General features: G+C 68.4%; 53 protein-coding genes (1 of these 53 only partly in view). 23 read left to right on the top strand and 30 right to left on the bottom strand.

Annotated features, from left to right (window positions below):
- The 6 genes from E8D38_RS13575 to E8D38_RS13550 all read left to right on the top strand — a co-directional run.
- Positions 1-1,342: type VI secretion system Vgr family protein (locus E8D38_RS13575; protein WP_140631247.1), on the top strand; the 1,342-nt coding region annotated here is incomplete at its 5' end.
- A 6-nt stretch (positions 1,343-1,348) separates the two neighbouring features.
- Complete coding sequence (locus E8D38_RS13570) at positions 1,349-4,081, top strand: hypothetical protein (RefSeq protein ID WP_140631244.1); 2,733 nt, start codon at positions 1,349-1,351, stop codon at positions 4,079-4,081.
- A complete protein-coding gene (locus tag E8D38_RS13565) occupies positions 4,081-5,229 on the top strand; it encodes a T6SS immunity protein Tli4 family protein (protein ID WP_140631241.1) in 1,149 nt (382 codons plus the stop codon). Before E8D38_RS13570 ends, E8D38_RS13565 begins: the two co-directional genes overlap by 1 nt.
- A 136-nt stretch (positions 5,230-5,365) precedes the next feature.
- Complete coding sequence (locus E8D38_RS13560) at positions 5,366-6,397, top strand: T6SS immunity protein Tli4 family protein (RefSeq protein WP_140631238.1); 1,032 nt, start codon at positions 5,366-5,368, stop codon at positions 6,395-6,397.
- Between the two features lie 51 nt (positions 6,398-6,448).
- Entirely contained in the window at positions 6,449-6,973 is a 525-nt protein-coding gene (locus E8D38_RS13555) for a DUF3304 domain-containing protein (RefSeq protein ID WP_140631236.1), read from the top strand.
- Between the two features lie 75 nt (positions 6,974-7,048).
- A complete protein-coding gene (locus E8D38_RS13550; protein WP_140631232.1) occupies positions 7,049-8,677 on the top strand; it encodes a protein kinase domain-containing protein in 1,629 nt (542 codons plus the stop codon).
- 29 nt (positions 8,678-8,706) lie between these two features.
- Here the strand turns inward: E8D38_RS13550 and lipA are convergent, their stop codons facing one another.
- Both lipA and lipB read right to left on the bottom strand, forming a co-directional pair.
- On the bottom strand, positions 8,707-9,699 hold the full coding sequence (lipA, locus tag E8D38_RS13545) for a lipoyl synthase (RefSeq protein WP_140631226.1): 993 nt from the start codon (positions 9,697-9,699) through the stop codon (positions 8,707-8,709).
- Between the two features lie 62 nt (positions 9,700-9,761).
- The gene (gene lipB, locus E8D38_RS13540; protein WP_425462771.1) at positions 9,762-10,448 is read right to left on the bottom strand and encodes a lipoyl(octanoyl) transferase LipB; all 687 of its coding nucleotides are present in this window, start codon (positions 10,446-10,448) and stop codon (positions 9,762-9,764) included.
- A 170-nt stretch (positions 10,449-10,618) separates the two neighbouring features.
- On the opposite strand from lipB, the gene E8D38_RS13535 reads away from it, so the two are divergent.
- From E8D38_RS13535 to E8D38_RS13500, 8 genes are all read left to right on the top strand, one after another.
- Positions 10,619-12,157 carry a DUF4331 domain-containing protein gene (locus E8D38_RS13535; protein WP_140631220.1) on the top strand — a complete coding sequence of 513 codons (1,539 nt, stop codon included), beginning with the start codon at positions 10,619-10,621 and terminating at the stop codon, positions 12,155-12,157.
- 13 nt (positions 12,158-12,170) lie between these two features.
- A complete protein-coding gene (locus E8D38_RS13530; protein ID WP_140631216.1) occupies positions 12,171-12,440 on the top strand; it encodes a hypothetical protein in 270 nt (89 codons plus the stop codon).
- A 56-nt stretch (positions 12,441-12,496) separates the two neighbouring features.
- Positions 12,497-13,705 carry a tetratricopeptide repeat protein gene (locus E8D38_RS13525; protein WP_140631212.1) on the top strand — a complete coding sequence of 403 codons (1,209 nt, stop codon included), beginning with the start codon at positions 12,497-12,499 and terminating at the stop codon, positions 13,703-13,705.
- A gap of 534 nt (positions 13,706-14,239) precedes the next feature.
- A complete protein-coding gene (locus E8D38_RS28975; protein ID WP_246099475.1) occupies positions 14,240-14,866 on the top strand; it encodes a HupE/UreJ family protein in 627 nt (208 codons plus the stop codon).
- 194 nt (positions 14,867-15,060) lie between these two features.
- Positions 15,061-15,654, top strand: coding sequence for a malonic semialdehyde reductase (locus tag E8D38_RS13515; RefSeq protein WP_140631209.1), 594 nt, complete (start codon positions 15,061-15,063; stop codon positions 15,652-15,654).
- An 11-nt stretch (positions 15,655-15,665) separates the two neighbouring features.
- Positions 15,666-15,977: a 4a-hydroxytetrahydrobiopterin dehydratase gene (locus E8D38_RS13510; protein WP_140631204.1), complete on the top strand. Its 312-nt coding sequence runs from the start codon at positions 15,666-15,668 to the stop codon at positions 15,975-15,977.
- Positions 15,978-16,013: 36 nt separating this feature from the next.
- Complete coding sequence (locus E8D38_RS13505; RefSeq protein ID WP_140631200.1) at positions 16,014-17,207, top strand: amino acid aminotransferase; 1,194 nt, start codon at positions 16,014-16,016, stop codon at positions 17,205-17,207.
- Between the two features lie 30 nt (positions 17,208-17,237).
- Entirely contained in the window at positions 17,238-18,038 is an 801-nt protein-coding gene (locus tag E8D38_RS13500) for a hypothetical protein (protein ID WP_140631195.1), read from the top strand.
- A 34-nt stretch (positions 18,039-18,072) separates the two neighbouring features.
- Here E8D38_RS13500 and E8D38_RS13495 read toward each other — a convergent pair whose 3' ends face one another.
- From E8D38_RS13495 to E8D38_RS13465, 7 genes are read right to left on the bottom strand one after another with little or no spacing between them, the layout of a single operon-like run.
- The gene (locus E8D38_RS13495) at positions 18,073-18,351 is read right to left on the bottom strand and encodes a YbeD family protein (RefSeq protein ID WP_140631191.1); all 279 of its coding nucleotides are present in this window, start codon (positions 18,349-18,351) and stop codon (positions 18,073-18,075) included.
- Positions 18,348-19,262: a D-amino acid aminotransferase gene (locus E8D38_RS13490; protein WP_425462770.1), complete on the bottom strand. Its 915-nt coding sequence runs from the start codon at positions 19,260-19,262 to the stop codon at positions 18,348-18,350. Before E8D38_RS13490 ends, E8D38_RS13495 begins: the two co-directional genes overlap by 4 nt.
- Positions 19,263-19,308: 46 nt before the next feature.
- On the bottom strand, positions 19,309-20,451 hold the full coding sequence (locus E8D38_RS13485) for a D-alanyl-D-alanine carboxypeptidase family protein (protein WP_140631188.1): 1,143 nt from the start codon (positions 20,449-20,451) through the stop codon (positions 19,309-19,311).
- A gap of 58 nt (positions 20,452-20,509) precedes the next feature.
- Positions 20,510-21,133 (bottom strand): alpha/beta hydrolase, encoded by a 624-nt coding sequence (locus E8D38_RS13480; RefSeq protein WP_140631184.1) that lies wholly within the window; start codon positions 21,131-21,133, stop codon positions 20,510-20,512.
- A gap of 17 nt (positions 21,134-21,150) precedes the next feature.
- On the bottom strand, positions 21,151-21,474 hold the full coding sequence (locus E8D38_RS13475; RefSeq protein WP_140631179.1) for a (2Fe-2S) ferredoxin domain-containing protein: 324 nt from the start codon (positions 21,472-21,474) through the stop codon (positions 21,151-21,153).
- Positions 21,475-21,484: 10 nt separating this feature from the next.
- Positions 21,485-22,588, bottom strand: a complete 1,104-nt coding sequence (locus E8D38_RS13470) for a VanZ family protein (protein ID WP_140631172.1) — start codon at positions 22,586-22,588, stop codon at positions 21,485-21,487.
- Positions 22,589-22,612: 24 nt separating this feature from the next.
- Positions 22,613-23,041, bottom strand: a complete 429-nt coding sequence (locus E8D38_RS13465; RefSeq protein WP_140631163.1) for a CopD family protein — start codon at positions 23,039-23,041, stop codon at positions 22,613-22,615.
- 301 nt (positions 23,042-23,342) lie between these two features.
- On the opposite strand from E8D38_RS13465, the gene hemB reads away from it, so the two are divergent.
- Genes hemB through E8D38_RS13450 form a run of 3 tightly spaced genes read left to right on the top strand, consistent with a single transcriptional unit; the run spans position 23,343 to position 26,380 of the window.
- On the top strand, positions 23,343-24,365 hold the full coding sequence (hemB, locus tag E8D38_RS13460; protein WP_140631157.1) for a porphobilinogen synthase: 1,023 nt from the start codon (positions 23,343-23,345) through the stop codon (positions 24,363-24,365).
- Positions 24,365-25,456 carry a magnesium transporter CorA family protein gene (locus E8D38_RS13455; protein WP_140631150.1) on the top strand — a complete coding sequence of 364 codons (1,092 nt, stop codon included), beginning with the start codon at positions 24,365-24,367 and terminating at the stop codon, positions 25,454-25,456. The genes hemB and E8D38_RS13455 overlap by 1 nt, the downstream gene beginning before the upstream one ends.
- 3 nt (positions 25,457-25,459) lie before the next feature.
- Positions 25,460-26,380 carry a DMT family transporter gene (locus E8D38_RS13450; protein WP_140631142.1) on the top strand — a complete coding sequence of 307 codons (921 nt, stop codon included), beginning with the start codon at positions 25,460-25,462 and terminating at the stop codon, positions 26,378-26,380.
- On the opposite strand, the gene E8D38_RS13445 is transcribed toward E8D38_RS13450, so the two are convergent.
- The 5 genes from E8D38_RS13445 to tsaB all read right to left on the bottom strand — a co-directional run bounded on the left by E8D38_RS13445 (position 26,346) and on the right by tsaB (position 31,829).
- Positions 26,346-27,266: a DUF1853 family protein gene (locus E8D38_RS13445; RefSeq protein WP_181179127.1), complete on the bottom strand. Its 921-nt coding sequence runs from the start codon at positions 27,264-27,266 to the stop codon at positions 26,346-26,348. The two genes, E8D38_RS13450 and E8D38_RS13445, sit on opposite strands and share 35 nt — an antisense overlap.
- Positions 27,263-29,704, bottom strand: a complete 2,442-nt coding sequence (locus E8D38_RS13440) for an EAL domain-containing protein (RefSeq protein ID WP_140631130.1) — start codon at positions 29,702-29,704, stop codon at positions 27,263-27,265. The genes E8D38_RS13445 and E8D38_RS13440 overlap by 4 nt, the downstream gene beginning before the upstream one ends.
- 117 nt (positions 29,705-29,821) lie before the next feature.
- Entirely contained in the window at positions 29,822-30,634 is an 813-nt protein-coding gene (locus E8D38_RS13435) for a uracil-DNA glycosylase (RefSeq protein ID WP_140631126.1), read from the bottom strand.
- Positions 30,631-31,107, bottom strand: a complete 477-nt coding sequence (gene rimI / locus E8D38_RS13430) for a ribosomal protein S18-alanine N-acetyltransferase (RefSeq protein ID WP_342779540.1) — start codon at positions 31,105-31,107, stop codon at positions 30,631-30,633. Before rimI ends, E8D38_RS13435 begins: the two co-directional genes overlap by 4 nt.
- Before the next feature lie 8 nt (positions 31,108-31,115).
- Positions 31,116-31,829 carry a tRNA (adenosine(37)-N6)-threonylcarbamoyltransferase complex dimerization subunit type 1 TsaB gene (gene tsaB, locus E8D38_RS13425; protein WP_140631118.1) on the bottom strand — a complete coding sequence of 238 codons (714 nt, stop codon included), beginning with the start codon at positions 31,827-31,829 and terminating at the stop codon, positions 31,116-31,118.
- A gap of 36 nt (positions 31,830-31,865) precedes the next feature.
- On the opposite strand from tsaB, the gene dacB reads away from it, so the two are divergent.
- The gene (gene dacB / locus E8D38_RS13420) at positions 31,866-33,314 is read left to right on the top strand and encodes a D-alanyl-D-alanine carboxypeptidase/D-alanyl-D-alanine endopeptidase (RefSeq protein WP_140631113.1); all 1,449 of its coding nucleotides are present in this window, start codon (positions 31,866-31,868) and stop codon (positions 33,312-33,314) included.
- Positions 33,311-33,592, top strand: coding sequence for a SemiSWEET transporter (locus E8D38_RS13415; protein ID WP_140631108.1), 282 nt, complete (start codon positions 33,311-33,313; stop codon positions 33,590-33,592). Before dacB ends, E8D38_RS13415 begins: the two co-directional genes overlap by 4 nt.
- A 131-nt stretch (positions 33,593-33,723) precedes the next feature.
- Here E8D38_RS13415 and E8D38_RS13410 read toward each other — a convergent pair whose 3' ends face one another.
- From E8D38_RS13410 to purE, 6 genes are all read right to left on the bottom strand, one after another.
- Entirely contained in the window at positions 33,724-34,413 is a 690-nt protein-coding gene (locus tag E8D38_RS13410; RefSeq protein ID WP_140631101.1) for an OmpW/AlkL family protein, read from the bottom strand.
- A 28-nt stretch (positions 34,414-34,441) separates the two neighbouring features.
- Positions 34,442-35,803, bottom strand: a complete 1,362-nt coding sequence (locus E8D38_RS13405) for an alpha/beta hydrolase family protein (RefSeq protein ID WP_140631094.1) — start codon at positions 35,801-35,803, stop codon at positions 34,442-34,444.
- Between the two features lie 218 nt (positions 35,804-36,021).
- Positions 36,022-36,963 (bottom strand): SGNH/GDSL hydrolase family protein, encoded by a 942-nt coding sequence (locus tag E8D38_RS13400; RefSeq protein WP_140631089.1) that lies wholly within the window; start codon positions 36,961-36,963, stop codon positions 36,022-36,024.
- Between the two features lie 41 nt (positions 36,964-37,004).
- Complete coding sequence (locus E8D38_RS13395) at positions 37,005-38,003, bottom strand: L-threonylcarbamoyladenylate synthase (protein ID WP_140631084.1); 999 nt, start codon at positions 38,001-38,003, stop codon at positions 37,005-37,007.
- Between the two features lie 2 nt (positions 38,004-38,005).
- Entirely contained in the window at positions 38,006-39,181 is a 1,176-nt protein-coding gene (locus E8D38_RS13390; RefSeq protein ID WP_140631080.1) for a 5-(carboxyamino)imidazole ribonucleotide synthase, read from the bottom strand.
- On the bottom strand, positions 39,178-39,642 hold the full coding sequence (gene purE, locus E8D38_RS13385; protein WP_140631254.1) for a 5-(carboxyamino)imidazole ribonucleotide mutase: 465 nt from the start codon (positions 39,640-39,642) through the stop codon (positions 39,178-39,180). Before purE ends, E8D38_RS13390 begins: the two co-directional genes overlap by 4 nt.
- A 154-nt stretch (positions 39,643-39,796) precedes the next feature.
- Between purE and E8D38_RS13380 the strand changes: the two genes are divergently transcribed.
- Entirely contained in the window at positions 39,797-40,744 is a 948-nt protein-coding gene (locus E8D38_RS13380) for a tetratricopeptide repeat protein (RefSeq protein WP_140631077.1), read from the top strand.
- 25 nt (positions 40,745-40,769) lie between these two features.
- Here the strand turns inward: E8D38_RS13380 and E8D38_RS13375 are convergent, their stop codons facing one another.
- Both E8D38_RS13375 and fba read right to left on the bottom strand, forming a co-directional pair.
- Positions 40,770-41,666 carry a phosphoribosylaminoimidazolesuccinocarboxamide synthase gene (locus tag E8D38_RS13375; protein WP_246099474.1) on the bottom strand — a complete coding sequence of 299 codons (897 nt, stop codon included), beginning with the start codon at positions 41,664-41,666 and terminating at the stop codon, positions 40,770-40,772.
- A 94-nt stretch (positions 41,667-41,760) separates the two neighbouring features.
- Positions 41,761-42,825, bottom strand: coding sequence for a class II fructose-bisphosphate aldolase (gene fba, locus E8D38_RS13370; RefSeq protein ID WP_140631072.1), 1,065 nt, complete (start codon positions 42,823-42,825; stop codon positions 41,761-41,763).
- A 267-nt stretch (positions 42,826-43,092) separates the two neighbouring features.
- Between fba and E8D38_RS13365 the strand changes: the two genes are divergently transcribed.
- Both E8D38_RS13365 and E8D38_RS13360 read left to right on the top strand, forming a co-directional pair.
- Complete coding sequence (locus E8D38_RS13365) at positions 43,093-44,112, top strand: STAS-like domain-containing protein (protein WP_181179125.1); 1,020 nt, start codon at positions 43,093-43,095, stop codon at positions 44,110-44,112.
- 91 nt (positions 44,113-44,203) lie between these two features.
- The gene (locus tag E8D38_RS13360) at positions 44,204-44,983 is read left to right on the top strand and encodes a DUF481 domain-containing protein (protein WP_140631066.1); all 780 of its coding nucleotides are present in this window, start codon (positions 44,204-44,206) and stop codon (positions 44,981-44,983) included.
- 16 nt (positions 44,984-44,999) lie between these two features.
- On the opposite strand, the gene pyk is transcribed toward E8D38_RS13360, so the two are convergent.
- The 8 genes from pyk to def all read right to left on the bottom strand — a co-directional run bounded on the left by pyk (position 45,000) and on the right by def (position 51,869).
- Positions 45,000-46,430 carry a pyruvate kinase gene (gene pyk / locus E8D38_RS13355; RefSeq protein WP_140631063.1) on the bottom strand — a complete coding sequence of 477 codons (1,431 nt, stop codon included), beginning with the start codon at positions 46,428-46,430 and terminating at the stop codon, positions 45,000-45,002.
- Positions 46,431-46,504: 74 nt separating this feature from the next.
- Positions 46,505-47,707 (bottom strand): phosphoglycerate kinase, encoded by a 1,203-nt coding sequence (locus E8D38_RS13350; protein WP_140631060.1) that lies wholly within the window; start codon positions 47,705-47,707, stop codon positions 46,505-46,507.
- Positions 47,708-47,771: 64 nt separating this feature from the next.
- Complete coding sequence (locus E8D38_RS13345; RefSeq protein ID WP_140631056.1) at positions 47,772-48,101, bottom strand: AzlD domain-containing protein; 330 nt, start codon at positions 48,099-48,101, stop codon at positions 47,772-47,774.
- Positions 48,098-48,841 (bottom strand): AzlC family ABC transporter permease, encoded by a 744-nt coding sequence (locus E8D38_RS13340; protein WP_246099473.1) that lies wholly within the window; start codon positions 48,839-48,841, stop codon positions 48,098-48,100. Before E8D38_RS13340 ends, E8D38_RS13345 begins: the two co-directional genes overlap by 4 nt.
- 137 nt (positions 48,842-48,978) lie before the next feature.
- A complete protein-coding gene (locus E8D38_RS13335; RefSeq protein ID WP_140631048.1) occupies positions 48,979-49,365 on the bottom strand; it encodes a hypothetical protein in 387 nt (128 codons plus the stop codon).
- 110 nt (positions 49,366-49,475) lie between these two features.
- Positions 49,476-50,324 (bottom strand): zinc metalloprotease HtpX, encoded by an 849-nt coding sequence (gene htpX / locus E8D38_RS13330; protein WP_140631045.1) that lies wholly within the window; start codon positions 50,322-50,324, stop codon positions 49,476-49,478.
- 65 nt (positions 50,325-50,389) lie between these two features.
- Positions 50,390-51,349, bottom strand: coding sequence for a methionyl-tRNA formyltransferase (gene fmt, locus E8D38_RS13325; protein ID WP_140631042.1), 960 nt, complete (start codon positions 51,347-51,349; stop codon positions 50,390-50,392).
- Positions 51,350-51,353: 4 nt separating this feature from the next.
- On the bottom strand, positions 51,354-51,869 hold the full coding sequence (def, locus tag E8D38_RS13320) for a peptide deformylase (RefSeq protein ID WP_140631037.1): 516 nt from the start codon (positions 51,867-51,869) through the stop codon (positions 51,354-51,356).
- A gap of 263 nt (positions 51,870-52,132) precedes the next feature.
- Here def and E8D38_RS13315 point away from each other — a divergent pair, with 263 nt between their 5' ends.
- Positions 52,133-53,129, top strand: partial view of a LysM peptidoglycan-binding domain-containing protein gene (locus tag E8D38_RS13315; protein WP_140631034.1) — the 5' portion only. The gene runs 200 nt beyond the window's last position; only the first 997 of its 1,197 coding nucleotides appear in the window; its start codon is at positions 52,133-52,135; the stop codon falls past the right edge of the window.

The following is a 53,129-nucleotide window of genomic DNA, read 5'->3' as shown; positions in this document are numbered from 1 at the left end:
CCAGCTCGCCTTCGACGACAGCGATGCGCAGCTGCGCGTGCAGTTGAAGACCACCCAGCACGAAACCCAGCTCAACCTGGGCCACCTGGTGCACCAGGCCGACAACCACCGCGGCAGCTTCCGGGGCGTGGGCTTCGAGTTGCGCACCGACGCCTGGGGGGCGGTGCGTGCCGGCGGCGGGGTGCTGATCTCCAGCTACGGCATCGCGCCCGGCGAGCCCAGCGGGGACAACGCGGCGGCGCTGGCGCTGGCGCAGCAGGCGCAAAGCCTGGCCGAGGCCTTCAGCCGCGCGGCCGGCACCCACCAGACGGTGCGCGAGCACACCGCGCCGCTGAAGCAGCAGCACACCGCCTTGCGCCACCAGGAGCCGGCCGGCGACAGCCAGGTGCCGCACAGCGGCGAGCCGATCATCGCCATCGCGGCCAAGGCCGGGCTGGCCGTGGCCGCGGGGCAGGACCTGCAGTTCAGCAACGGGCAGGTGCTGCACCTGGGGGCCGGGCAGGACACCAGCCTGGCCAGCGGCGGCGCGCTGCGGGTGCACACCGGCCAGGCCATCGCGATGCTGGGCGGGGCGGTGAAGGCCGGCAGCAGCGGGGCCGCCGGCAGCGGGCTCAGCTTCGTGGCCGCCCAGGGCGACCTCACGCTGCAGGCCCAGGCCGATGCGATGGAGCTGGCGGCGCAAAAGGCTCTGAACCTGCAGAGCGCGAGCACCAAGGTCGACGTGGCCAGCCCGAAGAAGATCACCCTGGCCACCACCGGCGGGGCTTCCATCACGCTGGACAACGGCAGCCTCACGGTGCAGTGCCCGGGGAAGATCACTGTCAAGGCGGCGACGAAGAGCATGGTGGGGGCGGGGAGCGTGAGCTATGCCTTGCCTGCGATGCCCAAGGCGCCCTTCGAGTTCAAGCCCTTCAAGCTCGATCTTCGATTGACCGACACGCCGGGACCGCACGGCGCCCCGCTGGGCCATGCCGCATGGGAGATCGTGCTGCTTGGCGGCGGCCAAGACTACGAGCGCACGGTGATGTCCGGTGAAACTGATCCCGAGGGCCGCATCCTGCTGAACGATGCACAGCAGGACGAGCTTGCAAAGCTCTACTCCGCCCGCCCGAACGACGTATGGATCAGCACGGCCGGAGACCTCCGCCCGCTGAGCGTGAGCCTGGAGCGAGACTGGTGGACCGTGGAGCACAAGGCCGCGCAGGCCATGGCCGCACTGGATTACAGCGATGACGCTCCCAACGGCCTTGGCAGCGACAGACCGGCGGCAGAAGCTTCCCTGGCAAAGCGCGATCACTCGAAGGCGCCGACCGCGCTGTGGGACGAACTCAAGAAGCTCTGAGCAGTCATGGCCAAAGACACTTCATTCGACTACGAACCCCACCAGGGCGTCAGTCACGCTGTCGCCAAGGCGGATGGATCCACAACCTACCCCAGCGTCTCGGCGCGTTGGGCAGGCGCCCGAAAACAGCAACTGGACACATCGGCCTTCGCGCCGGAACGCTTGGGCAACAAGGTGCGAACCTTCAGCACCGGCGTGGCGTACTTCAATGACGTATGCGCAGCGTTGAAAGCCGCAAAGAAGAGCATCTTCATCGCCGGTTGGCAGATCAACTGGGACGTCGAACTTATCAAGGGCACCCGGCTGATCGATGCGCTGAAGGCGGCGCTCGATCGCAACCCTGCACTGCGCATTTATGTGATGCCTTGGATGTCGCCCAAGGTCGGCGTGAACACCGGCGATCTCGGCACGATGCTCGCGATCTTCCAGCTCAATGCCGGCCGCAATGGCACGCCCGCGCTGTGCTGCCCAGCCGGCCTGCAGAACGACTACGAGGGCGTCGAAGAGACCTTCTTCAGCCACCACCAGAAACTCGTGGTCGTGGACAACGAGATCGCCTACGTAGGCGGGCTCGATCTCGCATACGGCCGGCGGGACGACGGCGCGTTTTCGCTGGGCCACAACGGCCGCTCGGGATGCGAGATTTACAACACCGGCGTGCCGGCCCAAGGCCCTGAGCTCAGGCCGGAACAGGCAGCTGACTACGTGACAGAGTCAGACCTGCTGAAAGTCTCCCTGACCGCAGGTGTCCTCAACACTGCGGCGCAAAAACAGGACAACTTCCAGCGTGCCGTAGACCGGTCGGTCGTCGGGCGAACCAAGGGCCGTATCGTCGAGTGGTGGAAGAGCAGTTCGATTGAACTGCCTGACTTCCTTCGAGAGCCGCTTGAAGGCTTGGAAGCTGACGTGCAAAAGCGCTGGAACGCAATGCAGGACAACGCGGCCGACAAGCTGATCCGGAAAGTGGACGCGGGCGCTGTCAGCGAGAGCGACATCACGACCGCCGTTGCGTATGTCGGCGAATTCATGAAGGCAAGCTACGTCGCCCTGCTGCGCACCGCTTGGCTGCAGAAGAAGCCCTATGCCGAGCTGTTCAAGCCGACGGCACACGCGCTGCCAGCCGGAGGTCGCCTGTATCGGGCAGATCAGCCGCGCATGCCTTGGCAAGACGTGCACTGCCGAATCGAAGGTCCGTCGGTGTACGACTTGTCAATGAACTTCATCCGCCGCTGGAACAGCCTCCAGAAGGCCTACCTGCCGACCACCCTTGTATCTCGGGTGTCGGTGGACCCTGCCTTGGTGCCAAAGGAACCAACCGAGAACCAGCAAGGCGGCTGCAGTGTTCGCGTGCTGCGCAGCGCGTCGCTAGCCCTGCAGCAACAGGAGAAAGCCGCAATGGCGTCTCTGCCGGCTGTGACCGGCAAGCAGGACGAGATCCACGACATGATGTGCGCGGTGATCGACAAGGCCGAGCGCTTCATCTACATCGAGAACCAGTTCTTCCAGAGTGGGTTCGGCAAGCCGAGCATCAAGCCGACCGACGAAGGCGCCCGCTCGGGGCCGATGCGCTACATGCTGGCCAACGCAGGCACGCGCATCAAGGCCGCGATGACGCGCATCAGCGCGGACAACACCAACACCCTGCCGAAGAATCAGATCGCCGAGCGGTTGGCAGCACGCATCGAGCACGCCATCCGCTGGGATCAGCCGTTCCACGTGTACATGGTTCTGCCGGTGCATCCTGAAGGCAGCTTGGGCGACATCGCGATCGTGGGACAGGTCCACTGGACGATGCAGAGCTTGGTGTACGCCAGCGAGAGTCTGGTGAATCGGATCAGGATTGCGATGGCAGCTAGAAAACTGTGCGCAAAGCCGAGGGACCAACGGCTATGGGATGCGGCAAAGGCCCTCACCAAAGGTGTCGATCCCGCGACCGGAAAACCTGACTATGAGAGTGTCAAGCGAGAGGCAACTCGCCAATACCTCACCTTGTTGAACCTTCGGACATGTGAGACGCTGGCAGGCAGAGTCCGCACGGAGCAGATCTATGTGCACAGCAAACTGCTGATCGCTGACGATCGGCTAGCGATCCTCGGTAGCGCCAATATCAACGATCGCAGCCTCAAGGGGGATCGGGACTCTGAACTCGCGGTCTGCCTCATGGACACCAATACCATGGATGCACCGCTCGACGGAAAGAAGCGAGTCACGGTTCGACGCGCTGCCCACGAACTCCGTGTCAGCCTGTGGAAGAAGCACTTCGGCGAAATGGCGACCGGGGGAGTTGTGATCCCCGCCGCTGAACTCATGGCTCTGCTAGACAAGCCCGCCGACCCGGACACGTGGCGAGCTATCCAGAGGATTGCGGACGCGAACCTGCAGGCGTATGCGAAGGCCTTTCCGTTCGTCCCTCAGCCTGAAAAATCCATCTGGCCCGTGTGGCCCGTTGGGGAGAAGGAACAAACCCGCACGGGAATCAGAGCCAAAGGGCCGGCGTACGAAGCGCAGATGCCTTTCTCCGAGGGTTTCTGGGCGCCGGACGGAGGGGCCTCGTCGGCACCCGCCGGCATCAGCGGCTTCATCTGCTCGTTGCCAATGACCTGGACGTCCGGTGAAAACAACCACCCCGACATGAACATGGCACTGTTGACACACATCGACCGACCTGATTCTCGGCCGACAACGCTTGCTGCAAGCGGTGAACGCAACGTCTCGATTGACGACGCGAAGGCGGTCTGATGATCGGTCGACTGGCGCATGCATCTCTGAGCCTCCTCTTCGTCTGCGCTGCACTTGCAGCTTGCGCAGAGGAGACTCCTCCCACCATCGGCATAGGCACCACCAAGTGGAGCGATGCCTGTCTCGGGCTTCACGCGTTCAAACTGCCCCACGGGGTTGTAGCCGCTGCATATGAGCCCCGGTTCTTGCAGCCGGGGTACGGTTTTGCCGGCTTGTTCGGTCTGATGGGAGGCGTCTCGCTCGGCAGCGCGGATCTGATCGAAACCACCATCACAGACTTGAATACGTTCAGCAGATCCGTACGGGCGCAAGCGTTCGGCCAGCATAGCGAGACTCGTCTCCTGGGTTTGGACAAGAGCGGCAAGGTCCGTCGCGACTACCGCATGACTGCCGGCAGCCAGGAACTCAACATCAAGTACCCGAACAGTTTCGCTTGGCGGCATCTCGACACCTACTCGTCTGGCGCGTGGATAGAAGCTGACCACCGCGCCCGAATCATCAAGGGCAAGCTGACGCAGCCCAATGCCGACAAGGACAGCGCGAGCCGCGAAGTTCAAGCGCTCTGGTCGAGTTATCGCACTAGACACGCCTCCGATGTGCCGGCGGAGCGCGGTCTTTGCACGGCGCATGGCTTTGTCGCGGAAGTGGCGAATCAGCGCGCCGCAGCCTTTTCGGCTTATGTGTCCTACCGAGACGAGTCCCAGCCGGCGCTGATCTACACCATCTCGATCGCCCCCGGCTTGGTGGGCAGTCAGGAGAAGCTCGAAGACCAGCCCCAACCCTGGAGAGAAACACCTGAGGAAGCCAAGCAGCGGCAGGAGCAAAGCAAGCGCAAGGGCGAGTGGCTGTCGATCGGCCCGGGCGCTCTTGTCGAGAAGTACCTCGAACCCGAATACCTCACCGTCGCAGGCCAACGTGCACGCCTGAGCGGTGTGAAGTTCAGGCCCTCGATGGACCAGTACGACTACGAAGTGCAGATAGAAACGCTGGGCGATCCATCCGATCCGAAGAAGCCGCGCATCATCGTGATGGCACAGGGTTTAAAGGCCAAGTACTACACCGGCCTGCAAGGTCAGCCGCCAGCGCCTCCGCTGGAGCAAGTGCTGCCAACGCTCAAAGCCATCGCTCAGTCGATGCGGGTGCGCTAGCAGCATCCAAGGGATGCTGAAGCGCATTCATCTCTCGTTGCTGATACGAGCTGGGCGCCTGCGAAGGATCTTGGGATGCGCACCGCACTCCGGATCTGGAAGCATTCGCCGTTCGACTCGACACCCCCATCGCTTCATGCCGCTTCTTCTGGACCGCCGTGCCGTGCTGAACCGCCTGCTGGCCGCGGCTGCGGCGCCTGCAATCTCAAATTGCAGGCCAACCAACGAGCAAATCAACGCAAGCTTGAAACGGTTCGAAGGCATGAATATCCACGGCACCGGCCGTCACCAGATCAATCTGCCCAAGGGCTTCAGCCTCGGCATCGAGCCTGTTGTCGAACTCACCTACGGCCTCAACTCGAACTTCGAAGTCGTCGAAGTCACGTTGATGAAGGAAGGCGTGGACCTCACCGAATTCAAGCAGCGGGTCCAGCTGCGAGCAGTGGAAATCGGCAAGAAGACCCATGACAAGCTGTCTGTTTCGATGTTGATCAACGACCAGTGGCTGTCTGAGCGCGCGCGATTCCTGCATGCCTATGACAACAGCACGTTGACCAATGCCTTCAAGTCCGAAGTCCATGTGTTGGTGGATGATTTGCACATCCGTGTGTCAGCCGAAACGCACAAGCCCACGGACAACCATGTCGAAGAACGCCTCAAGCGCATTGCCCTCCAGCAACTGCGCAAGGCGCCCGACGCGGCCACCGCCGGGCGAGGGTTATGCGTGGGTCCCTTGCTCGTGACCGCCGAGCAAGACCAGGAGATCGGCACCTTCCACTTCAAGGACCCGGCCTATCCCGACCTCCTGCTCGAGATCTCCGTCAACGCCATCGCAAACCAGGACGAGACGCTGCTGCAGCGCTGGGACTCCAAGCAGCACCTGCTCAAGCAGATCGGCGGCAAGGACGAGATCGTGCGGCGCGGCAAGCGGCGCATTGCTGACATGGACGGTGAAGAGCTGCTCACCAAGGGGCTGGAAGACGATCTCGGCAGCCTGCAGTTCGGCGTGGAAAGCGTGCGCCGCGACGGCAGCTTCGCCAAGCCGATCCTCTCCGTCAGGTTGACCACCAGCCTGCGAGACGAGAAGTCGTCATGGTCGACACGCGAAGCGGTGCCGGTGTGGGACGCCGTGGTGGACTCGGTCCGCCTGCGCTCGGGGTCGGTATGACGTGCGCATCCACGTCAGGGTTGTGTCTTTCGACAAAAGCCGCGTAGCAGCTTGATCAACAGGCTTCAAACCGGCTCGATCTGGCTGCTGGGACTTGCCGCCGCGGCCTGCAGCCCGCCTTCGCAGGAGCCTGCCGCTACACCCCAGGCTCGCTCGTTCCATCTCACGCTGCACGGCTACAACTACACCGATACGGAAATCGGCAGCTTCGAGGTCGACGGGCAGGGCGGCGGAAATGTTGCGGTGAGCACGCCGACAGGCGGCGGAGGAAAGTCCACATGCTGCATCACCCTCCACACGCCGCTCGTTCACCCGCGCCCCGTGACGATCAAGTGGTCAAGAGACAGCGACACATGGTGCGAACAAGAGGTGTTGATACGGCCGCCTGTACCGGCCAGGCCCGAGTACTTTGAAGTGCACTTCTATCGCGACGGCCATGTTGAAGTCGCGATCACCGAAGACGGCTCGCCGCCCCGGCTCAAGCTGGACAGGGTCCATGGCAACAGCCGGCATCCCGACCCCGCGACGAACGTCAACAACGACAACGCGCTCTCGAGATGCCGGCTCGGCTACTGACGCACAGCCGTCCCAAACCTGCTGCTCCCCACCCCCAATTGACGCCCCCTCCCCGGCAAGCGCACGCTTGCCTGCATGCCGTTCCCTGAACGCCTGGGCAAGTACCTCATCCGCGGTGAGCTGGGCCGCGGGGCGATGGGTGTCGTCTACGAGGGGTTCGACCCGCTGATCGAGCGCACGGTCGCGGTCAAGGTGCTCCACGTCGGCCCCGGCCAGGCGGCACTGGCCGCAGAGTTGCGGCAGCGCTTCAGGCGCGAGGCGCAGGCGGCGGGCCGGCTCAGCCATCCGAACATCGTGGCGGTCTACGACTACGGCGAGATCGCCGAGTCGTCCGGCGCCTACATCGCCATGGAGCTGGTGCAAGGCCGCGACCTCCGGCAGCTGTTCGACGCCGGCACGCGGTTCTCGCTGCGCGACACCGGCCAGCTCATGGGTCAACTGCTCGCGGCCCTGCAGCATGCGCACGAACGCGGGGTAGTGCATCGCGACATCAAGCCCGGCAACATCATCGTGCTGGGCGATGGCACGGTGAAGGTGGCCGACTTCGGCATCGCCAGGCTCGACACGTCGGAGCTCACCCAGACCGGTTCGGTGCTCGGCACCATGTCGCACATGTCGCCCGAGCAACTGCGCGGCGAGCCGGTGGACGGCCGCAGCGACCTGTATTCCTGCGGCGTGATCCTGTACCAGCTGCTCACCGGCGAGCGGCCGTTCAACGGCTCGCCGGCAATGGCCATGCAGCAGGTGCTGCACGAGGAGCCGCCCGCGCCTTCGAGCAAGGTGCCCGGCCTGCCCGCCGGCCTCGACGCGGTGGTACGCCAGGCGATGGCCAAGTCGCCTCGGCAACGCCATGCCGACGCGGCGTCGTTCGCCGCAGCCCTGCGCCACGCGCTCGAACCGGCCACGGACCCGGAGGTCACGCTGGCGGCCCCGATGGCCCCTACCGCGGGCGCCACCCGCAGGGCCCGCCTGACCCGGCTCGCGCTGGCAGGCGCGCTGGGCCTGGCCGCCGCCGCAGCGGTCGGGGTGGCCCTGTGGCCGCAGGCGCCGTCACCCGGGGGCGAACCGGAATGCGCCGTGGAGGCCCGGCGCGGCGACGCGCACTGCCAGGTGGTGATGGGCCTGGCCTACCGCTTCGGCAAGGCCGGCGTGCAAAAAGACGAAGCGCAGGCCCTGGACTGGCTGCGCAAGGCCGCCGACCAGGGCGACCGCGCCGGCCAGTACGAGTTGGGCCTCATGCTCCTGCAGGGGCCAGGCGGCACGCCGGCCGATGCCCGTCAGGCGGCACGCTGGTTCCGCAAGTCGGCCGATCAGGGCGAGCCGCGGGCGCAGAACCGCATGGGCCTGGCGCATGAGAACGGCGAAGGCGTGGAGCGCAGCGACGCCCGGGCCGCAGAGTGGTACCGCAAGGCGGCCGACCAGGGCTTCGCCTCGTCGCTCAACAACCTGGGCCGCTTGTACCTGCATGGCCGCGGCGTGCCCAAGGACACCGCCCGGGCGGCCGAGCTGCTGGAGCGGGCGGCCGAAAAGGGCGAGGGCAACGCGCGCTACCACCTCGGCTGGATGTACGAGAAGGGCGAAGGCCGGCCGCGTGACGAGCGCCAGGCCGCGCGCCTGTACCGGCAGGCCCTGGCGACGAGTTCGATCAGCAACCGCAACCGCGAGGCCGCGAAGGCCTTCCTGGCGGCCAATCCTTCGCTGTAGGGCCGCCGGGGAAGCGAGCGGCCCCAAGGCTAGACCGCCCCGCCCACCCCCGCCTCATGCGCCTGCTGGTCGGCGTGGTAGCTGCTGCGCACCATCGCGCCCACGGCGGCGTGGGTGAAGCCCATCTTGTAGGCCTCGGTCTCGAACATCTTGAAGGTGTCCGGGTGCACATAGCGGCGCACCGGCAGGTGGTGCCCGCTGGGCGCGAGGTACTGCCCGATGGTGAGCATGTCGATGTCGTGCGCGCGCATGTCGCGCATGACCTGCAGGATCTCTTCGTCGGTTTCGCCCAGGCCGACCATGAGGCCGCTCTTGGTCGGCACGCCGGGGGCGAATTCCTTGAAACGCTTGAGCAGGTTCAGGCTGAACTGGTAGTCGGAGCCGGGGCGCGCTTCCTTGTAGAGGCGCGGCACGGTTTCGAGGTTGTGGTTCATCACGTCGGGCGGCGCCGCCTTCAGGATGTCGAGCGCGCGGTCCATGCGGCCGCGGAAGTCGGGCGTGAGGATCTCGATGCGCGTGTCGGGGCTCGCCGCGCGCGTCTGCCTGATGCATTCGACGAAATGGGCCGCGCCGCCGTCGCGCAGGTCGTCGCGGTCGACGCTGGTGATCACCACGTACTTGAGCCTGAGCGCGGCAATGGTCTTGGCCAGGTTGGCCGGCTCGTCGGCGTCCAGCGGGTCGGGGCGGCCGTGGCCTACGTCGCAGAAGGGGCAGCGGCGGGTGCACTTGTCGCCCATGATCATGAAGGTGGCCGTGCCCTTGCCGAAGCATTCGCCGATGTTCGGGCAGCTCGCCTCTTCGCACACCGTGTGCAGCTTGTGCTCGCGCAGGATGTTCTTGATCTCGTAGAAGCGCGTCGTCGGCGAGCCCGCCTTCACGCGGATCCATTCGGGCTTCTTGAGCGTTTCGGCGGCCACCACCTTGATGGGGATGCGCGCCGTCTTGGCCTGGGCCTTCTGCTTGGCGGTGGCGTCGTAGGCGGCGGCGCTCTGGGCTTCGTGGACGATGTTTTCGGTGGGCACTTGCTGCTGCTCCGGTGAGGCCGCGAAAAGCAGGGCCCCTTGCTGGTGGCGGGCGGCGCGGCTCAAGGACTCAGGTACGAGGCCAGCCGGTCGCCCAATTGACGGGCCGCGCTCGGCCAGTCGGTAGAAACCCGAAGTGTAGCCAAGTCAACCGTCTGCAGCCCTACGTAGCCGCACGGATGGATCCTGCCGAAGGGCTTGAGGTCCATGTCCACGTTGAGTGCCACGCCGTGGTAGGTGCGGTGCTGGCTGACCTTCACCCCCAGCGCGGCGATCTTGCCCAGCCCGCGGAACGGATCGCGCGGGTCGGCCGGACCGGCCAACGCCGCATGCGAGAAGGGGTCGTCCAGCCTGACGTAGATGCCGGGCGCCCCCGCCACCCGGTGGCCTGTCACGCCGTAGGACTCCAGCGTCTTGATGACCGCCTGCTCGATGCGGAACACGTATTCCTTCACATAGATGTGCAGCCGCCGCAGGTCGACGAGCGGGTAGGCCACCACCTGCCCCGGGCCGTGGTAGGTGACCTGGCCGCCGCGGTTGGTCTGCACCACCGGCACGCCCTGCGCGTCGATCACGTGCTCGGCCTTGCCGGCCACGCCCTGGGTGTAGACGGGCGGGTGTTCGCACAGCCAGATCTCGTCGGGCGTGTGCTCGTCGCGCGCTTCGGTGAAGGCGCGCATCGCGTCGACGGTGGGCGCGTAGTCCACGCGGCCGAGGGTGCGGACGATCGGGGCGGTCATGCGCGGCATTGTCGGCGAGGCCTGCCCGTACGCAGGCCGGGCCGGATCGGATGCAGGGGGAGCTAGGGGGCCGGCCCCGCATCCGAAGCCAGGGGCAGGGCGTACAGCCCGCTTGTGCACACCGGCGGCGAGCCGGCCCGCACACCCCGCTCCCTCGTCTTCACACAGGAGAGATCCGCATGAAAGCCCCACGCCCCGGCCTCGGCACCTTGTGCGCCCTGGCCCTTGCCCTGGCCAGCCCGCTGGCCGGCGCCTCCAGCCACCGCGAGGCGCCCTTCATCACCACCGCGCCCAAGGTGGACGGCACCGACTTCTACATGTTCCGCAGCTACGAGCCGGGCCGCGCCGACTACGTGACGCTGATCGCCAACTACCAGCCGCTGCAGGACGCCTACGGCGGCCCGAACTACTTCTCGATGGACCCGAACGCGCTGTACGAGATCCACATCGACAACAACGGCGACGCGCGCGAGGACCTCACCTTCCAGTTCCGCTTCAGGAACACGCTGGCCAACAACGGCCGGGGCGTCCAGCTGCCCATCGGCAACCAGATGACGGCCATCCCGCTGGTGCAGGCCGGCACCGTGGCCAACGTGAAGGACGCCAACCTCAACCTGGCCGAAACCTACAGCGTCACCTTGAAGCGCGGCGACCGGCGTACGGGTCAGACCCATCCGGTGACCAATGCGGCCAACGGCAGCGCCAGCTTCGACAAGCCGGTGGACTACATCGGCCGCAAGACGATCGCCAACTATGCCGACTACGCAGGCAAGCACATCTACAACGTCAACATCCCCGGCTGCGCCGCTCCCGGCAAGCTGTTCGTGGGCCAGCGAGCCGATGCGTTCGCGGTGAACCTGGGCACCATCTTCGACTTGGTGAACGCGCCGGTGGCGGTGATCACCGACCCGGCCCTCATCGGCGCGGTGCCCAACACCATCGACGGCAAGAACGTCACCACGCTCGCGCTCGAGGTGCACAAGGACTGCCTCACCGCCGGCACCGAGCCGGTGATCGGCGGCTGGACCACCGCCAGCCTGCGCCAGGCCCGCCTGCTCGACGGCACGCCCCCGGCCGGCCACCAGACCACCGAGCGGGTGGGCGGCGCCTGGACGCAGGTGTCGCGCCTGGGCATGCCGCTGGTCAACGAGGTGGTGATCGGCCTGCGCGACAAGGACCGCTTCAACGGCGCCAGGCCCAGGGACGACGGCCAGTTCGCCGGCTACGTCACCCACCCGTCGCTGCCGGGCCTGCTGGAGATCGCGCTTGGCCTGCCCAACACCGCGCCCACCAACTTCCCGCGCAACGACCTGGTGACCACCTTCCTCACCGGCATCGCCGGCGTCAACCAGCCGAAGAACGTGGTGCCCTCCGAGATGCTGCGGCTGAACACCGCCATCGCGCCGGTGCCCTTCGCGCAGCAGAACCGGCTGGGCATCGTGGGCAACCTGCTGGCCGGCGGCAACGACAACGCGGGCTTCCCGAACGGCCGCCGGCCGAAGGACGACATCGTCGACATCTCCCTGGTCGCAGTGATGGGCGGGCTGTGCGTGGCCAACGGCAACAACAACGCTCTGGGCTTCGGCAGCGCCTGCAACCCGGGGGCGGTGCCGCTGGGCAGCACCGCCTTCAAGCTGCACGACGCGGTGGACCAGGCGGTGGTGCCGCTGCTGCCAGGGTTCCCCTACCTCAACACGCCCACGCCGGGCAGCAAGTGAGGAGGCCGCGATCATGAAGCTGAGACTTTCGTCTTTGCGCCTGGCATGGGCGCTGGCGAGCGGCACGGCGGTCGTTGCGCTCTCCGGCTGCGGGGGCGGTGGATCGACCGACGCACCACCGGCACTGAGCGACAGCGTGCCTGAGTCGGCCTCGGCCAGCTGGGCGGCCTACACCCAGTACACGGCATCGCTCGCACCCGACGACGGCAAGGAGCCGCTGAAGCTCGACAAGGTGGCCCCAGCGCCCCCGGCCACCGACACAGACGAGCCGATGGACCTTTGAGGCCGACACGGGGCCTGCGTCGCGAAGCCGCGGGCCCCTCGACAGAGGAAATCGCCATGCATCTGCATCGCCGCCGCATGGGCCGGCTGGCCTGTGCCTTGTTCGCTGCCGTGCTGTGGTGCGGCACGGGCGCCGCCGCGCCCTACACGCCGGCCACCGACGACGAGCTGGTCGAGACCCTGCGCCAGCGCCCGCTCGACGCCGGGGAGCGCTGGCGCCGCGAACTGCGCGCCCAGGCGCGCCGCCAGCCCCGGCACCTGCCGGCCGCGCTGCAGCTGGCCCGCGCTGCCATCGACCGGGCCCGGCGCGACGGCGACCCGCGTGAGCTCGGCCAGGCGCAGGCAGCGCTGGCACCGTGGTGGTCATTGCCCGAGCCGCCGCCCGCCGTGCGGCTGCTGCGTGCCACCGTGCTGCAGAGCCGGCATGACTTTGCCGCCGCGCTGGCCGACCTGGACCATCTGCTCGCCTCGAAGGGCACGCCGCTCGAGCTGCAGGCCCAGGCCGAGCTCACCCGTGCGGCCGTGCTGCAGGTGCAGGGCCGCTACCCGCAGGCCACCGCCGGCTGCGAGCGGCTGCTGCAGCCGCGCTACCAGGCCCTCGGCGCAGCAGCCGAGCTGCCGGCGCGGGTGTGCCTGGCCGAGCTGGCCAGCCTGCGCGACGACGCCACCGAGGCCCGCTCGACGCTGCAACGCCTGGCCGTTCGAGCCGCGCCACAACAGGCCGGCTGGCTGGCCCTGGTGCGCGCCGAGCTGGCCGAACGCATGGGCGACCCGCGAGAGGCCGAAACGCTGTACCGGCAGGCGCTCGAACAGGCAGGCGATGAGGCCGACGTGTACACGCTGGCCGCCTGCGCCGACTGGCTGCTGGACCACGGGCGCGCCCGCGACGCCGCTTCGCTGCTGAAAGGCCGCGAGCAGGCCGATGCCCTGCTGCTGCGGCTGGCTCAAGCCTGGAAGCAGCTCCACGACCCGCGCGCGGCCGGCGCATCCACCGCGTTGCAGCAGCGCTTCGCCGCCACACGCGTGCGTGGCGACACGCCCCACCTGCGCGAGGAAGCCCAGGCCGCCTTGCGGCTGCAGGGCCATGCGGCGCTCGCGCTGCAGCTCGCACTCGACAACTGGGCACAGCAGAAGGAGCCGGCCGACGCGCGCCTGCTGGCTGAAGCGGCCTTCGCCGCAGGGCAGCCGGCGGCCGCGGCGCCGCTGCGCGAGTTCATGCGCAGCACCGGCTACCGCGACGCGCGCCTGGCGAGGTGGCTGCCATGAGGGGCGCTTCCTCAGCCGGCCGGCTGCGCCGCATGCTCGCCGGGCTGTGCCTGGCGCTCTGCGCCGCGGCGGGGCAGGCGCACAAGGCCAGCGACAGCTACCTCACGCTGGCCGCCTCGGGCAGCGACGGTGAGTACACCCTGCGCTGGGACATCGCCTTGCGCGACCTCGACCGCGAACTGGCGCTCGACGCCGACACCGACGGCCGCCTCAGCTGGGGCGAGGTGCGCCGCCGCTGGGCCGACATCGAGCAGTTCGCCTGGGCCGCGCTGCAGCTGCCGGACTGCACACCGGTTGCGGCGGCGCCTGCATCGGCGCCCGCGCTCGACACCCACAGCGACGGCCGCTACGCAGTGCTGTCGCGCAAGCTGGCCTGCGCGGCAGGCACCGGCCCGAGGCAGGTGGACTACCGCCTGTTCGCGGACAGCGACGCGACACACCGCGGCATCCTGCGGGTCGCCATCGAAGGCGCGGAGCAGACGCTGGCGCTGGCGCCCGGCGCCGGCCCGCGCGAGCTGGCGCCTGCGGCCGGCCATGCGTCGCTGCGCACGCTGGACGAATTCATCGGCCAGGGCTCTGCTGCACATCGCCATCGGCGCCGACCATGTGCTGTTCCTGCTGTCGCTCCTCGTGGTGGCGGTGCTGGTGCGCGAGCCGCGGGCCTGGGCGCCGGCGCCCGGCCTGAAGCCGGTGCTGCGAGACGTGCTGCGCGTGGTCACCGCCTTCACCGTGGCGCACTCGGTGACGCTGGCGCTGGCGGTGCTGGACGTGTGGAACCCGTCCTCGCGCTGGGTCGAATCGCTCATCGCGGCGAGCGTGCTGCTGGCCGCGCTCAACAACCTGCGGCCGGTCGTGTTCCGCGGCCGCTGGGCCCTGACCTTCGCCTTCGGCCTGGTGCACGGCTTCGGCTTCGCCAGCGCGCTGAAGGATGTGGGCCTGGGCAGCGGCTCTCTCTTCTGGCCCCTCTTCGGATTCAACCTCGGCGTGGAACTCGGGCAGCTGCTCATCGTGGCCGTGTTCATGCCGCTGGCCTGGGCTCTGCGTGCCACCGCCTTCTACCGGCGTGCCGTGGTCGCCGGCGGCTCGCTGGCGATCGCGCTGCTGTCGCTGCTGTGGCTGGCCGAGCGCCTGTTCGACCTGGAGCTGCTGGGGTTCGTCTGAGCGTCCAGTGGCATACGCCCCGGCGCAGGAGCCTGCGCCGATGGCCGGATCGGCGCACCGATTGGGCACCACGGCAGAGCGCGGCACAGGTTTCCTGCACCGAATGCACGAAACGCGCGCCAAGTCGCTGGAAAGTTGCAAGCCCTAACTCCTACAGTCTTGACGCAACGCAAACCTTCCACGAATCCCTTCGCATGAGTTCTGTTCCCCTTGCCGACACCGCGCTCGACCAGCTGTTCCTGCAGGCTCGCACATTCAACACCTGGCAGGACAAGCCGGTGCCCACCGCGCTGCTGCAGCGCCTGTACCAGCTGATGAGCATGGGTCCGACCTCGGCCAACTGCTGCCCCGCGCGCATCGTGTTTGTGGCGAGCGCGCAGGAAAAGGAGCGGCTGCTGCCGGCGCTCGACGAAGGCAACCGCGACAAGACGCGCAACGCGCCGGTCACCGCCGTGATCGGCTACGACCTGGCTTTCGCGCAGCGGCTGCCGCAGCTCTTTCCGCATGCTCCCGATGCGAAGACCTGGTTCGCCGATCCAGAGGTGGCCCGCAACACGGCCTTCCGCAACGGCAGCCTGCAAGGCGGCTATTTCATCCTGGCCGCAAGGGCGCTGGGGCTGGACTGCGGCCCGATGTCCGGCTTCGACGCCGCCAAGGTGGACGCGCTCTGCTTCGCCGGCACTTCGGTGAAGACCAACTTCATCTGCAACCTGGGCTACGGCGATGCCCGGGGCCTGTTCCCGCGCAGCCCGCGCCTGCCCTTCGACGCGGCCTGCCGCCTGGTGTGAAGGAGCCGCCGATGACCGTGTCCGTCACCCCGCTGAATGCGGAACAACGCAGCCAGCTGCTCGCGCAGCTGCCGGGCTGGAACCTGCACCCGTCGCGTGATGCGATCTGCAGGAACTTCAGCTTCGCCGACTTCAGCGCCGCCTGGGGTTTCATGAACCGCGTGGCGCTCGAAGCCGAGCGCATGAACCACCACCCCGAGTGGAGCAACGTGTGGAACCGCGTCGAGGTCGTGCTCACCACGCACGACGCAGGCGGCCTGTCGATGCTCGACGTTCGGCTGGCCGGCCACATCGACCGCCTGGCCGCGGCCTGCCAGTCCTGACCGCATCCGGCCACCCACCCCCCGCAGTACGACACCATGTTCCAGCACGTTCCCGCATTCCCCGGCGATCCGATCCTGAGCCTCAACGAGGACTTCCAGCAGGACCCGCGCGCCGGCAAGGTCAACCTCGGCATCGGCATCTACTTCGACGACGCCGGCCGCCTGCCCGTGATGGCCGCCGTGCGCGAGGCCGAGGAGGGCCTCGCCCGAGACATCGGCCCGCGTCCCTACCTGCCGATGGAAGGCGCCGCCGCCTACCGCGCGGCAGTGCAGCAGCTGGTCTTCGGCAGCCGCAGCGAAGCCGTGCGCACCGGCCGCATCGCCACGCTGCAGACTCCCGGCGGCTCAGGCGCCCTGCGCGTGGGCAGCGACTTCCTGAAGACCTACTTCGGCACCTCGCAGGTGTGGATCAGCGACCCGAGCTGGGACAACCACCGCGCCATCTTCGAAGGCTCCGGCTTCAAGGTGAAGGCCTACCCCTACTACGACGCGGCCACCGGCGGCGTGCGCTTCGACGAGATGCTCGGCGCCATCGGGGCACTGCCCGCGCGCAGCATCGTGCTGCTGCACGCCTGCTGCCACAACCCCACCGGCGTGGACCTCACCCGCGCACAGTGGGCCGAGCTGGTGGCGGTGCTGCAGGAGCGTCAGCTCGTGCCCTTCCTGGACATGGCCTACCAGGGCTTCGGCGACGGGCTCGAAGAAGACGCCTTCGCGATCCGCGCGATGGCCGCCGCGGGCCTGCGCTTCTTCGTGGCCAACTCGTTCTCGAAGAACTTCTCGCTCTATGGCGAACGCTGCGGCGCACTCAGCGTGGTCTGCGCCGACGAAGCCGAGGCGCAGCGCGTGCTGGGGCAGCTCAAGTCGGCCGTGCGGCGCAACTACTCGAACCCGCCGACCTATGGCGCCCGCGTGGTGGCCGCGGTGCTGAACACGCCGGCGCTGCGCGAGCGTTGGCAAGAGGAACTGCAAGCCATGCGTGCGCGCATCCACGCGATGCGGGGGCAGTTGCGCGCCGGCCTGGAATCCCGGCTGCCGGGGCGCGACTTCAGCTGCTTCACGCGACAGCGCGGCATGTTCAGCTACACCGGGCTGGCGCCGCAGCAGGTCCAGCGCCTGCGCGAATCGCATGGCGTGTACCTGGTGGGCTCCGGGCGCATGTGTGTCGCGGGCCTGAGCGTGCGCAATATCGAGGTCGTGGCCGATGCCATGGCCGATGTGCTGGCCTAGGACCTCGGTCCAGCGCCATCGGAGCCTCACGTGACACAGGCATCGATCACCATCGCCGGTACCGAGGCCCTGCGCGGGCCCAGGCCGCCCTGGACGAGCCGGCATGACCTCGCCAAGCTGCCCTATCGCTTCGAGGACCGCATCGCCTGGAAATCGCTGCATGCGCGGCAGATGAGGATGCTGGAGCGCTGGGGCTGCAGCGACTACATGAAGGGCATGTGGGTGCTGGGCATCCACAGCGAGGACTTCCCCGACCTCACCCAGCTCAGCGCGCGCCTGCAGGCGGCCACGTCGTGGGAGCTGGTGGCGCAGCACGAGCCGCTCGACCCGCTGAAGTACTTCTCGTACCTGGCGCGTCGCAGGTTCCCGGTGCGCTCGACCGTCGCAGGCGGCGGGCTCGCGCCGGGCAGCCGCAGCACCGGCACCGACCTCTTCCATCACCTCTTCGGCCACGTGCCGATGCTCGCCCAGCCGGTGTTTGCCGACTACCTGCAGATGCTGGGTCAGGCCGCCTGCGCGGCCGGCGTCGCGGCACTGCCGCTGTACCTGCAGCACTACGAGCGCACCGCCGACCGGGGCCTCATCCGCACGCCCCGCGGGCTGCACATGTACGGCGCCAGCCTGGTGTGCGACGCGACCGGCGAACTCTCAGGCCAGGCCAGCGGCTTCTTCACGCATGACGGCGCCCGCATCGGGCTCGAGGACTGCTGCACGATCGACTCGTTCGAGCAGCTCATCACCACGCTGCCCCGCACGGCGCCGGCCGTCGTCGACGCCCCGATGGCGGCACCGGCGGCAGGCAGGCGGCGCCTGCGGCGCAGCCTGCGCTAGGCGGAGCCCGGTGCGGACGAAGGGACGCGTACGGTCAGAGGACGACCTTCACCATCGGGTGCGTGGTCAGCGTGCGGTACAGCTCGTCGAGCTGCTCGCGGCTGGTCGCGGTGATGGTGATGGTGACGCCGAGATAGTTGTTGCCCTTGCTCGGGCGCACCTCAACGCTGGCCGCGTCGAAGCCCGGGTCGAACTGCTGCGCGACCCGGGTGACCGCCTCGACGAACCCTTCGACGTTGGCGCCCATCACCTTGATGGGGAACTGCGACGGGTACTCGATGAGCGACTTCTCGGGAGGAATGTAGGAATTCATATCGACTGCTCTGCCTTGGCACGCTGGTAGGCCGCGTACAACCGGGCATAGATGGGGCCGGGTTTGCCTTTTCCAGCCCCATGGCCCACCAGGTCGCCGTCGAGCGTGGTCACCGCGAGCACCTCCTTGGTGGCGGAGCTCAGCAGCACCTCGTCGGCGGCGAGCAGCTCGGTTTCGGTGATCGGGCGCAGGTTGAAGGCAATGCCCTCCTCCTCGCACAGCTCCTCGAGCAGCTCCACGCGGATGCCTTCAAGCACATGCTCGCTCTTGGGCGGCCCGAGCAGCGCGCCTTCGTGCACGATCCAGACGTTGGACGAGGACGCCTCGGTGAGGTAGTTGATGCCGTTGGCGCCCGCTCGCAGCATGATGGTTTCGGCAGCCCCGCGGTCGGCCGAGATCTGCCGCGCCAGCACGTTGCCCAGCAGCGAGGTGGTCTTGATGTCGCAGCGCTCCCAGCGGAAGTCGCGCGCCGTCACGCAGGCCACGCCCTGGTGGCGCTGCTCGGCCGACACCGGCTTCATCGCGTTGGTCATCGCAAAGACGGTGGGCTCCAGGTCCTTGGGCATCACGTGGTCGCGCAGGGCGATGCCGCGCGTCACCTGCAGGTAGACCATCTGGTCGTCGGCGCCGGAACCTTCGGCGTGGCGCACCACCAGCTCGCGCAGCACGGCCAGCCATTCGCCGCGGGTGTGCGGGTTGGGCATGCGCAGCTTCTCGAGGCTGCGGTCCAGGCGCGCCATGTGCTCGTTGAAGCGGAACAGCCGCCGGCCGTACACCGGCACCACTTCGTAGACGCCGTCACCGAAGATGAAACCGCGGTCGAGCACCGACACGCGCGCCTCGCGCAGCGGGGTGTATTCGCCGTTGAGGTAGCACAGGCTGTCGGGCACGGAGGCGGGCATGCTTTGCATGGCCCGCAGCGTACTCCTGTCGACTTGCGTCGTCATGCCCTCGTGACTACTTGATCCAAAGGCGCAGGGCGTCCCACATGCGGCCGAAGAACCCGGCCTGCTCCACCGGCTCCAGCACGACCAGCGGCAGCTCGGCCACGGTGGCCGTGCCGGAGGTGACCTTGATCGTGCCCACCCGCTGGCCCTTGGCCAGTGGTGCCACGAGCGGGTCGGTGCGCTGCACTTCGGTCTTGAGCTTGTTGCCTTCGCCGCGCGGCACCGTCACCAGCAGTCCTCCGGAGGCGCCCAGCTTGGCCAGCTTGGACGCGCCCTTCCAGACCTCGGGCGTCACGATCGGCTGGCCGTCGCCGAACAGTTTCACAGTGTCGAAGGCGCTGAAGCCCCAGTTCAGGAGCTTCTGGCTTTCGTTGGCGCGGGCTTCCGTCGAGGCAGCGCCCAGCACCACCGTGACCAGCCGGCGCGGGCCGTTGGGGAAGTCGCGCTTGGCGGTGGCGATGAGGCAGTAGCCGGCCGCATCGGTGTAGCCGGTCTTCAGGCCGTCGACCGTCGGGTCGCGGTAGAGCAGCAGGTTGCGGTTGGGCTGCTTGATCTTGTTGTAGGTGAAGTCCTTCATCGCGTAGTAGTGCACGTCCTGCGGGAAGTCCTGCAGCAGGCGCGTGGCGATGACACCCAGCTCGCGGGCGGTGCTGGTGTGGCCGGGCGCGGTGAGTCCTTCCGGGTTCTTGAAGGCGGTGGACTTGAGGCCGAAGGCCTGGGCCTGGCGGTTCATCATGTCGACGAAGGTCTCGACCGACCCGCCCACGGCTTCGGCCAGGGCTACCGTGGCGTCGTTGCCGCTCTGGACGATCATCCCCTTGATGAGGTCCTCGACCTTCACGCGGGTGTTGACGTTGATGAAGGTGCGCGATGCGCCGGTCATGCCGGTGCGCCAGGCACGCTCGGACACGGGCAGTTCCTGGTCGATCGCGAGCTTCTTGTCCTTGAGCGCCTGGAACACCAGGTAGGCGGTCATCAGCTTGGTGAGCGATGCCGGCTCGGTGGGCACGTCGGCGTCCTTGGCGGCCAGCACCTGGTTGCTGGTGGCGTCGAACAGCAGGTACGAACGCGCGGCGATCTCGGGCGGTTGCAGCGCCTGGGCTTGCGCGGCGCCGAAGGCCAAGGCCAGTAGCAGGGCGAAGAGTTGTTTCATCAAGACTGTGAGAGCGAGGAGGAAAGGAGCTGGCGGGTTGGTCGGTGGCCCGGAAGGCCTAGCGCCATGCCCGCAGCACGATGTTCTTGAGCACCGTGAGCTGTCCGTGGAAGAAGTGGCCCACGCCCGGCACCACCACCACCGGCAGCGACTGCGGCCGGGCCCAGTCAAGCGAGGCTTGCAGCGGCACCACGTCATCGGCCTCGCCGTGGATCAGCACCGTGTCTTCTGGCACGGGCGGCACGACGAAGTTCCGCGTCGACGGGGCCACCAGAAGAAGCCGCTGCGGTTTGTCGCCTTCGGCCAGGCGGTGCGCCGCGTTGGCCGCGACGTGGCCGCCGAACGAAAACCCGGCCAGCGCGAGCGGCAGGCCCGCGCTGCCTTCGAGGGCGCGCGCGCCGGCCACCGCAGCCAGCGCGTCGTCGACTTCGCCGCGGCCTTCGTCCCAGGCACCCGCCGAGGCGCCGACGCCGCGGTAGTTGAAGCGCAAGGTGCGCCAGCCCAGCTGGAGGCAGGCACGGGCGATGGTCTGCACCACCTTGTTGTCCATCGTGCCGCCGTGTTGCGGGTGGGGGTGGCAGACGACCGCCAGGCCGGTGGGCGGCCCGGCCGGTTCGTCGAGCGCGCATTCGAGAGCGCCGACCGCCCCGGGCAAAGACAGGCGCTGGGTCTGTGAATTCATCGGGGAAGCGTGATGCGTCAGCGGCCGACGTCGGGCGGCAGCAGCAGGCGCTCGACCACGCGGCCGTTCTTCAGGTGGGACTCGACGATCTCGTCGATGTCGGCCTTGTCCACAAAGGTGTACCAGACGGCCTCGGGGTACACGACCGCCACCGGCCCGCCCGCACAGCGGTCGAGGCAGCCGGCCTTGTTGACCCGCACCTTGCCGGGGCCGGCCAGCTTCTCGGCCTTCACACGAGCCTTGCAGTGGTCGAAGCCGCCCTGCGCGTCGTGGTCTGCGCAGGCTGCCTCGCCATCGCGCTTGTTGAGGCAGAAGAAGATGTGGCGCTCGTAGTAGCTCATCCGCGCGATTCTAGGACTCGCGCCGTGCGGCAACCCGCCCCAGCAGATACGCAAGCGCCCCATAGGGCCACAGCCAGCCGACCCATTGCGCCAGCCCGTGGAAGCGGATGAAGCGGCCCTGCTCCCAGGCCTGCAGGCTTTCGGCGAAGTACGGGTCGGCCGGCGCCTGGTTCACCATGGCCAGCAAGGCGGTGATCGCCATCAGGCCGAGCCCGGCCGCACCCCGGCGCGGCAGCCATGCGAGCGGCGCGGCAAGCAGCAGGGCCAGCACGAGGCCGGGCATCACCGGGGTGGTCACCCAGGTGAGCGCATGTTCAGGCCCGAAGTTGAGCGCGGTCGACAAGGTGGTGGCACCAAAGCCCAGCAGCGCCGCCCCCAGCAGCAGGCCCAGCCGGCGCCAGCCTGGGTGCGCCACGCTGTAAGCCACCCACACCGGCGCCAGCAGGCCTAGCGCAATGGCCGCCACCTCACCCCCAGGCGACAGCGGCACCCAGAGCTGCTCGGCCGGCGCCTCGATCCAGCCCTCGAGCGGTGTGTCCAGCAGCCAGCTGGACAGCGCCGCATTGATGCGCGGCAGCACCTGGCCGAGCCCGAGCGGCAGCGATGGCGGAAACAGCAAGCCCACCGGCCACAGCAGCAGCAGTGCCAGTGCCGCACCGCTGCCTCGCGCATGGAACCAGCGCTCGCGCAACGCCTCCCAGCGCTGCACCCAGCCCAGCGCGCGAGCCGTGACCGCCAGCGCCGCGCCGACCAGGGTGCCCGCGGTGTTGAGCCCCAGATCGGCGATGGACGGCACCCGCGCCGGGAGGAGGTTCTGCAGCAACTCCATGGTCCACGAGAGCAATGCGCCCGCGGCCACGGCGACGGCGAACGCACGTGACGGAGAAGCCCCCTCGCGCAACTGCGCCACGCACAGCAGCGCCCCGAGCGGCACATAGGCCACCAGGTTGGCCATCAGGTCGAACAGGGTCCAGTAGGTCGACCACGGCGGCAGCAGCAGCCGTGAGAGCGGCACGGCCGGCAGGCGCCAGCCGGAAAACGGATGCAGGCTCGCATAGACCGTGAGCCCGACCATGGCCGCGGCCAGGAGCCATGCGGAGCTGCGATGCCGCATGAGGGCGGATCCCGTGGGGGCTAGCTAGAAGGGTTTGACCACCACCAGCACCACGATCGCCGCGAACAACAGCACCGAAGTCTCGTTGAAGACCCGGTACCAGCGATCGCTGCGCCGGCTGGCCATCTGCTCGAACTCGCGCAGCAGCTTGCGGCACATGTGGTGGTAGCCCACGGCACCCAGTACCAGCAGCAACTTGGCATGCAGCCAGCCGTTGCCGGAGCCGCGGCCGATGCCAAAGCCCAGCCACAGCCACAGGCCGAACAGCAGGGCCGGGATCATGAGCAGGCTGGTGAAGCGGTAGAGCTTGCGCGCCATCAGCAGCAGCCTTTCGCGCTCGGCATGGCTGTCGTTGGGCACCAGGGCGAGGTTCACGAAGAACCGCGGCAGGTAAAAAAGGCCGGCGAACCAGCTCGCCACGAACACGATGTGAAAGGCTTTGATCCAGAGCATCGGGCGATTATGGCCAGCGGCCGTGCGAAACCGCACACGCCAGGCAGCCGGGCGCCGCGCTTTGGGGCAAAGAAAAAGCCCCGGTCATGGACCGGGGCCGCAAAGCCTTATCGCTGTCATCACGGTAAGGCACCTGCTCAGGGAGGAAAAGCAGGGGATGAAACGCCTTGCGACGTATCATCCGGCGCGAAGTTTAGCAGCGAATGACGGAAATGTGTCCGCGTGGAATCTCGTCCCATTCGTGCCAAATTTGCAGTTTTCTTGAGCTGCCTCAAGGCATTAGCACCTCCGGCTTGAATTCATGAAATCGACTGTGCGCCCGATTTCCGGGTTTCCTTTGCATCGCCCACGCCGCCTGCGCCGTGACGCCTTCACCCGCGCGCTTGTTCGGGAGCATGATCTGTCGCCATCCGACTTTATCTACCCTGTATTCGTGGTAGACGGCGCGGATCAGGTCCAGGACGTGGCTTCCATGCCGGGTGTTCAGCGGCTCAGCCTCGATCGCCTGTTTCCGGTGGCGGAGCAATGCCTGGAACTGGGCGTACCGGTGATGGCACTGTTTCCGGTAATCGCACAGACATTGAAGACACCCGACGGCAGCGAGGCCTGCAACCCGGAAGGCCTGGTACCACGGGTCGTCCGGGCTCTCAAGCAGAGGTTTCCGGAACTCGGACTGCTGACCGACGTTGCGCTCGACCCATTTACCAGCCACGGACAGGACGGGCTGCTGGACGCCACCGGTTACATCCTGAACGACGAGACCGTCGAGGTGCTCGCCCGCCAGGCTCTGGTGCAGGCGGAAGCCGGAGTGGACATCGTGGCGCCGAGTGACATGATGGACGGCCGCGTTGGCGCGATCCGCCAGGCGCTCGAGGAGCGCAAGCTCGTCAACACGCGGATCATGGCCTACAGCGCCAAGTACGCCTCAGCGTTCTATGGTCCCTTCCGCGACGCGGTCGGCTCCGCAGGCAACCTGGGCAAGGCCGACAAGAAGGTCTACCAGATGGACCCGGGCAACAGCGACGAGGCGCTGCGCGAAGTGGCGCTGGACATCGCCGAGGGGGCCGACATGGTGATGGTCAAACCCGGCATGCCCTATCTGGACATCGTGCGCCGCGTGAAGGACGAATTCCGTGTGCCGACCTTCGCCTACCAGGTGAGCGGCGAGTACGCGATGCTCAAGGCTGCCGCCGCCAACGGCTGGCTCGACCACGATGCGGTGATGATGGAGTCGCTGCTGGCGTTCAAGCGCGCCGGCGCCGACGGTGTGCTGACCTATTTCGCGCTCGACGCCGCCCGGCTGCTCAAGAAGGCAGGCCGCTGATGCGCCTGCTGCTGGTCAGCAGCGACGGCGCACGCGTGCTCGACGAGCTGCCGCAAAGCCCGCCGGAGCGTGGCTTCCTGTGGATCGCCAGCGCGCACCAGGAGTTCGAGGCCCAGGTCGGCGAGCTGCAAGGGGCGCTGCAGCGCCTCGCCGGCGGACAGCTGGTCGACCTGCACATCTCCGACCTGCTCAACAACCAGCTGCCCTCCCACTACGACTACACGTCGTGGTACGACATGCTCGTGTTCCGCCGGCTCGCGGCCGCCGCCGATGAACAGGGCGCGCCCGGCAGAGCGAGCCACGCGCTGCCTTCCATCGACACCAGTCCGGTTGGCTTCGCGGTGTTCGACCGGGTGCTGCTGACGGTGCACCCGGCCGACTGCCAGGTGCGAGAGTTCTTTGTCACGCGGCTCCAGCAGATGGCGCAGCAGGTGCCCGAGCTCCAGCGCGCCGATGGGCGGACCGGTACCCGGCTGCCCAGCAGTCCGGCCGATCTGATGCTGCGCATGGTCAACCACATCGTCGACGGCTACCTCGACCTGCGCCGGCTGCTGACGCGCCAGCTGACCTCTCTGCAGAACCAGCTGTTCCAGCCGCGCGGGCACTTCCGCAGCTGGCAGGTGCTGCTGGACTCGCGCAACGCATTGCATTTGCTCGAAGACATCTGCGAAGACCAGCGCAGCGCGGTGCAGGAGTGGATCGACGCGATGGCCGAATGGCCGCCCGAATCGGCGCCCGCCGCTGCGCGTGAACGCGAGTTGCTGCGGGTGCGTTCGCGCGACGTGCTGGAGCACATCGAACGCGTGCTGGGCCACGTGCGCCGGCTGGAGTCGTCGGCGGAGACGGCCGTGCAGATGCATTTCTCGGCGCAAAGCCACCGCGCCGGCGACATCATGCGCACGCTCACCGTGCTCACCGCGATCTTCTTGCCGCTGAACCTGATCACCGGCATCTTCGGCATGAACTTCGACGCGCTGCCGTTGATCCACAGCGCCACCGGCGTATGGATCGCACTCGGCCTCATGCTGGCGGTCGGCGCCGGGCTCGGCATGTTCTTCTGGCGCAAACGCTACCTCGGCACACATCACTGACCGATGAGCGTCTTCACCCCGCGCCATGCGGTCATCCTCGTCCTGCTCACGCTGAGCTGGGGACTGAACTGGCCGGTCATGAAGCTCGGCGTCTCGCACTTCCCACCGCTTTCGTTTCGTGCGGTGTCGATGTGGCTGGGACTGCCGCTGCTGGGCCTCGCATTGCTGGTGCTGCGCGTGCCGTTCGGCATACCGCGCTCGCAGTGGCGAGAACTGGCCAGCCTCACCTTCAGCAACATGCTGGTATGGCACGTCGTGGCCATCCTGGCGGTGCAGGCGCTGTCCTCGGGCCGGGCCGCCATCCTCGGCTACACGATGCCGATCTTTTCGGCCCTGTGGGGCTGGGCGCTGTTCGGCCAGCGGCTGGCACCGCGCCAGCTCGCGGGCGTGGCCGCAGCAACCCTGGGCGTCGCACTGCTCCTGTGGCATGAAGTGGCCTCGATGGCCGGCCGGCCGTGGGGCGCCGTCGGCATGCTGCTGGCTGCCGCCACCTGGGCCTATGGCACCCAGCGCCTGCGAAGCACCTCCATCGCCGCGCCGACGCTGGCCATCGCGTTCTGGATGACGGCCGCGACCAGCGTGCTGATGACGGTGCTGGCCACCGCTTTCGAGCGCGAACGCTGGCACGCTCCTGACGCCCAGGCCTGGTTCGCCGTCGGCTACAACGCGGTGCTGATCTTCGGCTTCGCACACGCGGCCTGGTTCTTCCTGGCGCGCACGCTGCCACCGGTGGCGTCAACGCTCAGCGTGATGTTCATCCCCGTGCTCGGCACCTTCAGCGGCGCCTGGTGGCTGAACGAGGTGCTGCATTGGCAGGACTGGACGGCGATGGGCCTGATGGTGGCAGCCATTGCCAGCGTGCTGTGGCCCAGCAGGGCAGCTGACGCGCTCAAGCGGACTGATCCCACCCGGGCGGCACGATGAAGCCGCGCTCTCCGGATGGCACGTGCCACACCATCTGGGCGCTGGGCCACCGCCTGGCCCCTCGCGGCGGCGGCGAAGCCCACTGCCGGTCGATGCAGGCCAGCAGCGCATTGCGCTCGAGGTCGTCGCCCGGCGGCGCGGCTTCCATCCAGTGCGCACGCAACACCAGTCGGTAGCTCCCGGGCGGCAGGTCCTGCGCTTGCTCGCGGGCGATCCACCAGCCGCGGCCATGGTGGGCCGCCAGCTCGGCACACTGGGGTACCGGATCCCCATGCCGGTAGAACATCCAGCCGCGGGTATAGGCGGCCGGCTTCCAGGTGCGACGGTCGTGCGGCGGCGGCGCGGCATGCGCCAGCTGGCGGGTAAACAGCTTGTGCAGCTTGGCGCTCAGCATCTCGACGCGGTCAGGCCCCACGAATTGGCCGGTCATGGCCGACGGTCCGCGCGCCGTGCAGAGAAAGAACTTCACGGCCAGCTCCCAGTGCCAGCCGGTGCCCTGCGCGTCTTCAAGCAGGAAGTCGATTTCACCGCGCGTGGTGCGGTCGTCACCGGGCGACGTGGCCTGTCGAAGCGGCAGGTTCGCAGCCACCAGGCGGTGGGTCGGACCGTGGCGCAGAAAAAATTCCAGCAGCCGTTCAGCTCGCCGGCCCAGCCGCAGGGCCCCGCCATGTGCGGGGCGGGAAGCCTCGAGTTGAGACAGTAGCGGCGTGGTGTCCTGCGACAGGCCGTCCAGCCACTGCTCGATGGCTTTGCGCTCCCCCGGACTGAACGCCTGGATGCCGGCACCGCCGCCGGCGGCGGCCGACAGCAACGGCGGCGACAGCAGCAGCCAGCGCAGTTCGCTCAGGGCGCGAGCACCCGGATCGGCAGCGTTCGTCCCGCTCACGGACTGCGATGCACGGCGGCCTGCCTTGCGCTGCCATGCGCCGCCGCCCACGACTCGAGCCCGGCCGCGCTGAGCGGCGGGCTGATGAGGTCGCCCTGCAGTTCGTCGCAGCCTTCGTCAGCCAGGAAACGCCGCTGCGCGGGCGTTTCCACCCCCTCGGCGATGACCGAAATGCCCAGCCCCTTGGCCATCTGCACCACGGCACGCGCGATGGCGGCCGAGCCGCGTTCCTGCGGCAGGCCGTTGACGAAGGAGCGGTCGATCTTCATGCGGTCGATCGGCAGGTCCTTCAGGTGAGCCAGCGACGAATAGCCGGTGCCGAAATCATCGACCGAGATGCGGATGCCCATGGCCTTGAGCTGGTGCAGCACCTGGCGCACCGACCCCACGTCGTCCATCAGCATGCGCTCGGTGAGCTCCAGTTCGAGCCAGGCGCCGGGGATCTTTTCCTCGCGCAGCACCTGCTCGATCACTTCGAGGAAGTTGCTGGCGTGGAACTGCATGCTCGACAGGTTGACCGCCATCGGCACCTCCGCCAGCCCCATGGCGCGCCAGCGCTTGGCACACCGCGCGGCTGCACGCAGGACCCATTGGCCGATCGGCAGCATGAGACGGCGCTGTTCGGCCAGCGGGATGAAGGCATCGGGCCAGAGCAGGCCGCGCTCGGGGTGGTTCCAGCGGATCAGCGCCTCGACGCCTGCGAACACGCCGTCGGTGGCGCGCACCTGCGGCTGGAAGTGCAGCAGGAACTCGTTGCGCTCGATGGCCAGCGCGAGCTGGCTTTCCATGACCAGCGCCGCGTAGGCCGCGCTCGCCGTGGCCGGGTCGAAGAACTGGTAGTTGGCCCGCCCGCGCGACTTGGCCAGGTACATCGCGGTGTCGGCATGCTTGATGAGGTCGGTGGGCGACTCGCCGTCGTGGGGGAACATCGCGATGCCCACCGACGGCGTGACCGAGATGGCGCGGCCGTCGGCATCGACCGGCACCTCGATGGCGGTGAGCAGCTTGACGGCCACCTCGGCCACGTCGCTGCGGTGCGTGACGCCGGGCAGCAGCACCATGAACTCGTCGCCTCCGAAACGCGCCACCAGGTCGGTCGTGCGCAGGCAGGCCGAGATGCGGGCCGCCACCGTCTGCAGCAACGCATCGCCCACCAGGTGGCCGAGGGAATCGTTGACGCGCTTGAAGTGGTCGAGGTCGATGAAGAGCAGCGCCATCTGCGTGGCGCCGTTGTGCGCCAGCGAGATCTGGTGGCCGAGCTGCTCCATGAAGTACATGCGGTTGGGCAGGCCGGTGAGCGCGTCATGGTGGGCCAGGTGCTGGATGCGCGCCTGGGCCGCGTGGCGGTCGCGCAGGTCGCGCACCACCGCCATGCGCAGGCGCTCGTCGCCGAACGCCATGCTGCGCACGATCAGCTCGACAGGGATGCGGCTGGTGTCCTTGTGCAGCAGCACGCTTTCGTAGGCGGTGTCGAGCCCGCTCGCCGTCACCGAGGCCATCTTCGCGGCGTGATCGGGCGCCACGAAGTCGAGCGTGCGACGGCCTCGCACGTCTTCCAGCGAATAGCCGAGCAGCTGGCAGGCAGCGGGGTTGGCATCGACGATCGTGCCTTCCTTGTGGAACACGATGCCTTCGGCGCTGGCCTGCATGAACTTGTTCAGGCGCTCCTCGGACTCGCGCACGGCTTCCGCGGCGCGGCGGTGCTCGGTGATGTCGGTGACGATCACGAAGGCGCCGGAGGGCTTGCCGTCGGGCCCCAGATGGGGCAGCACGTTGACTTCGATCCAGCGCCGTGAGCCGTCGGGCCCGCTCAGCTGGCGCACATAGGTGACCGCGCGGCTCTTCTCGTTCACCTCGTCGATGGAAGGCTGCACCTCGCGGGCCGCTTCCTCGCCGATGATTTCTGCGAAGGTGAGGCCGAGGATGCTCTCCTCGCTCAAGCCGAAGGTGCCGGCATAGGCCTTGTTGGCAAAGCGGCAGAAGCCGTCGCGGTCGTAGTAGGCCACCATGGCCGGCACGTTGTTGGTGAGCTGGCGAAACTGCTCCGCCTGCATCGTCATCGCGCGCTCCACCCGCTTGGCGGTGGACACGTCATGCAGCACGCACACATGCGCGCGGCGCTCGTCGAGCCAGCGGCCGGCCATGTTGACCCAGGATTCCGCCGCCACGTCGTCCTGGCCGGAGCGCCGAATGCGCAGTTGCAGCATGAAGTCCCGGGCGCGTCCGGCGGCCGCGACGACACGCTCGCGCGACTCGGGCGCGAGCAGCTCGAGCCAGCCCATGCCGAGCGCCGCATCGCGCGTGGAGGACGCGAAGTCGCAGAAGCTGCGGTTCACGAAGCTGGCGCTGCCGTCGGCCGCGAGCAGCAGGATGCTGCTGGGCAGTACATCCCAGCAGGCGCCTTCGTCATTGGCGCGGAACGTTTCGCCGAGGGCCATGCAACAACACTCCCCGCGCGGCAACAGCTACCGCGTGAAACCCATGATAGTCAGCGCCTTCCCCCGTCGTTACCCCTAGGAGTGGGAAGGCCGCCCCCACATTCCGGTGCCTCCCGCTCAGTCGCGCGAGGCCCGCATCAGCTCGCGCGCGAGGCACAGGTCTTCCCAGGCGCGCGCCTTGTCCGGCAGGTTTCGCAGCAGGTAGGCGGGGTGATAGGTCACGATCACCGGCACACCGGCATAGCGATGCGGCTTGCCGCGCAGGCGTCCGATGGGTTCGGTGGTCTGCAGCAGCGACTGCACCGCGAAGCGTCCCATCGCCAGGATGATCCTCGGCTTCACCAGCTCGACCTGCCGGCGCAGGAAGGGCTCGCATTGCGCCACCTCCTCGGGCTCGGGGTTGCGGTTGCCCGGCGGGCGGCACTTCAGCACGTTGGCGATGAACACCCGCCGCTCGGGACCGGCCGGCCCTTCGCCTGGCACCGGCGGCGGCTCGCCGCGCGACAGGCCAATGGCCGCCAGCATGTTGTCGAGCAACTGCCCCGCCTTGCCGACGAAGGGCTCGCCTTGCCTGTCTTCCTGCTCGCCCGGGGCCTCGCCCACCACCATCCAGTGGGCTTCTTCGCTGCCGACGCCGAACACCGTGTTCTTGCGCGACTGGCACAGCTTGCAGGCGGTGCAGCCGGCCACCGCTTCACGCAGCGCGGGCCAGTCCATCTGCTCCACCCCCGTCGGGCGCGCACCGCGGGCCACCATTGGCGCCGGCTGCACCGACGGCTCCAGGCGGGGTGCGGCAGGCCCTGCGACCTGCTCGCTCCCCGGTGCCGGCCGGGCCGGGGCGGCATCCGCCGCGGGCTGCGCCTCGGGCGGCAGCCACAAGCGGATGCCGATCTCCTGCAGCATGGCCTGCTGCCGTTCGGTCCAGCTCATGGTGCTCCTGCCTCCGCGATGTCCAGGCCCATCAGGACCGCGTCTTCGCGTTGCGTGTTGTTGAACGGGTAGTAGTCGCGACGCAGGCCCATGCGCGCGAAACCGTAGCGCTCATAGAGCTGCAGGGCCCGCTCGTTGCTCACACGAACTTCGAGCCACAGCTTGTGCAATGCGCGCTCGAGGCAGGCCTGGCACAGCGCGTCGAGCATGTGGCGCGCATGACCCTGGCCCTGCCAGGCCGGAGCCACCGTGATGTTGAGCAGGTGCATCTCGTCGACACCCGGCATCGCCAGGTAGTAGCCCACCAGCATGCCGGCATCGTCGCGCAGGGTCTGCGCCAGGTAGCCGGCGTGCAGTGAATCGATGAAGTTGCCGCGGGTCCATGGGTGCGAGTAGGCCACCTGCTCGATCGCCAGCACCGCGTCGAGGTCCGCCACCAGCATCGGCCGCAGCAGCAGGCGGCGCGGTTTCACGACCGCATTCATGCCGCCTTCGCCTCTCGCTCGGCGGTGGTGAGCGCCACCTTGTCGCGCACGTACAGGGGCAGAGCCTGCGATGCATCCACCGTCTCGCCTCTGGCCCAGGCCGTGCGCGCGAGCGCGGCCAGCGCCGCTGCATTGGGCGCGGCCTGCGGCCAGCGCGGTCGCGCCGCCTCGGCTGCCAGCGCCTGCGCATGCACCACGAGCGCGTTGCCGGCCAGAGCCACATCCGCCGGCTCCCGCGCCAGCCGTTCCAGCAGCGCCGCGGGCGAATACAAGCCCGGCGGCTCCACCACCTGCCACACGCCGGCCCGGTGCGAATACCGCGCCGCGTAGATCTCGCCCATGCGCGCATCGTTGAGCGCCCAGACCTCCGGGCCTGCACCCTGCGCACGCGCATGCTCGGCCACCGCCAGCAGCGTCTCGATCGGGATCACGGGGCGCTGCACGCCGAAGGCAAGCCCCTGGGCCACCGCGCAGGCCGTGCGCAGGCCGGTGAAGGCACCTGGCCCGCGGCCGAAGCCGATGGCATCGAGCTGCGCCGGCCCCAAGCCGGCATCGGCCAGCAGCCGCAGCACGGCCGGCAACAGGGTCGCCGAGGCCACGGCGCCGCCCTCGGCTGCATGCGCGTGCACCTGCTCGCCGACGACGAGCCCGAGGTGCAAGGTCTCGGTGGCGGTGTCGAGCACGAGGAGGCGGGGCGAAGCAGCGGGCATGCGCGAAGTTTAGGGTCTGCCCCGTATCATCGGCCGATGCCGGTTGTGATACGACGTGTCCTGTGTTGGGCCGCAGCGGCGCTGCTGTGCGCGGCGCCCGCGCTGGCCGCCGAACTGCCGCCCGCGGTGCAGGCGGCGCTGCGCCAGGCCAGGCTGCCGGCCGATGCGCTGGCGGTGGTGGTGAGCGACGTCGGCGGCACCGCCATCCCGCGGCTGGCGCACCAGCCCGACGTGCCGATGAACCCGGCCTCCCTGATGAAGCTGTTCAGCACCTTCGCGGCGCTCGAGCAGCTCGGTCCGGCCTATACCTGGGCAACGCCGGTGTGGCTGGGCGGGCCGGTTCGCAACGGCGTGCTCGAAGGCCCGCTGTTCATCCAGGGTCGCGGCGACCCGAAGCTCGTGATGGAGCGCAGCTGGCTGCTGCTGTCGCGGGTGCGGCAGCTGGGCGTGCAGGAGATCGCCGGCGACATCTTGCTCGACCGCAGCGCCTTCATGCAGCCCGACACCCACCCCGGCGACTTCGACGGAGAGCCCTACCGCCCGGGCAATGTGCAGCCCGATGCCCTGCTGCTCAATTACAAGAGCCTGGTGCTGCGCGTGCGACCCGACCCGTCGCTGGGCGTGGCGCAGGTGACGAGCGAACCGGTGCTGGCAGGCGTGGCGCTCGACCCGACCGTGCCGCTGAGCGCCGACGCCTGCGGCGACTGGCGCGGCGCGCTGAAGGCAGACCTTTCCGACCCGGCACGCATCCGCCTGGCCGGCAGCTACCCCGCCGCCTGCGGCGAGCGCACCTGGCCCGTGGCCTACGCCGACCCGGCCAGCTACAACGCACGGCTGCTGCAGCAGCAATGGCAGGCCCTTGGCGGCATGCTCAAGGGGCAGGTGCGCGACGGCCCGGCGCCGCGCGACGTGCCGCCCACGTTCGAGTTCACGTCGCCCCCGCTGGCCGAGGCCGTGCGCGACATCAACAAATTCAGCAACAACGTGATGGCGCAGCAGCTGTTCCTCACGCTGGCGCTGGTGCAGCGCGGCGCGGGGGATCCGCGGGCCGCCCGGGAACTCGTGTCGGCCCATGCCCGCGAGCGCGCGCGCTGCCTGCCGCAGGACCTGGTGATCGACAACGGCTCGGGCCTGTCGCGCCATTCGCTGGCCACCGCGGGCTGCCTGTCGCGCCTGCTGCAGGCCGCCTGGGCCAGCCCGGTGATGCCGGAGCTGCTGAGTTCGCTGCCGGTGACCGGCGTCGACGGCACGACGCGCCGGCCAGAGCGCCTGTGGGGCCAGGCCACCGGGCGTGCCCACCTCAAGACCGGCTCGCTGCGCGACGTGGCCGCGCTGGCTGGCGTGGTGCTGGGGGCATCGGGCCGGCGCTACGTGTTCGTCGCCATCGTCAACCACCCCGACGCCAACGCCGCACGGCCCGTTCTCGACGCGCTCGTGCAATGGACCGCCGACGACAACAGCCCGCATCACTGCTGCAGACCATGACGCCTCACATCATCGACTGGCTGGGCTTCGCCGCCGCCGGCCTCACCACCTTCGCCTTCGTGCCCCAGGCCCTGCTGAGCCTTCGCACGCGGGACGTGAGCGGCGTGTCGCTCGGCATGTATTGCGCCTTCACCGGCGGTGTGTCGCTGTGGCTGTTCTACGGCCTGCTGCTGGAGTCCTGGCCGCTGATCGTCTCGAACGCCGTCACGCTGGGGCTGGCGGTGAGCATCCTGGCCATGAAGCTGGTCTACGGGCGGCGCACGCAGCGCACCGGCTGACGCCCTGCCCCAAAAGAAGAGGCCGCCGGACCTGCATGTTTCGCAGTCCCGGCGGCCCTGTATCCGCAGGCCCCCTTAAGGCCTGCGTGAAACCCTCGTATCGATGCTCGTGTCGCGCCTGTGGCCGCCAATCAGAAGCTGTAGCCCACGCTGAGCGTGTAGGCCACCGGCCGGAAGTCGATCGTGGTGGTGCGCACGATGTCGCCGGTGGTGGTGGTCGTGGTGGCGGTCACGTCGCTCTTGACCTTGGCGGTCGCGATGGTGCCCACCAGCGACCACTGCGGCGCGAGCTCGTAGGAGAAGCCCACGTGGCCGGCCAGGCCCCAGGAGTCGCTCAGCTTGATGCGCGTCGGGCCGCCGCTGGCGGCATTGCCCGACGGGGTGCTGCGTGCGTCGGTGAACTTGGTGTAGTTGATGCCCAGGCCCACGAACGGGCTGAACTTGGGCAGCACGTCGTTGAAGTGGTAGTTCACGAACACCGTGGGCGCGACCTGCTTGACCGACGAGATGTGCCCGAAGGCCTCGATGAAGTCGCGGCCGTAGGTCTTGTGCTCCGGCGGGATGCCGAGGGCGGCCTCGAGGCCCCACTGCGGCGTGAAGCGGTACTCGTAGCCGAACACCACGGTCTTGGCGTCGTCCACCTCGATGCGCGCCTCTGCGCCCGGGGGCAGCGTGGGCGGCGTGCTGTGCAGCGGCGGCGCCTTGGAGTGCACGTCGATGAAGGCGCCGCCGATCGTCACGGTGTGGGTCTGCGTCTGTGCCGCCGCGGCGGCGCCCAGGCCGGCCAGCGCCAGGGCACTCAGGATGGTCTTGTGTTGCATGGGTGTCTCCTTGATGTGGGCGCGGGCATCACTGGCCGCTGGCCAGCACCTGCAGGAAGAAGCCGCGGACCAGCGCCGTGCAGAACGGCGGCACCAGCGTGCCGTGGTACTGGGCCTGCGCGTTGGCGCCCGCAGCTGCCTTGCGCGTCTGGAAGGCGCCATAGATCAAGTCTCCCGTGGCGCCGGCGGGCAGCGAGGCGCGGGACTCGAGGTCGAAGGCCGGCACGTTGACGCCGCGGGAGGCGAAGTCGGCCTGCGTGACCGGCGAGTTGACCGCCCAGAACACCGTGGGATCCTGCGCACCGCCGCACAGCGCGACCGGACGGGCGGGCGTCCAGCCGAGCAGCGTGTTGGTCTCGAGGGCCTTGCGGTAGTTGCCGGTCTGGTAGCCGGCGCGGAAGCTGTCGGTCAGCAGGCCGCCGGTGCCGAACAGCGCGGTGAAGGTCGGGTCGTTGGGCAGCTTGCCTTCGGCGATCAGCTGGCTGATGGGGGTGTCTGTCGGGAACAGCGTCTCGGCCGTGGCGGCATACGGCGCCTGGTAGGCGTCAGAGGGCGCCGCATAGATGTTGCCGTAGGACTTCTGGTAGCTGGTGAGCAGCAGCGGCACGAAGAGCGTTGCGCCGGCGTTCACCTGACCGCCCGGGGACGTGACGACGTCGCCGAAGCCGACCAGGTTGTAGGGGCCCGACATCGGACCGGCGGCCGTGACGGTGAACTCGCTCGAGTAGTCGCGCTGCATCACCTTGTGGGTGGCCATGGCGACGTGCCCGCCTTGCGAATAGCCGGTGATGAGCAGGTGGGCCGACGGCTTGACCGTGCTGGCCGCGTTGAGGTGCGTCTTGGCGGCACGCAGGCCGTCGATCATGTCCACCGCCTGGGCCTCGGCGTTCAGGTACGGGTGGTACTGCAGCGACGACCGGTCGTAGCCCAGGTAGTTCGGCGCCACGACGATGAAGCCCTGTGCCGCATACATCGCGGCCATCATCGAGGCCTCGCTGTCGGCCGAGATGTTGGCCATGTTCTTGGACTTCGTCGTGGTCGTGCCGTGGGCGTACAGCACGACCGGACGGTTGCCGGTGCAGTCGGCATGCGTGCCGCTGGGCACCAGCACGCCGGCAGAGGCGGTCTGCGGCTGTCCGGCCGGATCGCGGGTGATGTAGAGCACGTAGCGAACGTCCACGCCGCACTTGGCCAGGCCCGACAGCGGCTGCAGGCCCGAAGCATTGGTGCCGGCGTCGATCTGCGCAGCGGTCGCCTGGCCGACGAGCTGCGCCGTCACGATGGTGCCGCGCGCCGGCGGCGCGTCGTCGTCTTCACCGCCGCCGCAAGCGGCCAGTGCAAGGACCGCCGCCGACACGGCAGCCCAGGTTCGGATCAGGTTGGTGTTCATGCAAAGCCCTCTCGTTGACAAGCCGCTGGCGCAATACGCAATAGAACGAACGTTCGTTTTGAGCGGGCGACTATACGAGCGGCGCCCCACAGGCCGGCACGAGGAATAACCCGCAGCAGGCGGCAAGTGGAGAGTTGCCTCTAGCTCCAGGGCGGAACGCACAAAGGGCAAGGGCCCGACACCCCCCGGGGTGCGGGCCCTTGCGTGGCGCGTGCGGGTCAGAACGGATTGTTGCGGGTACGCGTATCGGCGATCTGGCCGAGGCGCACGTGGGCTGCGGGCGACAGGTAGCGGTCACCGGACCAGAAGAACGAGGCGCCCTTGTTGGCGCGGGCGCTTTCGATCAGGTCCGCGTCGACGTTCGTGCAGGCCGGCATCGACGCCGAGCATGCAGCCGCCGTGACGTTCGTGTAGCCATAGAAAGCAGGGTTGGCGGCGATGACCTGGCTCATCTCTTCAGCCGACACGAGCCCGATCGCGCGGCCGTCATTGATCACGAAACGGATCAGCTTGGTGTTGAACTGCGCGCTCATCGTCTTGAGCAGTGCCTGGTTCTCGGCGCTCTGCTGCCGCGCATAGGGAGTGAGACTCACGTCGGGGATCGGCACGAACAGGACGCGGCCACCTGCAAGGGCGAGCCTGTTCACCTGCTGCGCCAGCGCCTCGCCAATGGCTTCGACGGCGGCCACCTTGTTGGAGATCGAAGCATCTTCGAAGACCGCAATCACGTCGTTCTGACCCGCATACACGGTGAACAGGTGCTTCGAATTGACGGTGTTGCTGGCCAGGTAGTTGTCGATCGCCCCTCTGACGTCAGCCACCCGGGCGTTGGCGGCCGCCAGGTTCACCGCATCGAACGTGGTGGTCTGAGCATTGGGCGGACACTGCTGGAACGACATGCCGAAGCTCGCCGCGAGGTACTGCACCCAGATCGGGTTGAGCTTGCAGTCCAGGACCGGCGGCGTGGCGGTGTTGAAGGCGTTGATGGTGTACTTGCGCCCGTCGCTTGCGATGTAGCTCGACTCGTCGCCGAAGGCCACGATCTTCTGGGGCACGAAGGGATCGACACGTTCACCGCCGCCGCAGGCGACCAGCAGCGTGACCGACAACGCGGCCATCACGCCAAGGGCAGACCGGCACAGGACTTCGCGAAACTTCAATTCAGACTCCAGGTAGAAAACGGGGGCCGGGGCGCAGCGCCTCAGGCGGCGGCCGCGCGGGCGAGCCGGTCGCGCACACCGTCCCATTCGGCGGCTGGCGGCGGCTCCTCGACCCAGATGAGCTGCACGCCCGAAGCATCGAGCTCGCGCAGCACGGCAAACAGTTCGTGGGCGGCCGCGGCCGCCCGATCGGGCATGGTCCGGTGCACGATGCCCCGGCCCGGCCGGACGCTGCGGGAATATACCGCCACGGTCGGGGGCGACTGTTTCGCCAAGGCCTCCCCGGCGACATCGAGTGCGCTGCGCAATTGCGCCGCGTCCATGAGCCGCACCTTGGCGCGCGGCGCATAGTGCGCTGCGAGCGTGCCCGACGCCCTCGGCGCCTGATCGTCACGTTCGCGCAGAGGCTCTGCGGCGGCCGCCTCGATCTCGGCGGCGGTGAGCCGGCCCGGGCGCAGCAGCACCGGATAGCCGCGCGAGCAATCGACGATGCTGGACTCGATGCCCACCTCGCAGGCGCCGCCATCGAGCACCAGCACGTCGTCGTGCTCGAACTCGCTCGCCACATGCGAGGCCAGGGTCGGGCTGACGCGCCCGAAGCGATTGGCGCTGGGCGCCGCCACTCCGCGGACGCCCTGCTCCGCAGCGGCGCGCAGCAGCGCCTGTGCAACCGGGTGACTGGGGCAACGCAGCCCCACGGTGCCCTGCCCGCCGGCGGCCGCAGCCGCCATGCCGTCGCGGCGCGGCACGATCACCGTGAGCGGCCCCGGCCAGAAAGCCTGCATCAGGCGCTGCGCCACCGGCGGAATCTCCGCGGCGAACGTGGCCGCCGCTTCCGCCGAAGGCACGTGCACGATGAGCGGGTGGTCGGCGGGCCGCCCCTTGGCCGCGAAGATCCTGGCGACGGCCGTGTCGTCGTCGGCGCGCGCGCCGAGCCCGTACACGGTTTCGGTGGGGAAGGCCACCAGCTGCCCGGCAGCCAGCCGCGAGGCCGCCTCCCCGAGCGCCGCCGCGTCCGTGCCTGCCAGCAATCGGGCCATCTTCAGAAGGCCGCCAGACCGAGCAGCCCGGCCGCCTGCAGCGCCACGTTGCGCGCCGCGGCCGGCGTGGGGCCGGTGAAGGTGAGGTGCCCCATCTTGCGCCCGGGCCGGGCCGACGCCTTGCCGTACAGGTGCAGGTGCGCGCCGGGCAGCGCCAGCACCCTGTCCCACGACGGCGGGCGTTCACGGCCGGCGGCATCGAACCAGAGGTCGCCCAGCAGGTTGAGCATCACGGCCGGCGAATGCAGCCGCGGCGGGACCAGCGGCAGGCCGGTCATGGCCCGCACCTGCAGTTCGAACTGCGACACGTCGCAGGCGTCGATGGTGTAGTGGCCGGAGTTGTGCGGGCGCGGGGCCATTTCGTTGGCCACCAGGGTGCCGTCCGTCAGCACGAAGAACTCCACGCACAGCACGCCGACATAGCCCAGCGACGCGGCGATCGCCTCGGCGGCGGCGCAGGCCTCGTCCTGCAGGGCCGGCGTCACGTCGGGCGCCGGCACGGTGGTCACGGCGAGGATGCCGTCGCGGTGCAGGTTCTGCTGCAGCGGGAAATGCACCACGGCACCGGCGGCGTTGCGCGCCACGATGACGCTCACTTCATAGGCCAGCGGCAGCATCTGCTCCAGCACGCAGGGCACACGCTGCAGGGCGTCCCACGCGGCGGCCAGCTCGGCGCGTGTGCTGACGCGCTGCTGGCCCTTGCCGTCGTAGCCCAGCCGGCGGGTCTTGAGGATGCCCGGAAGCAGCCCCTCGTTGACCAGCGACAGGTCGTCGGCGGTCTCGATCAAGGCGTGCGGCGCACACGGCACGCCGCAGCGCTGGAAGTGCGCCTTCTCGTCGGCACGGTCCTGGCAGATGGCCACGGCCGCCGCTCCGGGAGCGACCAGTCGGTGGGCGGCGAGCGCCTGGAGCGCCCGCGCCGGCACGTTCTCGAATTCGGTGGTGATGGCAGCGCTCACCAGGGCCAGCTGGGCGAGCCCTCGGTCGTCGAGGTAGTCGGCATGGATGTGCTGGTGCGCCACCAGGCCGGCCGGGCTGGCCGCGTCCGGGTCGAGCACCGCCGTGGCATAGCCCAGGCTCTGGGCAGCGTGCACGAACATGCGGCCGAGCTGGCCACCGCCCAGCACACCCAGGGTGGCGCCCGGAAGGATGGTGGGGGACGAGGCGGTGGTGTTCACAACGGCTCCAGCTTCATGGCGCGTGCGGTTTCGGTCTGCCGGGCCCGGAACGCCTCGAGCCTGGCGCGCAGCGCCGCGTCTTCGTTGGCCAGCATGGCCACCGCGAACAGCGCGGCATTGGCGGCGCCTGCCACGCCGATGGCGAAGGTGGCCACCGGCACGCCCTTGGGCATCTGCACGATGGAATGCAGCGAATCCACGCCTTGCAGGTGCTTGCTGGCCACCGGCACGCCGAGCACGGGCACCACCGTCTTGGCGGCCAGCATGCCCGGCAGGTGGGCCGCACCGCCGGCACCGGCGATGATGGCTTTCAGGCCCCGGCCCACGGCCGCCTCGGCGTAGCGGAACATGTCGTCGGGCATGCGGTGTGCCGAAACCACCTGCGCTTCGAAGGGCACGCCGAAGTCGGCGAGAATCTCGGCGGCGTTTTTCATGGTGTCCCAGTCACTGCTGGACCCCATGACGATGCCCACCACGGGCGTGGTGCTGTTCACGGCGCGCTGCTCCTGTGCGAAAAGCCCGGATTTTAGGCGTCGCTGGATTTCGCAGCCCCTGCCTCCACCTTGTGATCTCCGACGACGCTGTCACTCCCTCGTCACTTCCTGTTGGCGCCCCATGATCGACATCACGCTCCAGAACTTCGAAGCCGACCTCATCAACGCCTCGATGGCACAGCCGGTGCTGCTCGACATCTGGGCCCCCTGGTGCGGACCGTGCAAGGCGCTCGGCCCCATCCTCGAGAAGCTGGAAGCCGAATATGGCGGCCGCTTCACGCTCGCCAAGCTCAATTCCGACGAGCAGCCTGAAATCGCCGGCCAGCTGAGCCAGGCCTTCGGCGTGCGGTCCATCCCGTTCTGCGTGCTCTTCGCCGGCGGCCAGCCGGTCGACGGGTTCGTCGGCGCCCTGCCCGAGGGCCAGGTGAGGCAATTCCTCGACAAGCACGTGCCGTCGCTCGACGAGCTGGAAGCCGAAGCGGGCATCGAGGAAGCCGAGGAAGCGCTGGCGCAAGGCGACGAGACTTCGGCACTCGACCGCCTGCAGCAGGCTGTAGCCATCGACCCAGCCAACGACGCCGCCCGCTTCGACTACGTGAAGCTGCTGCTGGAGAACGGCCGCATCGACGACGCCCGCATGGCCTACGAGCCGGTGGCCAGCAAGGCCATCATCGACGGCCGCATCGCTGCGCTGGGCCTGTTCCTGGACGCCTGCGACAAGGCCGGCCATGCCCGCAGCGCCGACACGCTGACCGCCGCCCTCGCCGCCAACAAGCGCGACTTCGAAGCCCGCCACGAGCTGGCCCAGGTCCACTTCGCGGCCGGCCGCCACACGCAGGCGATGGACGAGCTGCTGGAGATCCTGATGCGTGACAAGGGCTGGAACGACGGCCTGGCGCGCAAGACCTACGTCGCCGTGCTCGAGATGATGAGCAAGCCGGCTCCCAAGCCGGCGGCCGCCGCCGAAGCCAAGGGCGCGCTGGAGGTGACCGGCAAGTCCGCCGCGGTGGCACCGAACGACCCGGTGGTCGACCAGTACCGGCGCAAGCTCAGCATGGTCTTGTTCTGAGCCGCCCCTGCAGCGCCTGCGCCGCCTAGGCGGTCAGGCGCGTCAAAGCCTCGCGGTATTTCGCGGCGGTTCGTTCGACAACGTCTGCCGGAAGCGCGGGCGCAGGTGCCTTCTTGGGCCAGGGCTGGCCGTCGATGCGCACCGCTTCGAGCCAGTCGCGCACGAACTGCTTGTCGTAGCTGGGCGGATTGATGCCTTCGGCATATCCCTCCACCGGCCAGTAGCGCGAGGAGTCAGGCGTGAGCACCTCGTCCATCAGCACCAGCTGGTGGTTCTCGTCCAGGCCGAACTCGAACTTCGTGTCGGCAATGATGATGCCCTTGGTGAGCGCGAATTCGGCTGCAGTGGTGTACAGCTTGATGGCCACCGAGCGCACCTGCTCGGCCAGGTCGCGGCCGACGATGGCCACCATGCGCTCGAAGTCGATGTTCTCGTCATGCTCGCCCATCTCGGCCTTGGTGGCCGGGGTGAAGATGGGCTCGGGCAGCTTGCTCGCGTTGCGCAGCCCGGCGGGCAGCGCAACGCCGCACACCGACCGGCTTTCCTGGTATTCCTTCCAGCCGCTGCCGGCCAGGTAGCCGCGCACCACCGCCTCCACCGGGATGGGCTTCAGGCGCTTCACCAGCATCGAGCGGCCGGTGACCTGCGCATGCTCGCCCTCGGTGACCACCGACTCCGGCGCCTCGCCGGTGAGGTGGTTGGGAACGATGTCCTTGAGCTTGTCGAACCAGAACAGGGCCATCTTCGTCAGCAGCTCGCCCTTGCCGGGGATGGGCTCGCCCATGATCACGTCGAAGGCCGAGAGACGGTCGCTCGCGATCATGAGGATGCGGTTGTCGCCCACGGCGTAGTTGTCGCGCACCTTGCCACGCGCCAACAGGGGCAGGGAAGTGATGGAGCTGTTGAGCAGGGCGGCGGTCACGGCGATCTCCGATGGGACAGTAGCAAGCAACAAAACAAAAGGCCCGCTGCGAGAGCGGGCCTGCGATGCCGGTGCGGCGCGAGCGGCTGCTGGTTCAGCGCACCACCTGCGCCAGCGCACCGCTGGCGTAACGCTGCGCGACATCGCCCAGCGCGAGGGGCTTGATTTTACCGGCCTGCCCTTCGCAGCCGAACTGCTGGTAGCGCTGCTTGCAGATCTGCTTGGCGGCTTCACGCGCGGGCTTGAGCCATTCGCGGGCGTCGAACTTCGAGGGGTTCTCGAACAGGAACTTGCGCACCGCAGCCGTCATCGCGAGGCGGATGTCGGTGTCGATGTTGATCTTGCGCACGCCGTACTTGATGGCTTCCTGGATCTCCTCGACCGGCACGCCGTAGGTTTCCTTCATGTCGCCACCGTACTTGCGGATCTCGGCCAGCAGGTCCTGCGGCACGCTGGAGCTGCCGTGCATCACCAGGTGGGTGTTGGGGATGCGGGCGTGGATCTCCTTGATGCGATCGATCGCGAGGATGTCGCCGGTGGGCTTGCGGGTGAACTTGTAGGCGCCATGGCTGGTGCCGATGGCAATGGCCAGCGCGTCGAGCTGCGTCTTCTTCACGAAGTCGGCGGCCTGCTCGGGGTCGGTGAGCAGCTGCTCCTTGGTCATGGTGGCTTCGGTGCCGTGGCCGTCTTCCTTGTCGCCGCGCATGGTTTCCAGTGAACCGAGGCAGCCCAGCTCGCCTTCGACGGTGATGCCCAGCTCGTGGGCCATGGTGACGACCTTCTTCGTCACGTCGACGTTGTATTCGTAGCTGGCGATGGTCTTGCCGTCGGCTTCGAGCGAGCCGTCCATCATCACCGAGCTGAAGCCCAGGTTGATGGCGCCGCGGCACACGTCGGGGCTCTGGCCGTGGTCCTGGTGCATGACCAGCGGAATGTGCGGGTAGCTTTCGATGGCCGCTTCGATCAGGTGCTTGATGAAGGGCTCGCCGGCGTATTTGCGGGCACCGGCGCTGGCCTGCAGGATGACCGGGGCGCCTACTTCATCGGCAGCGGCCATCACGGCCTGGATCTGTTCGAGGTTGTTGACGTTGAAGGCCGGAATCCCGTAGCCGTTTTCGGCGGCGTGGTCCAGCAGCTGGCGCATGGAAACGAGTGGCATGGTGGGTCCCCAAGTGAATAGATCTCGTGCAGCCGGCAGTCGCACACGTTGTACGCTGAAACCGCCTCGTAACTCGAAGAATTGTAGCCAGCGCCCACCTCGCCCCGGCCCTGGAGCGCCCCCGGAACAAGGGGCTGATACATCTCTCACAAGCCCTGTGGCGGCTCGACGAGCGCCCCGATGAACGCCGGTTTTGCACCGCTTTTCCGGCTCAAGGCGGCGCCCCCGGCGGCCACACTGGCGGTCCGATCCGAACGAGCCGCTGCCATGACGCGACTGGACGCCAACGCCCTCACCGCCTGGATCACCACCGGCGCCACCGACCATTCCAAGGGCCTCAGCCGCGCGGCGGCCGAGCGATTCGGCGTGTCGCGCTCGACGGCGCGCAAGGGCCTGGCCCGGCTCGTCGAGCAAGGCTGGCTGGTCCGCGGGGGAAGCCGCTCGCGGCCGGTCTACCGGCCGGGCGTGCTGCGCGAGGTGACCCGCAGCTACCCGCTCGCCACGCTCGAGGAGCACCTGCCGTGGGCACGCGACTTCGCCCACCGTTTCGAGCTCGGGGCGAACGTCGCCGCCATCGCGCGCCATGCCTTCGGCGAACTGCTCAACAACGCCATCGACCACAGCAGCGGCAGCACCGTGTCGGTTTCGATGCGGCAGAACCGCACCCATTTGCACCTGCTGGTGAGCGACGACGGCTGCGGCGTGTTCGACCGCATCCGCAGCGCCTACGACATCGAAGACCCGCAGCAGGCGATGCTGGAGCTCTCCAAGGGCAAGCTGACCACGCAGCCGCAGCGGCACAGCGGCCGCGGCCTGTATTTCACGTCGCGCCTGTTCGACGTGTTCGACCTGCATGCCAACACGGTGGTCTACCAGCACACCCACTGGGGCCGCCAGGACTGGCTGCGCAGGCATCCGCTGCAGCGGCCCGGCACGTCAATCTTCGCGTCGATCGCGCTCGACTCGGCCCGCACGGTCGAGGCGGTGTACCGCGCTCACAGCACCAGCGACTCGGCCCTTGGCTTCGACCGCACGGTGGTGCCCCTGCGCCTGGCCGCCGACGCGCAGGGCACGCCGCTGGAGTCCCGCTCACAGGCCCGCCGTGTGCTGACCCGCCTGCACGAGTTCTGCATTGCCGAGCTCGACTTCGCAGGGGTCACCCGCATCGGCCAGGGCTTTGCCGACGAGGTGTTCCGCGTGTTCGCCGCCGAGCACAAGCACCTGCGGCTGGTGCCGCTGAACATGAACGCCGACGTCGCCGCCACGGTGCGCGGCGTGTCGCCCTGACACGCTGATACCGATCTAACTCCGTGGCAGCCACCGCGGGTGCGGCATTTGCCGACCCCACCCGGTGTGCTTTTTCGCCCATGGAGTCCTCATGCTCGAACGTTTCGTGCGCCCGGCGGTGCGCCGCTGGCCCGTCGCCCTGGCGCTCTCGGCCGCCCCGCTTGCGGCATGGCCGCAGGCCACGGTCAAGAACGACGGCCAATGGCGCTACGCCTTCGGCGCGGGCGCCAGCCGCTCGTCCGGCAACAGCAACGTCGCCAGTCTCAACATCACCGGCGAGGCGGTGCGCGCCACCGGGATCGACAAGCTGCTGTTTGCAGGCCGCGGCGTCTACGCCCGCACCGAGGGCATCACCACCACTGAGAACACCCAGCTGGGCACCCAGTACAACCGCGACCTCTCATCGGAGTGGTTCGCCTTCGGCCGCGCTGACGCGCTGCGCGACCGGCCGGCCAACATCGCGTCGCGCTTCTCCGTGCACGGCGGCCCGGGCTGGCACCTGATTCGCGGCGAGCGGCTGAGCTGGGACATTTCGGCGGGGGTCGGCTACACGCAGGACCGCTACATCGCCCCTGCGGAGGTGGGCGGCGCGATGCGCAGCGAATACGGGCACACCGAGCTGGTGCTGGCAGAGGAGTCGACCCACAAGTTGTGGGACACCACGGACTTCCGGCAGAAGCTGCAGTTCTTCCCGAACCTGCAGAAAAGCGGGGAGTTCCGCGCCGCCTTCGACGCCAACATCGCGGTGGCGATGAATGCGGCGCTGAGCCTGACGGCCGGCCTCAGCTACCGCTACGACAGCGACCCCGGCGTGGGCCACGGGCCGCGCGACCTGCTGTTCGTGACCGGCGTGTCGGTGAAGCTGGACTGACGAGCCGGCAGCCGCGTCAGCCGACGCGGCCCACCTTCAGCATGTTGGTGCCGCCGGGGTACCCCATCGGCTCGCCGCAGGTGATGGCGTAGGTGTCGCCGGGCTTCAGCACGCCGGCGTCCACCAGCAGCGCCTCGGCACGCTTGAGCGCCTCGTCGCGGTCGGAATACGAGGGCATCAGCAGCGGCCGCACGTTGCGGTACAGCGCCATCTTGCGCTGCGACTGCAGCTGCGAGGTGAGGCCGTAGATCGGCACGTGGATCTTGTGGCGGCTCATCCACAGCGCGGTCGAACCCGACTCGGTGAGCGCCAGGATGGCCTTGCAGCCCAGGTGGTGGGCGGTGAACAGCGCCCCCATGGCGATGGACTGGTCGATGCGGCCGAACTGCTTGTTGGTGAAGTCGGCATCGAGCGCCACGTCTTCGGCGCGCTCGGCTTCCAGCGCGATGGCGGCCATCTGCTCCACCGTCTCGACCGGGTAGCGGCCGGCGGCGGTTTCGGCGCTCAGCATCACCGCATCGGTGCCGTCGAGCACTGCGTTGGCCACGTCGCTCACCTCGGCACGGGTGGGCACGGGGTTCACGATCATCGACTCCATCATCTGCGTCGCGGTGATCACGACGCGGTCGAGGTCGCGGGCCATCTTGATCATGCGCTTCTGCAGCGCCGGCACCGCCGCGTTGCCGACTTCGATGGCCAGGTCGCCACGGGCGACCATGATGCCGTCGCTGGCCTTGATGATCCCTTCGAGCACCGGGATCGCCTCGCTGCGCTCGATCTTGGCGATCATTGCCGGCTTGTGCCGCCACGGTTCACCGGCCACGTTGGCCAGCTGGCGCGCCATCTCCATGTCGGTGGCGTTCTTCGGGAAGCTGACCGCGAGGTACTCGCACTGGAAGCTCATCGCGGTCTTGATGTCCTCCATGTCCTTGGAGGTCAGCGCCGGCGCAGTGAGGCCGCCGCCCTGCTTGTTGATGCCCTTGTTGTTGGACAGCTCACCGCCGATCTTGACCAGGGTGTGCACCGCCTCGCCGACCACGCGATCGACCGTCAGCACGATCAGGCCGTCGTTGAGCAGCAGCGTGTCGCCGGGCTTCACGTCGCGCGGCAGCTCCTTGTAGTCGAGGCCCACACCCATCACGTCGCCCGGCTCGATGCGCGCCGCGTCGAGCACGAACTCCTGGCCGTGCTCGAGCATCACCTTGCCTTCCGCGAACTTGCCCACGCGGATCTTCGGGCCCTGCAGGTCGGCCATGATGGCGACCTCCTTGCCCGCCCGCTTGCCGGCCTCGCGCACGAGCGTGGCGCGGTCGATGTGGTCCTGCGGCTTGCCGTGCGAGAAGTTGAGCCGCACGACGTCGACGCCGGCGCGGATCATGCGTTCGAGGACTTCGGGGGAGGAGGAGGCGGGGCCGAGGGTGGCGACGATCTTGGTAGCGCGAGGCATGGATGTTCCTGTTGTCTCCGTCGTGATTCTCTTCAACACCCGCGGCACGCTTCCCGCGCGGCCGCGAATAAGGCTTATGCCGCTGACGACGCTGCGCGGCGCTGCAGGATCTCGAAGGCCGGCAGCGTCTTGCCCTCGAGCACCTCGAGGAAGGCGCCGCCGCCGGTGGAGATGTAGCCCACGTCCTTTTCGATGCCGTACTTGGCGATCGCTGCCAGCGTGTCGCCGCCGCCGGCAATGCTGAAGGCGCTCGACTCGGCGATGGCGCGGGCAATGGTCTCGGTGCCGTGGGCGAACGCATCGAACTCGAACACGCCCACCGGGCCGTTCCACACGATGGTGCCGGCGGCCTTGAGCTGCCCGGCCAGCGCCGCGGAGGTCTTCGGCCCGATGTCGAGGATGAGGTCGTCGTCGGCCACGTCGGTGGCGGCCTTCACGGTGGCAGCGGCATCGGGCTTGAATTCCTTGGCCACCACCACGTCCACCGGAATGGGCACCGCGGCGCCGCGCGCCTTCATGGCTTCGATCACGGCCTTGGCCTCGCCCACGAGGTCGGGCTCGGCCAGCGACTTGCCGATCTTCAGGCCCGCCGCCAGCATGAAGGTGTTGGCGATGCCGCCGCCCACGATGAGCTGGTCCACGTTCCGGGCCAGGCTCTGCAGGATGGTCAGCTTGGTGCTCACCTTCGAGCCGGCGACGATGGCCGCGAGCGGACGCTTCGGGTTGGCGAGCGCCTTGCTGATCGCGTCGATCTCGGCCGCCAGCAAGGGGCCGGCGCAGGCGACCTTGGCGAATTGCGCGATGCCGTAGGTCGAGGCTTCGGCGCGGTGCGCGGTGCCGAAGGCGTCGTGCACGAAGATGTCGCACAGCGCGGCCATCTTCTTCGCCAGGTCTTCACTGTTCTTCTTCTCGCCCTTGTTGACGCGGCAGTTCTCGAGCAGCACCACCGAGCCCGGCTTCACGTCCACGCCATCGACCCAGTTGGCCACCAGCGGCACGTCGCGCCCCAGCAGCTCGCCCAGGCGCCGGGCCACCGGAGCCAGGGAGTCCTCGGGCTTGAACTCGCCTTCGGTCGGGCGGCCCAGATGCGAGGTCACCATCACCGCGGCACCGGCCTTCAGGGCCATCTCGATGCACGGCACGCTGGCGCGCACCCGCGTGTCTTCGGTGATGTTGCCGGCATCGTCCTGCGGCACGTTGAGGTCGGCACGGATGAACACCCGCTGGCCGGCGGCCTTGCCTTGGGCGACTAGCTCAGAGAAGCGAAGAACATTCATGGTCGGGTTGAAACTAGGGTTGCGATTCTAAGGTAACCAAGTTACATGGCGACATCAGCCCGGCTCACCAGCCCCAGACGAGGCGCAGCGGCAACAGCACGGCCATGCCGACGAGGATGGTGCCCAGGATGCCGCGCCGCCAGAAGAAATAGGCGCTGGCGGCCGCCGCTGCAAACAGCCTCGCGTCGCGCCAGGTGTCGATCAGCTCGCCATGGCTCATCACGATCTCCGGCACCACCACAGCGGTCAGCGCGGCCAGCGGCGCGTAGCGCAGGCCGCGCTGCACCCATTGCGGCAGCACCAGCTCGCGCTCGGAAATGAAGAAGAAGCAGCGCGTGACCACGGTGACGACGGCCAGGCCGATGATGGTGATGAAGCCTTCGAAGGAGTTCATGCCTGGCCTCCAGCGGCCAGCTTCGACGCGGACCGCTGCGCGTCACCCTTCCGGCCGGCCTCGCGCCTCAACGCCTGCTGCAGGCGGCGCGCTGCACCGCCGCCGGTGCCGTCGAGCATCAGCCCGATGCACACCGCCGCGGCAATGGCTGCCACGATGTTGAGCTTGAGCGGCAGGGCGAAGGCTGCCACTGCGGCCGCCCCGGCCACCGCCGCCGCCAGCGCGGTGACACGGTCGGACACCAGCGAATAGGTGAGCCCGAGAAGCGCGAGCGTGCCGGCGAAGCCCAGCCCCCACTGGGTGGGAATGGCTTCGGCGAGCACGATGCCCGTCACCGAACTCGCCTGCCAAGCCGCCCAGTTCACCGCCACGCCGCCGGCGTAGTACTCCACGGCGCCACGCGCTTCGCGCGCGTCGGGGAAGCGCCGCATGAACATCACATAGTTGAGGTCGGCGGCGAAATAGCCGATCGCCATGCGCTGCAGGCGCGGGAAACGCATCAGGTAGGGTCGCCAGGCCGCGCTGAAGATCACGAAGCGCAGGTTCACGCACAGCGCGGTGGCCCACACCACCCACATCGGCGCGCCCACCGCCATGAGCGGCAACGCGGCCAGCTGCGAGCTGCCGGCAAAGACGGTGAAGCTCATCAGGAGCGCCAACGGCACAGACAGGCCGCTTTTCACCATGGCGACGCCGGTCACCAGGCCCCAGGCCGCGAGTCCGAGAGAGACGGGCCCCATGTCCTGGGCGCCTTTTCGGAAAGCAGGATCGGAAACGAGCTGTCGCAGGGAGGCAGGCATGCGGGGGATTCTCCCACCGCGCCGGTGCCTGCCCCGGCGCCGGGCGAGAGCCCGTCAGCCGCAGTGCGACTTGAAGATCAGGCGTCGTGCGCCCGGCTGGACTTGCTGCCGGCCTTGCCGGCGGGCCGCTCGGCCTTGGCATCGTCGCCGGCCGCCTCGGCAGTCGGCGATGCCTTGATGGCACCGCGCGCCAATGTGGGCGCCACGCCTTCGAGCTTGTTCTCGCGCATGTATTCGTCCATCTCGCGCCACCCGGCAAACACCGCGGCCTTCTGGGCCTTGGGGTTGAGGGCGTAGCAATCCTCGATGGCCCGCACCGCGTGGCGGCAGGCGCTGCCGATGGCCTTGCCCTCGGCTTCCTTCGACGCCGCCACCTTCTCAGGCGAATCGATGCCGAGCAGTTCGCAGCCGGCCATCGGGACGGCGGCAAGGGCAACGGCAAGCAAGGCGAACAGGCGGCGCATGGTGTGGCTCGAAAGGTCTTGTGGCGGATATCGGCTGTCCGTGGCAGCACTTGAGCGCCCGAAACGAAACCGGCTCGCCAGGGCGAGCCGGTTTGCGGGGGTGGCCGCGGTCAGGCGCCGCGCGCCATCGCCATCAGGCGCTCGACCCGTTCCTCGGTCGAGGGGTGGGTGCTGAACAGTCCGCGCAGGCCACCGCCGGACAGCGGGTTCATGATCATCATCTGCGCCGTTTCAGGGTGGCGCTCCGCCGCCTCCATCGGCATGCCTTGCGCATAGCGGTGGATCTTCTGCAGTGCGCTCGCCAGAGCCTGCGGGTCGCCGGAGATTTCGGCGCCGCCGCGGTCGGCCTCGAACTCGCGCGCGCGGCTGATCGCCATTTGGATCAGGCTGGCAGCCAGGGGCGCCAGGATGGCCACGAGGATGCCGACGATCGGATTGGCCGGGCGGCCTTCGTCGTCACGTCCACCGAAGAACATCGCGAAGTTCGCCAGCATCGAGATCGCACCGGCCATGGTGGCGCTGATGGTGGAGATCAGGATGTCGCGATGCTTCACGTGCGCCAGCTCGTGCGCCATCACGCCACGCAGTTCCCGCTCGTTGAGCACGCGCAGGATGCCGGTGGTGGCGGCCACGGCCGCGTGTTGCGGATTGCGGCCGGTGGCGAAGGCGTTGGGCGCATCCTCGTTGATCAGGTAGACGCGCGGCATCGGCAGCTGCGCGCGCTGAGCCAGCTCGCGGACCATGCGATAGAACTGCGGCGCCGTGGATTCGTCGACTTCCTGCGCGTTGTACATGCGCAGCACCATCTTGTCGCTGAACCAGTAGCTGAAGAAGTTCATCGCCACGGCCACGGCCAGCGCGATCATCATGCCGCTCTGGCCACCGATGACGGCGCCGATGGCCATGAACAGCGCCGTGATGGCCGCCATCAGCATGGCGGTCTTCATCAGGTTCCACATCGTCGGTTTCCTTTCGTACCCCTGCCCGGGGTTGCGGCAGGTAGATGCGGCTGCGCCGCGGGAGTTCAACCGGCGACGCCGCAGAGCTGCGTGCCGGCTGCCACCGGCGCAGCCTGGAGGAATTCGGCGGCACTGACGCGTTTGCCGCCGGGCCTTTGCAGCTGAGTGAGCGCCAGCGCCCCTTCGCCACAAGCGACGACCAGGCGGCCGTCGCTGGCCTGCAGCACCACGCCCGGCGCGCCTTGCGCATCGACGGGCTCGGCCCGCCAGAGCTTGATCGTCTGCTCGCCCAGCGCAAAGTTGGCACCCGGGAAGGGATCGAAGGCCCGCACCCGACGCTCTATCTGGCCGGCGGGGGCTCGCCAGTCGATCGCGGCCTCCGACTTCTCGACCTTGTGTGCATAGGTGACGCCGGCCTGCGGCTGCCTGGTGGCGCGAAGTCCGCCGCAGGCCGCGAGCTCCAGCGCCTCGACGATCAGCCGCCCGCCCAGCGCCGCGAGCCGGTCGTGCAGGGTGGCGGTGGTGTCGCGCGGCTGGATGGCCTGCGGCTCGACCAGCAGCATGTCGCCGGTATCCAGCCCTTCGTCCATCTGCATGATCGTGATGCCGGTTTGCACATCGCCCGCTTCGATGGCGCGGTGAATCGGCGCGGCACCGCGCCAGCGCGGCAGCAGCGACGCATGGATGTTCAGGCAGCCGAGCCGAGGCAGCTGCAGCACCCAGCGCGGCAGGATCAGCCCATAGGCGGCAACCACCATCACGTCGATCCGGGCCCCCTCGAGCGCTGCCCGCGCCGTGGCCGCGTCCTCGGGATACTTGCCGTCCTGCCGCAAGCTGCGCGGCTGAACCACCGGCACGCCGAGCTCGAGGGCGAACTCCTTCACCGGCGAAGCCTGCAACTTCATGCCGCGCCCAGCCGGCCTGTCCGGCTGGGTGAGCACCAACTTGATGTCGAAACCGGCCGCATGCAGCCGCTCCAGCGCCACCCGGGCGAACTCGGGTGTCCCGGCGAAGGCGACTTTCATCGGGTCAGAGCGCGCGCACTTCGTCGCGCGTCTTCTTAAGCATCTTGGTCTTGATGCGGTCCCGCTTGAGCGGCGAGAGGTATTCGACGAACACCTTGCCCATCAGGTGGTCCATCTCGTGCTGCACGCACACCGCCAGCAGGCCGTCGGCCTCGAACTGGTGGATCTGGCCGTCGCGGCCGAGCGCCTTGACCGTCACGCGGGCGTGGCGCTTGACCTTGTCGTACACCTGGGGCACCGATAGACAACCTTCATCGCCCATCGTCATTTCATCGCTGGCCCAGACGATCTCCGGGTTGATGAGCACACGCGGCTCGTTGCGCTCTTCGGAGGTGTCGATCACGATCACCCGCTCATGGACGTCGACCTGGGTCGCGGCGAGGCCGACCCCCTGGGCGTCGTACATCGTCTCGAACATATCGTCCACCAACTGACGGATGCGTTCGTCGACCTCGGCCACCGGCTTGGCAACGGTATGCAGGCGAGGGTCGGGATAGCGGAGGATGTTCAGCAAAGCCATGGCGATCGATCGAAAAGCGAGAAGCCATCCACGGGGCCTATGGGTGTCAAGACTGTGGATGGCGCGCAACGAAAGCCACGGTTTCGACTCATCGGGAGCCGGATACCTGAGGCCAATTTCATTGCGGCATCAATGGTTTATGGGCAGAATCTGTGAAACTAAGTGAGGATTTTCGGCGAAGCTGCAAGGCCACGCACGAGGACCCCCTATCAACCACAGGGCGTTGGGAATTGTCGCACCGGCGCCGCTTGGAGACCGCTTCCATGACCCGTCGTGCCCCGCAAGCCACCCGCCCTGCCCGCCTGTTGTCGGGCGCCTTGACGCTGCGGGTTGCCGCGTTGGCGGCCCTCGGGACCCTCGGTGCAGGCACTGCGCTTGCCCAGACCTTCCCCAACCTGCCCATCACGCCCGGCCAGCGCGCCACGGCGCAACAGGTCGCGCAAGCCGGCGTGCCGCTGTCGGAGCTGTCGCCCAACGCCCCGGATTCCTACACCGTCAAGCGCGGCGACACGCTCTGGGGCATCTCCGGCCTGTTCCTCAAGAGCCCCTGGCGCTGGCCCGAGTTGTGGGGCATGAACATGGACCAGGTGCGCAACCCGCACCTCATCTTCCCCGGCCAGATCCTCGTGCTCGAAAAGTCGGGCGACCGCGCCCGCCTGCGGGTCGGCCAGCCCGTCGGGCCGGACGGCACCGTGCGTGTGTCGCCACGCGTGCGCGGCGAAAGCATCGACAACGGCGCCATTGCATCGATCCCGCTGCACCTGATCGAGCCCTTCCTCAACGAAGCGGTGATCTTCGAGAACAACGAGCTCGAGCGCGCGCCCCGCATCGTGGCCACCCAGGAAGGCCGCGTGCTGCTGAGCAAGGGCGACACCGCCTACGTGCGAGGCGAGCTGAGCAACCTGCGCGAGTGGCGCGTGTTCCGCTCAGCCAAGCCGCTGACCGACCCGACCACGCGTGAGGTCCTCGGCTACGAGGCCGCCTACGTCGGCACGGCCGAATACGTCCGCCCTGGCGATACCCGCAACGTCGGCGGCACGACCGAAATCATCCCGGCCACGTTCACGATCACCGGCATCCGCCAGGAAGCCAATGTGGGTGACCGCCTCGCCCCGGTGCCGGCGCGCGACTTCAGCAACTACGTGCCCCATGCGCCGTCCGGTCAGATGGCCGGGCAGATCGCCTCGCTGTACGGCGAAGCGCTGTCGGCCGGCCAGAACCAGATCGTCGCCCTCAACAAGGGCGCGCGTGACGGCATGG

This window comes from Methylibium rhizosphaerae (assembly GCF_006386545.1).
In the GTDB taxonomy this organism is placed as follows: domain Bacteria; phylum Pseudomonadota; class Gammaproteobacteria; order Burkholderiales; family Burkholderiaceae_C; genus Pseudorivibacter; species Pseudorivibacter rhizosphaerae.
Note: the sequence above shows the minus strand (reverse complement) of the source record. Positions and strands in the feature narration are given on the sequence as shown.

Bases quoted from the DNA above. Each gene is read 5' to 3' on its own strand.
- def (WP_140631037.1), bottom strand. From the start codon at position 51,869: ATGGCTTTGCTGAACATCCTCCGCTATCCCGACCCTCGCCTGCATACC.
- E8D38_RS13560 (WP_140631238.1), top strand. From the start codon at position 5,366: ATGCCGCTTCTTCTGGACCGCCGTGCCGTGCTGAACCGCCTGCTGGCC.
- E8D38_RS13380 (WP_140631077.1), top strand. From the start codon at position 39,797: ATGATCGACATCACGCTCCAGAACTTCGAAGCCGACCTCATCAACGCC.
- E8D38_RS13510 (WP_140631204.1), top strand. From the start codon at position 15,666: ATGACCGTGTCCGTCACCCCGCTGAATGCGGAACAACGCAGCCAGCTG.
- htpX (WP_140631045.1), bottom strand. From the start codon at position 50,324: ATGTGGAACCTGATGAAGACCGCCATGCTGATGGCGGCCATCACGGCG.
- E8D38_RS13475 (WP_140631179.1), bottom strand. From the start codon at position 21,474: ATGAGCTACTACGAGCGCCACATCTTCTTCTGCCTCAACAAGCGCGAT.
- E8D38_RS13340 (WP_246099473.1), bottom strand. From the start codon at position 48,841: ATGGGGCCCGTCTCTCTCGGACTCGCGGCCTGGGGCCTGGTGACCGGC.
- E8D38_RS13550 (WP_140631232.1), top strand. From the start codon at position 7,049: ATGCCGTTCCCTGAACGCCTGGGCAAGTACCTCATCCGCGGTGAGCTG.
- E8D38_RS13350 (WP_140631060.1), bottom strand. From the start codon at position 47,707: ATGAATGTTCTTCGCTTCTCTGAGCTAGTCGCCCAAGGCAAGGCCGCC.
- E8D38_RS13505 (WP_140631200.1), top strand. From the start codon at position 16,014: ATGTTCCAGCACGTTCCCGCATTCCCCGGCGATCCGATCCTGAGCCTC.
- E8D38_RS13455 (WP_140631150.1), top strand. From the start codon at position 24,365: ATGCGCCTGCTGCTGGTCAGCAGCGACGGCGCACGCGTGCTCGACGAG.
- E8D38_RS28975 (WP_246099475.1), top strand. From the start codon at position 14,240: ATGCGTCGCTGCGCACGCTGGACGAATTCATCGGCCAGGGCTCTGCTG.
- E8D38_RS13570 (WP_140631244.1), top strand. From the start codon at position 1,349: ATGGCCAAAGACACTTCATTCGACTACGAACCCCACCAGGGCGTCAGT.
- E8D38_RS13345 (WP_140631056.1), bottom strand. From the start codon at position 48,101: ATGAACTCCTTCGAAGGCTTCATCACCATCATCGGCCTGGCCGTCGTC.
- E8D38_RS13470 (WP_140631172.1), bottom strand. From the start codon at position 22,588: ATGCGGCATCGCAGCTCCGCATGGCTCCTGGCCGCGGCCATGGTCGGG.
- E8D38_RS13495 (WP_140631191.1), bottom strand. From the start codon at position 18,351: ATGAATTCCTACATTCCTCCCGAGAAGTCGCTCATCGAGTACCCGTCG.
- E8D38_RS13515 (WP_140631209.1), top strand. From the start codon at position 15,061: ATGAGTTCTGTTCCCCTTGCCGACACCGCGCTCGACCAGCTGTTCCTG.
- E8D38_RS13365 (WP_181179125.1), top strand. From the start codon at position 43,093: ATGACGCGACTGGACGCCAACGCCCTCACCGCCTGGATCACCACCGGC.
- E8D38_RS13450 (WP_140631142.1), top strand. From the start codon at position 25,460: ATGAGCGTCTTCACCCCGCGCCATGCGGTCATCCTCGTCCTGCTCACG.
- E8D38_RS13435 (WP_140631126.1), bottom strand. From the start codon at position 30,634: ATGAGCTGGACCGAACGGCAGCAGGCCATGCTGCAGGAGATCGGCATC.
- dacB (WP_140631113.1), top strand. From the start codon at position 31,866: ATGCCGGTTGTGATACGACGTGTCCTGTGTTGGGCCGCAGCGGCGCTG.
- E8D38_RS13465 (WP_140631163.1), bottom strand. From the start codon at position 23,041: ATGCTCTGGATCAAAGCCTTTCACATCGTGTTCGTGGCGAGCTGGTTC.
- E8D38_RS13335 (WP_140631048.1), bottom strand. From the start codon at position 49,365: ATGCGCCGCCTGTTCGCCTTGCTTGCCGTTGCCCTTGCCGCCGTCCCG.
- E8D38_RS13395 (WP_140631084.1), bottom strand. From the start codon at position 38,003: ATGGCCCGATTGCTGGCAGGCACGGACGCGGCGGCGCTCGGGGAGGCG.
- E8D38_RS13535 (WP_140631220.1), top strand. From the start codon at position 10,619: ATGAAAGCCCCACGCCCCGGCCTCGGCACCTTGTGCGCCCTGGCCCTT.
- E8D38_RS13415 (WP_140631108.1), top strand. From the start codon at position 33,311: ATGACGCCTCACATCATCGACTGGCTGGGCTTCGCCGCCGCCGGCCTC.
- E8D38_RS13485 (WP_140631188.1), bottom strand. From the start codon at position 20,451: ATGAAACAACTCTTCGCCCTGCTACTGGCCTTGGCCTTCGGCGCCGCG.
- E8D38_RS13480 (WP_140631184.1), bottom strand. From the start codon at position 21,133: ATGAATTCACAGACCCAGCGCCTGTCTTTGCCCGGGGCGGTCGGCGCT.
- purE (WP_140631254.1), bottom strand. From the start codon at position 39,642: ATGGGGTCCAGCAGTGACTGGGACACCATGAAAAACGCCGCCGAGATT.
- lipB (WP_425462771.1), bottom strand. From the start codon at position 10,448: ATGCCGCGCATGACCGCCCCGATCGTCCGCACCCTCGGCCGCGTGGAC.
- fba (WP_140631072.1), bottom strand. From the start codon at position 42,825: ATGCCACTCGTTTCCATGCGCCAGCTGCTGGACCACGCCGCCGAAAAC.
- fmt (WP_140631042.1), bottom strand. From the start codon at position 51,349: ATGAAAGTCGCCTTCGCCGGGACACCCGAGTTCGCCCGGGTGGCGCTG.
- tsaB (WP_140631118.1), bottom strand. From the start codon at position 31,829: ATGCCCGCTGCTTCGCCCCGCCTCCTCGTGCTCGACACCGCCACCGAG.
- E8D38_RS13410 (WP_140631101.1), bottom strand. From the start codon at position 34,413: ATGCAACACAAGACCATCCTGAGTGCCCTGGCGCTGGCCGGCCTGGGC.
- E8D38_RS13525 (WP_140631212.1), top strand. From the start codon at position 12,497: ATGCATCTGCATCGCCGCCGCATGGGCCGGCTGGCCTGTGCCTTGTTC.
- E8D38_RS13565 (WP_140631241.1), top strand. From the start codon at position 4,081: ATGATCGGTCGACTGGCGCATGCATCTCTGAGCCTCCTCTTCGTCTGC.
- E8D38_RS13440 (WP_140631130.1), bottom strand. From the start codon at position 29,704: ATGGCCCTCGGCGAAACGTTCCGCGCCAATGACGAAGGCGCCTGCTGG.
- E8D38_RS13360 (WP_140631066.1), top strand. From the start codon at position 44,204: ATGCTCGAACGTTTCGTGCGCCCGGCGGTGCGCCGCTGGCCCGTCGCC.
- hemB (WP_140631157.1), top strand. From the start codon at position 23,343: ATGAAATCGACTGTGCGCCCGATTTCCGGGTTTCCTTTGCATCGCCCA.
- E8D38_RS13405 (WP_140631094.1), bottom strand. From the start codon at position 35,803: ATGAACACCAACCTGATCCGAACCTGGGCTGCCGTGTCGGCGGCGGTC.
- E8D38_RS13530 (WP_140631216.1), top strand. From the start codon at position 12,171: ATGAAGCTGAGACTTTCGTCTTTGCGCCTGGCATGGGCGCTGGCGAGC.
- E8D38_RS13490 (WP_425462770.1), bottom strand. From the start codon at position 19,262: ATGCAAAGCATGCCCGCCTCCGTGCCCGACAGCCTGTGCTACCTCAAC.
- pyk (WP_140631063.1), bottom strand. From the start codon at position 46,430: ATGCCTCGCGCTACCAAGATCGTCGCCACCCTCGGCCCCGCCTCCTCC.